A 55,043-nucleotide genomic window follows, 5' to 3' on the forward strand; every position below is an offset into this window, starting at 1 on the left:
AAACGCCCGGTTACATTCCGAACCCGGAAGCTAAGCCTTACAGCGCCGATGGTACTGCAGGGGGGACCCTGTGGGAGAGTAGGACGCCGCCGAACAATTGTTGAGGAAACCCCCGTACCGTTTATTCGGTACGGGGGTTTTCTGCGTTTAGGCTCGAGTTATGCGCTATGACCTCGTGATCTTCGACAATGACGGTGTCCTCGTCGACAGCGAGCCCATCTCCAACCGGCTTCTGGCCGCCTACCTCACCGAGCTGGGGCACCAGACCTCCTACGAGGAGTCCCTTCGCGACTACATGGGCTCTGCCATGCACCGGATCCATGACCTGATCGAGGAGCGGACCGGGCAGAGGCTTCCCGATGACTTCGACGACGTCTTCCATGCGCGGGTCTTTGAGGCGTTCGAGCGGGACTTGGAGCCGGTTGCGGGGGCCCTCGGTGTCGTGGAGAAGCTGGCCGCCGACGGGGTGCCGTACTGTGTCGCGTCCTCAGGGAGTCATGAGCGGATTCGGGTGGGGCATCGGAAGACCGGGCTGGACCGGTGGTTCGATGAGGGGCGGATCTTCAGTTCGCAGGATGTGGGGCGGGGGAAGCCGGCGCCGGACCTTTTCCTCTACGCCGCCGAGCGGATGGGAGTCGCGCCGGAGCGTTGTGTGGTCGTCGAGGACAGTCCGCTGGGGGTGCAGGCGGCTGTGGCGGCCGGGATGGACGTGTACGGGTTCACCGCCATGACGCCGGCTGAGCGGCTGGTCGGGGCGACCCAACTCTTCAGTGAGCTCGGGGAGTTGGCTGACCTGCTCGTATGACGTCGGCATCGGTGGGCGGCTGACATTTGTCATGCCGAGCTCCGGACGATCGTTTCTACTGGCGACCGGGTGCCGGACGGGAAGCTGAGGGCATGACGACGAACACGGTGTCCCAGGGCCAGAGCAGCAACCAGACTCCCAGCGCGCTCGACAACCTCCGCCCGCTGATCGTGGACGTGGCGGTCCCGCTCGGTTCGTACTACCTGTTCAAGGACGCCTTCGGGATGAGCACCTTCGCGGCGCTCGCCTGGAGCAGCGTCGTCCCCGCGGTGCGGACCGTCTGGAGCCTGGTGAAGGAGCGCAGGACGAACGGGCTGGCGGGGCTCATCCTCGTGGTCAACGTGGTCTCTCTGCTGCTGAGCTTCGTCTCCGGTGACCCGCGGCTGATGCTCGCCAAGGACGGGGCGGTCAGCAGCACCGTCGCTATCGGCATCCTGGTCTCGGTGGCTCTCGGGCGGCCGATGATGACCGCGGGGATGAAGCCCTTCCTGGTGAAGGGCGACCCGAAGAAGGAGGCTGCGTGGCAGCGGCTGGCCTCGGGCCGGGCGGCGGCCTCGGCGGGCTTCCTGCGCAAGGAGCGGACGTTCTCAGTGGTCTGGGGCGTGGCCCTGCTCGCCGAGTGCGTGGCGCGGGTCGTGGGGGCGTACACCGTCCCCGTGGACACCATGGTCTGGCTCGGAGGCGTCCTGATGGCCGGTGTGATGGTGCTGACCTTCGTCGTGAGCGGTGGGCTGGCTGCCGGGCCGATGGAGGAGATGGTCCGCGCCGAGGTGGAGGCCGAGGAAGCGGCTGCTCGTAGCACCATCGCCGTCGCCGCCTGACAGAGAAGGTAAAGCTGAGGGAAATTCATCTTTGGCTTGATCTACCCACAGGTAGCCCGGGGCCCTACGCTCGCCGCCATGACAGATGTGCTGCGGCGCGGTAGGGCCTCTTTGGCGTTCAGCTTCCTTGCCCAGGGCGCCACCTTCGCCCTTCTGGTGACCCGTATCCCGGCCATTCAGGACCGGTACGGGGTCTCCGACGCGCTGCTGCCCGCCTTCCTGGCCGCCGTGCCGATCCTGGCCGGCGTCGGGAGTGTGACGACCGAGCAGCTGGTGAAGCGAATACGGCCCGGGCTGCTCCTGCGGTGCCTGCAGCCCGTGGTGCTCCTGGCGCTCCTCGGCGTCGGGTCCGGGGATCACCTGGCCGAGCTGGGGATCGCGCTGGGGGCCTTCGGGCTGGCGGTGGGCGGGCTCGACGCCTCGATGAACATGCTCGGGGTGAGCCTGCAGCGGGCGTACGGGCGCAGCATCATGCTCAGCTTCCATGCGGCGTTCAGCCTGGGCGGGATCGTGGGGGCCTCGCTGGCCTGGGCGGGGGCGCACTGGCATCTGGCGCTGTGGGTGTCCTATCTGCCGGTCGTCGCGGTGCTGTTGCCGGCCACGCTGGTCGGCAGCCGGTGGTACGTCGACTCGGGTGCCTCCGTCGACGTATCGGAGGGCGGGGAGGGCCAGGCGCAGGGGCAGTCCGTCGTCTTCAAGCTGCTGCTGCCGCTGTGTCTGGTGATGACCTTCGCGTACATCGGGGACTCGACCGTCTCCAACTGGAGTGCCAAGTATCTGAAGGACGTGCTCGGGAGCTCGGAGCAGCTGTCGACCGTGCCGTACAACGTGTACATGGTGACCACGCTGCTGGGGCGGTCGCTCGGGGACCTGGGGGTACGGCGGTTCGGGGCGGTGGCGGTCGTGCGGCTGGGGGCGCTGGTGGCGGCGCTGGGGTTCGCGGTGGTGGCCGTCGCGCCGGGGGCGTGGGTGGGGATGCTCGGGTTCACGCTGCTGGGGCTGGGGCTGTGTGTGCTGGTGCCGCAGACCTTCGCGGCGGCCGGGCGGTTGTTCCCGCATGCGTCGGATGCGGCCGTCGCGCGGCTGAATGTGTTCAACTACGTGGGCTTTCTGATCGGCTCGCCACTGGTGGGTGCGCTGGGGGATGCGTGGAGCTACCGCGGGGCCATGGCCGTGCCGATGGTGTTGGTGCTGGTGACCGTCGTCTACGCCAGGTCGTTCGCTCCTCAACCGGACCGATACGGTGGCGGGCATGAGCGGCCGCGCACAGCTGATGTGGGACGAGGCAGTAACGGGCTATGACTTCGGTCCGGACCATCCGATGGATCCGGTCCGGCTCGCCCTGACCAGGCGTCTTGTCGATGCCTTCGGGCTCGACAAGGAGGTAGGGGTGGTGGCGGCGAAGTCCGCCGGGGAGTCGACCCTGAGGCTCGTCCACCGGGAGGACTACGTCGACGCGGTGAAGGCGGCATCGGCGGATCCGGAGGCGGCGGACGGGGCGTACGGGCTGGGCACGGTGGACGATCCCGCCTTCGCCGGGATGCACGAGGTGTCCGCGCTGATCGCAGGGCAGTCGGTCGGGGCCGCGGAGGCGGTGTGGCGCGGGGACGCGCTGCACGCGGTGAACTTCGCGGGCGGGCTGCACCATGCCATGCCGGGAAGTGCCTCGGGGTTCTGCATCTACAACGACGCCGCGCTGGCGATCGCCCGGCTGCTGGAGCTGGGCGCCGAGCGCGTCGCGTACATCGATGTGGACGTGCATCACGGGGACGGGGTGCAGGCGGCCTTCTGGGAGGACCCGAGGGTGCTGACGATCTCGCTGCACGAGCATCCGCGGACGTTGTTTCCGCAGACCGGGTGGCCGGAGGAGACGGGGGCGGACTCGGCCGAGGGCTCGGCCGTCAATGTGGCGCTGCCGGCCGGGACCGGGGACGCCGGGTGGCTGCGGGCCTTCCATGCCGTCGTACCTGAACTGATCGCCGATTTCCGGCCGCAGGTGCTGGTGACGCAGCACGGGGCCGATACGCATTTCGAGGATCCGCTGGCGCATCTGGCGGTGTCGCTGGATGCCCAGCGGGCCGTGCAGGTCGCCTGCCATGCGCTTGCGCACGAGTACGCCGGCGGGAAGTGGGTCGCGCTGGGTGGTGGTGGCTACGCGGTGGTCGAGGTCGTGCCGCGGTCGTGGACGCATCTCGTGGGGATCGCGGCGGGGCGGGAGATCGCCCCGGAGGCCGTGATCCCGGAGGGGTGGCGGCAGGAAGTGTTCGCGCGGACGCGGCAGTTGGCGCCGGCGCGGATGACTGATGGGCGGTGGCCGGTGTCGTACCCCTCCTGGGAGGCGGGGTACGACCCTGCGGACCGGTTGGATCAGGCGGTGCTGGCTACGCGGCGGGCTGTGTTTCCGCTGCGGGGGTTGCTGGCGTAGGGGTGCCCGGGGGCGGGCGTCGGGGCCCGCCCCCGGTGTCGTGTCAGCTGCAGTGGCCCGAGTCGCCGGCCGAGGCGGTGCCGATGGTGCCGCCCCATGCGACGCAGTGGCCACGGCCGTTGATGTAGACCGGGCCGGCGTAGCTTGTGTACTGGCCGGAGTCCCTGGCGGTCGGCTGGCCGCTGTCGAGGGCCCCGAGGGTGACCTCCATGTGGATCTTCGCGCCCGGGGTGTTGCGGATGGTCACGGCGCAGTTCTTGCCGGTCGACTCGTTCCAGGTCAGGAACACCTTGCCGGAGTTGCCGACCGGGGTGGAGTCGATGACCTTGTAGCCGGCGCCGCAGGCACCGTTGTACGAGGCGGCTGCCGCCTTGGTGGTGGCCGCCGAGGCCGGAGCGGTGGCGGCGACCGTGCCGCCGAGCGCCAGCACGGTGAGTGCGGCGGCGGTCGTGGCGTGACGGGACAGGTTCATGGTGTTCCCCCTGGTGATGTGTTGGCCGATGAGGTGCGGACGGTTGGTCGTTCCGTCCACGCACAGTGAGACCAGGGAGCCGCTTCGACGGTTGTGGGCTGTTGTGTCCCTGTTCTGTCACCAGTGTCACGAGAGCCGTTACGCCAACTGTGCGGTGTTTACGCGTTCGCATGCTCCTGGTCGGCCCCGTCCGCCACCATCGATGTGTGTTGAGCACCGGAGCCCTGCGGGCCCATCTCCTGGCCGCTCGTCTCGCCGGGCCCGTGGCCACCTCCCGGGAGGAGAGCCTGCGCAGCTATCGGTTGTTCGCTGCCGGCGACCCCCGCGTGCTGATCGGGCTCGACCCCGAATGGTCGTGGGCGCAGCGGGATCTGATCGAGTTGATGGCGGACAAGTGTGGGGTCTCTGCCGATCCGCGGCATGTCTCCGGCCATGACGTGATCGATCCGGAGCGAACTCTGACCGCTCTGGATGCCTTCGCGGACCGTCTGGCCGCAGCCGCCCAGCGCAGCGCCCCTGTGCTCCTCGGCACCGGTCACCCGCACCGGCTGCTCGGCTTCTACGCCGCCTTGGCGGACGCGCTGTCGGCGGCGGGATGTACCGTCCTCACACCGGCGCATGGTCGCTGTGTCGACATAACGACCCGGTTCGGTCTACGCACGTACAACCTTGACTACGTACAAGGCGTCGCGCTGGTGCGGGAGCCCGGCGCGCCTCGCCCCGGTTGTGCGACCGGCGCACACACGCATTCACCGCTCCCGGTTCGTACCGCGCTGGCCGCGGCGGCCGAGGCCGGCGGGCCGCTTCCCGAACTGGTCGTCGGGGACCATGGCTGGGTCTGCGGGGCAGGTCAGCTGGGGTTCGAGGCCATTGGTCTTGCCGATACGGACGACCCCGCGCTCTTCGTGGGAGAGGCCGAGGGGTCCGTGTCCGTCGTCGTTCCACTTGATGACGCTGTGCGGTCTGATTACTACCGGCCGCTTACCCGCTACGTACTCAATCGAGCGTGTCTGTCACAGTAGGCCGCCGATGGGTGCACCTCTTCCCCACTCGCATCACCCGCCCCTACATTGGGGAGTGAGCACGCAGCGACGAAGAGTCACCGGAAGGGGAAGCCGGTGGCCGTCGAGTGCGGAAGGTTCAGGTGTGTCATGGCTGCTGAGCAGAGGCCTCTGAGCGAGGTTCAGTTCCTTACCGTGGCGGAGGTCGCCTCGGTGATGCGAGTGTCGAAGATGACCGTGTACCGCTTGGTGCACAGCGGTCATCTGCCCGCGATCAGGGTGGGGCGGTCCTTCCGCGTCCCCGAGAACGCGGTTCACGAGTACCTCCGCGAGAGCTACGTGGGGGTGGAAACCGCCTGACGGCGATCCCCGGGGGGATCCTCAGGGCACTTCGGGATCTCCCCCGGCACCCTCGATTACGACCTCAGCGCTCGGGCGGGTAGGCTGACCCCTCGTAGGTCGTATGGGCCCATGGCGCCCAGCACCGAGTGATGAGAAGTGAGCGAGGGTAGTCGTGGGCTCTGTTATCAAGAAGCGGCGCAAGCGGATGGCCAAGAAGAAGCACCGCAAGCTGCTCAAGCGCACGCGCGTTCAGCGTCGCAACAAGAAGTAGGCGACGCTCCAGGAGCGTGTTCTGTGGCCCCCCACCGCAACCGGTGGGGGGCCACACGCGTTTGGAGTTCACAGAAGCTCCCAGTAGCGCACAGGACCTCGCACAAGGCCTGTGCGTACGCACGTGTTTCACATGGCTTGGTCTGTTCGTACGTCTGTGGATGTCGTCACTTCGTGCATTGGGTGGTCATCACAGCGCAACATCGACCCGCTAAGTTGGCCGAATACGGGGAACGCGGCAGGCTACGAGTACCGGATGGGCTGGAAGGAAGGCGCAGATCTTGGGCAAGGTCGTGCTCGTGACCGGAGTGGCCCGCAGGCTTGGGGGCCGGTTCGTACGACGGATCCAGCGTGACCCGCAGGTGGACCGGGTCGTCGCCGTGGACGCGGTCCCACCCGAGCACCACCTGGGCGGTGCCGACTTCATCCAGGCCGACATCCGGCAGCCGACCATCGCGCGCGTGCTCGCCGAGACGGGCGCCGACACGGTCGTCCACATGGATGTGAGCGCGACCGGGCTCGGCAGCGGCAGCCGGGCCGCGATCAAGGAAACCAACGTCATCGGCACGATGCAGTTGCTCGGCGCCTGCCAGAAGTCGCCGACCGTGAAGCGGCTCGTCGTGAAGTCCAGTACGAACGTGTACGGGTCCGCGCCCCGTGATCCCGCGGTGTTCACCGAGACGACCCCGCCCAAGTCCCTGCCGAGCGGCGGTTTCGCCAAGGACACCGTCGAGGTCGAGGGGTATGTACGGGGCTTCGCGCGGCGGCGGCCGGATGTGGCCGTGTGCGTGCTGCGGTTCGCGAACATCCTGGGGCCCAACGCGGACACGCCGCTCGCCTCCTACTTCGCGCTGCCGGTCCTGCCGACCGTGTTCGGGTACGACCCGCGGCTGCAGTTCGTGCACGAGGACGACGTGATCGAGGTGTTGCGGATCGCCTCGCACGAGCCGGAGCGGGGCACCCTCAACAGCGGCACCTTCAACATCGCCGGCGACGGCGTCCTGCTGCTCTCCCAGTGCTCCAGGCGGCTCGGCCGGCCCACGGTGCCGCTGCTGCTGCCCGCGGTCACCTGGGCGGGCTCCCTGGTGCGTACGCTGGGCATGACGGACTTCTCGCCCGAACAGATCCGGCTGCTGACCCACGGTCGGGTCGTGGCGACGGACCAGATGCGTGAGACGCTCGGATTCAAGCCGAAGTACACGACCGCGGAGACGTTCGCGGACTTCGCGCGCAGTCACGGACCCGGGCTCCTGCCGCCGGAGGCCCTTGTGGGGGCCGTCGACCGGATCGCCGCGCTGTCCCTGCCGGGCAGCGGCCACCCCCCGACGCAGAGCGCCAACTGAGGAGCGCATCAACGATGGCGGATGCCAAGGTCATTCCGTTCGACGACGATCGGTCCCGTGGGAGCGCCGTACAGCGGCCGCCGCGGCGCCGGGGCGTGGGGAGCCGACGCAAGGCCACGGAACCCGCGCTGGTCGGCGACGTCCAGCCCCTGCCCAGCAGGGCGCGCACGCAGGATGATGTTCCTGTGACGCATGAGGAACAGCCGCCCCCGCGGCCGCAGCACGACGGTGGCCTGGAGCGACGCGTCGCGAGCGGCCTGGGCTTCCTGCGCCGCCGCCTCACCGGCGACTACGAGGTCGACGACTTCGGCTACGACGAGGAGTTGACCGACCAGGTCCTGATGTCCCTGCTGCGGCCGGTGTACGAGAAGTACTTCCGGGTCGAGGTGAAGGGCATGGAGAACATCCCGTCTCAGGGCGGCGCGCTGATCGTCGCCAACCACTCCGGGACGCTCCCGCTGGACGGACTGATGATGCAGGTCGCCGTCCACGACAACCATCCCGAGGGCCGCCATCTGCGCCTGCTCGCGGCGGATCTCGTCTTCATGCTGCCGGTGGTCAACGAACTGGCCCGCAAGCTCGGCCACACCCTGGCCTGCGCGGAGGACGCGGAACGGCTGCTCGGCCAGGGCGAGCTGGTCGGAGTCATGCCGGAGGGCTTCAAGGGCATCGGCAAGCCCTTCAGCGAGCGCTACAAGCTCCAGCGCTTCGGCCGCGGCGGCTTCGTCTCCACCGCCCTGCGCCACGGCACGCCGATCATCCCGTGCTCGATCGTCGGGGCGGAGGAGATCTACCCGATGATCGGCAACGCGAAGACCTTGGCCCGCCTGCTGGGCTTCCCGTACTTCCCGCTCACTCCGACGTTTCCGTGGCTGGGTCCGCTGGGTGCGGTGCCGTTGCCGACGAAGTGGACGATTCAGTTCGGTGAGCCGATCCCGACGGAGGGCTATCCGCCGGAGGCCGCGGAGGACCCGATGCTGATGTTCAACCTGACGGACCAGGTGAGGGAGCAGATCCAGCACACGCTGTACAAGCTGCTGGTGCAGCGGCGGTCGGTGTTCTTCTGAGGTTTTTCGTACGACGACGGGGGCGCCCCTCTCCAGAGGGGCGCCCCCGTTGCCGTACGGGCTACTGGTTTGTCTCGCCGCTTTCGATGCCGAGGCCGGGGAGCAGGCCCGGGAGCAAGGGCGGGATCGTCACGTCCGGTTCGGTGGACGGGGACTTGGTGGACGACGGGGAAGCGCTGCCGGTGTCCTTGGGTGGCTCGAGCAGGCCGCCGGTGCTGCCGCCGAGCAGGCCCTCGCCGGTGGAGCCGGCCGACTGGCTGGGGCTGCTGGAGTGGCTGTGCTTGGAGGAGCCGCTGCCGGTGCCGGACGGCGACGATCCCCGGCCGGAGCCGGGTGTGCCCTTGGACGCCGCACCCGGGCCGTGGTGCTTGCCGTGGCCGCCGCCGTGGGATGTGGACGGAGGCAGCAAGGACTGCAGCGGGGCGACCTCTTCGTCTATGGCGGCGAACACCGACGACACCTGGTTGCTGACGTCCCCGAGCTGGACCGGGAGCTTCTGGCGCAGGGCGCCCCAGACCTCGCGGTGCGAGCGGGAGAAGGCGGACAGGGCCTGGATGGGGCCGAGGGACCCCGGGTCGCGCTCATACGCCTCGTGCAGCAGCCGGTGGCCCTCGGACGCGTCGCGCGTCATGCCCGACAGGGTGCGGCGGATCTCGCCCACGGACTCGTGATCGAGGTGGCCGCCGCCGCGGCCCCGCTCCATCAGGCGGCGGGCCTCGGCGAGCCGGGTGGAGGCCTGATCGAGGTAGGCCACTCCGCGCTCGTCGTCCCCGTCGGACAGGTAGTTGAGCTTGAAGTCCTCGATGCCGCGTTTGAGTCCGTAGAGCGAGTCGCCGGGCAGGGCGTCCGAGCTGGCGGCGGCGACTCCGCCGAAGGCGCCCGCCGCGACTCCGACGCTGAGCCCGCCCGCGGCCAGCCCCTTGGTCAGCCGCGACCGCGGTCGCAGTTTGCCCAGTGGGCTCGCCCGGTGCGCGCCGCGGGAGCGCTGCTCGGGTACCGCCGTGTCCGCCGCCTCGCCGCCGGCGCCCTCCTGCACCATGGCCTCGAACGCGGCCACCAGTTGTGCTCGTTGGACGACCTTGACCTCGGGGTCGAGCTCCGGTCTGGGCAGCTCGCCGAGGCACTCCGCGAGGGCCAACAGCCGGCCCTGCTCGGTCTGTTCCGCAGCAGCCGGGGCCGGGGCCGGTCCTTCGGACTGCTCGGCCGCCGTGCCCTGGTCCGGCTGCTCCTCCAGGGCCTGGGCGAAGGCGTTCGCCCGCCGGTGTGCCGATACGTTCGCGATCACTGGCGGCACCTCCTCTCGTGATGACGGTCGACTCCCCAGGGGGTCCTGAGGGTTGCACACGCTGACCACATCCACACGATCGAGTGATCGGAGACGGCCAGGGAGTGACCACAGGGAGCCTGCATCCCGCACAACGAGTGTCTCGGCACTTGGGTTACGGACGACGGATGATCGGATCGGGGAGCCAACGGACTTTCACTGACAGCTAGTTGGGTATCACTGAGCGTGTACCGGTGTGTTCTGTCAGGCCCGGTGTGGGTGCCGGGGGAGTTTCCGTCGTTCCGTGCGTTTCGCGCGTTCCGTCAGCGGGCGTCGTCCGGGAGGAGGCGGGCCAGGGTGCGTACGGCTCGGTACTGGAGGGTCTTGATGGCGCCCTCGTTCTTGCCCATCACGCGGGCGGTCTCGGCGACCGAGAGGCCCTGGAGGAAGCGGAGCGTCACGCACTCCTGCTGCTGGGGGTTGAGGCGTCGTACGGCGTCGAGCAGGGCGGCGTTGGAGAGGGACTCCAGGACGGAGTCCTCGGGGGAGCGCTCGACCTCGTTGGCGTCGAGCATCTCGCCGGTGGTCACCTCGAGGCGGAAGCGGCTCGACTTGAAGTGGTCGGCCACGAGGTTGCGGGCGATGGTGACCAGCCAGGCGCCGAAGTCCCGGCCCTGCCAGGTGAAGGTGCCGATGCGGCGCAGGGCGCGCAGGAACGTCTCGCTGGTGAGGTCCTCGGCGGTGGCTTTGCCGCCGACGCGGTAATAGATGTACCGGTAGACCGTGTCGCTGTACTGGTCGTAGAGGCGGCCGAAGGCGTCGGCCTCGCCGGCCTGGGCGCGTTCGACGAGGTCCATCATCCGGGCGCTGTCGCTGTCCGCGGCCGGGCGGCGGGTGGTGGTGGCGCCGGCGGCGCGGCTGCGTCTGCCGACGGCGGCGGTGCTGCCGTCGGCGAGGGCGTAGCACGGGCCGACGGGGGTGCTGGCTACGGCTAGGGCGGGGACGGCGTACGCGGTGGGGACGAAGCCGCGCAACAGGTCTTGGACCGTTGCGCGCAGCGTAGCCAGGCCCGAGGCGTCAACCCCGACGTGTGGGTACACGGGACTCCCAGAGGCAGAGCTTCCATCACGTGCAGTGCGGGACCTTTCACCCGTCGTAGCGACGGAGGGGTACCGGTTTGCGTCTGAGGAGAATAACGCTTCGTACAGGCGCTGCTACACCCAGTTGCTCAAATCATCGATTACGTCGCTTCTGTAACCGATTGGCGGCCTATCAAGTGCCGTAGCGTGACTGGTTGTTGATCGGTATGAGGCGTATTTCGAGTGGGAACGGGGCGTGTTGTGGCCGTGTGCAGCCAATGGGACTGGACAGGGGGTGTGGGGGTAGGTCGTGGGGATTGGCGTGTTCGGGGCGGGGCTGGTCGCGGTGTGATCAGGGAGTGGTGCGGGCGTTGACGTTTTTCTCGCCCCCGCCGCCCCTACCCGTCCCGTCCCCAGGGGCTCCGCCCCTTCGACCCCGCCAGGGGCTCCGCCCCTTCGACCCCGCCAGGGGCTCCGCCCCTGAAACCCCACGGGGCTCCGCCCCGGACCCGGTCGGCCTGAACGGCCTCGTCCTCAAGCGCCGGACGGGCTGAAGGGGTGCGGGGTCGCGCCCGGAGCTCGCGGGCGCCGGCCTGCGGACTGGCTTGCGGCGTACCGGTGTTCGCCTGCTCCCCCGGCTGACTTGCGGCGCAGCGGTGGTCCGGGGGCAGGGCGGTCGGGTTGCGTGGCCGTCCGGGCCGGGTCAGCGGCGGCGTTTGTGGAGGGCGATTGCTGCTGCTGTGCCGCCTGCCACCGCGCCTACGCCTGCTGCTGCGGGGATGCCCACCTTGGCTGCCTTGCGGCCGGTGCGGTAGTCGCGCAGGCGCCAGTCGAGGTTGCGGGCGTGTTTGCGGAGCTTGGCGTCGGGGTTGATCGCGTAGGGGTGGCCGACCAGCGACAGCATGGGGATGTCGTTGTGGGAGTCGCTGTACGCGGCGCAACGGGAGAGGTCGAGGCCTTCGGCGGAGGCGAGGGCGCGGACCGCTTCCGCCTTCGCGGGGCCGTGGAGGGGTTCGCCGACCAGTTTGCCGGTGTAGACGCCGTCGACGGACTCGGCCACCGTGCCCAGGGCGCCGGTGAGGCCGAGGCGGCGGGCGATCACCGTGGCGATCTCGACCGGGGCCGCGGTGACCAGCCACACCTTCTGGCCCGCGTCCAGGTGGGCCTGGGCGAGTGCGCGGGTGCCCGGCCAGATGCGCTCGGCCATGTACTCGTCGTAGATCTCCTCGCCGATGGACTGGAGTTCCGCGACGCGGTGGCCCTTCACGATGGAGAGGGCCGAGTCGCGGGCCTCCTGCATGTGTTCCGGGTCCTCGACGCCGGCCAGCCGGAACCACGCCTGCTGCCAGGCGAACTTGGCGAGGTCGCGGGTCTCGAAGAACTTGCGCTTGTACAGGCCCCGCCCGAAGTGGAAGATGGCAGCACCTTGCATCACGGTGTTGTCGAGGTCGAAGAAGGCTGCGGCCTTGTCGTCGCCGAGCACCGGGAACTCCGGTTCCTCCGGGGGGACGTCCTGCGAGGACTTGCGCGCTGCCTCTGCCGAGGCCTCGCCTGCCAACACGCTCCGCGCCGTGGCGGAGCGCCTACGGGGAGTGAGCCATCCTAGAGCGGCCATGCCCGTGAGCATAGCCAGTTTGTTCGGTGCCTCCAGACGCCAGAGGTTTGAACGTTGTGAACTCTCCGCGACCGTGTCGTTAAAGAACTGATCCGATCCACCCGCGCCTTGGGTGTTTTCGCGGGCGTGCCGCCGCCGTGCGCCGGCGCGAGAATGGCTGACATGAGTCCCCTCTTCCGCCGTAAGGCCCAGGACGCCCGGAGCCGGAGCGTCACTCTCATTCGCAAGCCCGGGTGCCATCTGTGTGATGACGCACAGCTCGTGGTGGAGAAGGTGTGCGCGGAGGTGGGGGTGGCGTGGGAGGCGAAGGACATCTCCCTGGACCAGCAGCTTCACGACCAGTATTGGGAGCAGATTCCCGTGGTTCTCGTCGACGGCCGGCAGCACACCTTCTGGCGCGTGGACGAGCAGCGGTTGCGCAAGGCACTGACTGAGTAGTCCAAGTCGTCCGGAACCTCGCTTAGGATCGACGGCGACTGGTCTCGGGGGCGGGGATCGTAAGAGGAGAGTGTGCGGTTTTGCCCCCACGAGATGAGAAGCGGTGGTGCGTGTGCGCCGGTTCCGCACCTGTGCGCCGGGGGCGCGTGACCCCGGTCACGTTGGCCGGGCAAAACGGACACCATCTTTGTGCACGCGTTCACAAAGACATAGCCTGCTGTCGACGGGGCGGTCTGGGTACGTGTGACCGCCTACAGCCCCGCTCTACCCGCAGGAGCACCGTGGCAACTGGCCGAACTCACCGACCGGCGACCCGTAGCCGAGGGATTCCCGAGGCCACCGTCGCCAGGCTTCCGCTGTACCTCCGAGCCCTGACCGCACTGTCGGAGCGCTCGGTACCCACGGTCTCCTCCGAGGAGCTCGCGGCCGCGGCGGGGGTCAACTCCGCCAAGCTGCGCAAGGACTTCTCCTACCTGGGTTCGTACGGAACGCGCGGTGTCGGCTACGACGTCGAGTATCTCGTCTACCAGATCTCGCGTGAGCTGGGGCTCACCCAGGACTGGCCGGTTGTGATCGTCGGTATCGGTAACCTCGGTGCCGCCCTCGCCAACTACGGCGGGTTCGCCTCCCGTGGTTTCCGTGTCGCGGCCCTCATAGACGCCGATCCGGCCATGACCGGACGGCAGGTCGCCGGGATCGCCGTGCAGCACAGCGACGACCTGGAGAAGATCATCTCCGACAACGGCGTCTCCATCGGCGTGATCACCACCCCGCCGGGCGTCGCCCAGCAGGTCTGCGACCGGCTCGTGGCCGCCGGGGTCACCTCCATTCTGAACTTCGCGCCGACCGTGCTGTCCGTCCCGGACGGCGTGGACGTGCGGAAGGTGGATCTGTCGATCGAGCTGCAGATCCTCGCCTTCCACGAGCAGCGCAAGGCCGGCGAAGAGGCCGAGGCCGCGGGTCCCGACGGCTCGGGACCCGTCGCCGCAGCCCGCCAGGAGTCCGCCGAGCAGGGGCCCGACGGGGACGTACCCGCCGTGATGCCGGCATGAGTCTCCTCGTCGTCGGGCTGAGTCACCGCAGCGCCCCGGTCAGCGTCCTGGAGCGGGCCGCGCTGAACGCGGACGCCCAGGTCAAGCTGGTGCAGGACACGATCGCCGCGGAGCCGGCCACCGAGGCCGCGGTGCTCGCGACCTGCAACCGCATCGAGCTGTACGCCGACGTGGACAAGTTCCACGCCGGTGTCGCCGAGCTGTCCACGCTGCTCGCACAGCACAGCGGGGTGGGGCTGGAGGAGCTCACGCCCTATCTGTACGTCCACTACGAGGACCGGGCGGTTCACCATCTGTTCTCGGTGGCCTGCGGACTCGACTCCATGGTCGTGGGGGAAGGGCAGATCCTCGGGCAGATCAAGGACTCGCTGGCCAAGGCGCAGGATCTGCACAGCGCCGGGCGGCTGCTGAACGATCTGTTCCAGCAGGCGCTGCGGGTCGGCAAGCGTGCGCACTCCGAGACCGGGATCGACCGGGCCGGGCAGTCGCTGGTCACCTTCGGGCTGGAGCAGCTGGCGTCCGGGACGGATGTGCAGGCATGGGCCCGGGGGAAGAAGGCGCTGGTCATCGGGGCCGGGTCGATGTCCTCGCTGGCTGCTGCCACGCTGGCGCGGGCCGGGGTTGGCGAGATCGTGATCGCCAACCGTACGGGGGAGCGGGCCGAGCGGCTCGCCGAGATCTTGAACGAGGGTGCCGGCGACGGCGTGCTCGCTCGTGCGGTGCCGATGGATGCGGTGTCCCGCGAGCTGACACGTGCCGATGTCGTGGTGTCCTGTACCGGGGCCACTGGGCTTGTGCTGACGGCCGGAGCGGTTGCTACGGCGGTGCAGGGCCGGGTGGTTGACGGGGTGCCGGAGGCTGGTGCCGGCGCGGGGGCGGTTGCGCAGCCCGGCGGTGACGGGGTGCCGCCCGCGCCCACCCGTGCCGCCCAAGCGGCACGATTGCCCGCAGGCTCAGCGGAACGACTGCCCGCAGGCTCCGCGGATGAAGAGAACTGTCCGCTTGATCTTCCCGCTGTGCAGCAGGGGTTCTCCGTCATGGGGGAGGCTGCCGTCGCCGGGATGGATGCGGCGACCCTGGAGCAGCATGCCGTCTGGGTGGACAACGGGGACGTCGACCGTCGTGAGGCCGCTCGGCGGGCGCCCGAGGCGGATGCCGAGCTGATCACCGCGCTGGCCGCCACCGTGGCCACGGTCGGGCGTATTCCGGAGCGCCGCAGGGCCGAGCCGGTCGTCGAGGCCCCGCGGCCCGCGCCCGTGCTGTTCCTCCTGGACCTGGCGATGCCCCGCGACATCGACGCGGCCGTGCACCGGCTGGCCGGGGTGCGGCTCGTCGACATCGAGTCGCTCGCCGAGGCCTCCGCGGATGCCCCGATGGCGGCCGACGTCGACCAGGTGCGGCGGATCGTGGCGGATGAGGTGGCTGCCTTCGGGGCGGCGCTCAGGGCCGCGCACATCACGCCCACCGTCGTGGCCCTGCGCACCATGGCCGCCGATGTCGTCGCCCATGAGATCGCGCGGCTCGAGGGGCGGCTGCCCGGGCTCGACGACAAGCACCGCAGCGAGATCACCCAGACCGTCAAGCGCGTCGTCGACAAGCTGCTGCACGCGCCGACCGTACGAGTCAAGCAGCTCGCGGCCGAACCGGGCGGAGCAGGGTACGCAGATGCCCTGAGGACCCTGTTCGACCTCGACCAGGAAGCGGTGGCCGCCGTCTCCCGGGCCGAGGGCGCCGACGATGAATCTGAGAACAGCAAGAACCGAGGGCCGGCATGAGTAGCAAGGCATTGAGACTGGGGACGAGGCGAAGCAGACTCGCCATGGCCCAGTCCGGGCAGGTGGCGGACGCCGTGAGCCAGGTGACCGGACGGCCCGTCGAGCTCGTCGAGATCACCACGTTCGGCGACACCTCCCGCGAGCACCTCGCGCAGATCGGCGGCACGGGTGTGTTCGTCACGGCGCTGCGCGACGCGCTGCTGCGGGGCGAGGTCGACTTCGCGGTTCATTCGCTCAAGGACCTGCCCACCGCGCAGCCCGAGGAGCTGGCGCTCGCCGCCGTCCCGCTGCGCGAGGACCCGCGCGACGTGATCGTCGCCCGGGACGCGCTGAAGTTCACCGACCTGCCGCGCGGGGCGCGCATCGGTACGGGTTCGCCGCGTCGCATGGCGCAGCTGAACGCGTACGCGCGCAGCCACGGGCTGGACATCGAGACGGTCCCGATACGGGGGAACGTGGATACCCGGATCGGGTACGTGCGGGACGGTGAGCTGGACGCCGTGGTCCTCGCCGCCGCCGGCCTCAACCGGATAGGCCGTAGCGATGAAGTGACCGACTTCCTGTCGGTCGACACCGTTTTGCCCGCCCCCGGCCAGGGGGCACTGGCGATCGAGTGTGCCGCGGGCGACGCGGACCTGATCGCCGCGCTCGGAGAGCTCGACGACCCGTTCACCCGGGCCGCCGTGACCGCCGAGCGATCACTGCTCGCCGCCCTGGAGGCCGGCTGCAGCGCCCCTGTGGGCGCACTGGCCGACCTTCTGGCCGACGGGCAGATTGTCAAGGAAATGCGCCTGCGGGGCGTCGTCGGTACCACCGACGGCTCCCGCACGGTGCAGCTGTCCACCACCGGTCCCGTGCCCGAGACGTACGACCAAGCAATGGCGCTCGGCCGTGAACTCGCTGCCGAGATGCTTGCCCAGGGCGCGGCCGGTCTGATGGGGGAGCGAGCACATTGAGCCCCACCACCCTTCCCGCCGGCCTTGAACACGGGCACGTCACCTTCCTCGGTGCCGGACCCGGGGATCCGGGACTGCTGACTCTGCGCGCCGTGGAGGCGCTGGCGAACGCGGACGTCCTCATCGCCGAGCACGACGTGCTCGACGTGGTGCGTCAGCACGCCCGACAAGGCGTCGCCGAGGTGCACACGGACGGGGGTCCTTCCTCGGACCCGCTTCCGGGCACGGGCACACCTCAGCTCGCGGTTGTTGACAGCTCGTCAACAACCGCTGGGGTCCCCGTGGTACGGGATGCCGCACATCTTGTCATGGAGGCCACGCGGGGCGGCAGGCGGGTCGTCCGTGCGGTGTCCGGTGACCCCGGACTCGACGCGTACGCCGCCGAGGAGATGCTCGCCTGCGCCGCCGCGGGCGTGCCCTTCGAGGTCGTGCCCGGTGTCGCCGCGGCCGTCGGCGTGCCCGCGTACGCCGGTGTCCCGCTGCGCGATGCCCAGGGTGCGGACGTGCGGTTCGTGGACGCCCGTACCGCCTCGGACCGCTGCTGGACGGAGGTGGGCGTCTCCGACGGGACGGTGGTCGTGTCGACGACCCTCGACTCCGTGGGCGCGGCCGCGGGCGAACTGGTGTCGGCCGGCCGTAAGCCGGACACGCCGATCACCGTGACGGTGGCCGGTACGACCACCCGCCAGCGGACCTGGACGGCCACGCTGGGGAGCATCGCCCAGACGCTCAAGCAAGCCAAGGTGCTGCCCTCGCCCGAGGGCGGGCGGCCGGTGATAGCCGTGGTCGGTGAGCGTTCCGCCGCCGCCCAGCGCGACCGGTTGTCGTGGTTCGAGTCCAAGCCGCTGTTCGGCTGGAAGGTCCTCGTGCCGCGTACGAAGGAGCAGGCGGCTTCGCTCTCCGACCAACTGCGGTCCTACGGGGCCGTACCGCACGAGGTGCCGACCATCGCCGTCGAGCCGCCGCGCACGCCCCAGCAGATGGAGCGGGCCGTGAAGGGGCTCGTCACCGGGCGGTACGAGTGGATCGCGTTCACCTCCGTCAACGCGGTGAAGGCGGTCCGGGAGAAGTTCGAGGAGTACGGGCTCGATGCCCGGGCGTTCGCGGGGATCAAGGTCGCCGCGGTGGGGGAGCAGACCGCCAAGGCGCTCGTCGCCTTCGGTGTGAAGCCGGATCTGGTGCCCAGTGGTGAGCAGTCCGCTGCGGGGCTCCTCGAGGACTGGCCGCCGTACGACCCTGTTTTCGACCCGATCGACCGGGTGTTCCTGCCGCGTGCGGACATCGCCACGGAGACCCTGGTCGCCGGGCTGATCGAGCTCGGCTGGGAGGTCGACGACGTCACGGCCTACCGGACCGTGCGGGCCTCGCCGCCGCCGGCGGAGACTCGGGAGGCGATCAAGGGCGGTGGGTTCGACGCGGTGCTGTTCACTTCGTCGTCCACCGTGCGGAACCTGGTGGGGATCGCCGGGAAGCCGCACAACGTGACCGTGATCGCGTGTATCGGGCCGGCCACCGCCAAGACCGCTGAGGAGCATGGGCTGCGGGTGGATGTGATGGCTCCGGAGCCGTCTGTGCACAAGTTGGCCGAGGCGCTTGCCGATTTCGGGCTGCGGCGGCGCGCTGCCGCGCTGGAGGCCGGGGACGCGGTTACTCGGCCGAGTGAGCGGCGGCCGGGGGCTCGGCGTCGTCGTACGACCTGAGCGATGTGGGGGGTGCGCGGCCCTGGGGGCTGCGCACCCAGGGCCCCATCGGCCCGAGAGGCCTCGTCCTCAAACTCCCCCAGAGGGGGGTACCCCCAGACGGGCTGGAGGTGCTCACGCAGGTTGTGAGGTCACCGTATGCCCGAAGCGCAGCAGGTTGGCCGGGTCGTAGTGCTCCTTCGTTCTGCTCAGCCGGGTGTACACCTCGTCCGTCCAGGCGCGCGCCCGGTCCTTCTCGGAGCCCGGCCTGCCGTGGAGGTTGACCAGCGTGTGGCCGGTGCTCCACGGGGACATGGCGTTGTGGAGGGCCGTGGTGGCTGATTCCACGGCGGCTGCGGTGTCGGGGTCGGGCAGGACGCCGACCGTTTCCAGGAGGTAGCCGGCGTCGCGGGCGCAGATGGCGTCCTCGACGGGGGCCGGGCGGGAGAGTTCGCCGCCCATGTGACGGAGTTCGATCAGCAGGAGCGGGAGGTCCGGGACCACCGGGCCGGCCTGGGCCAGGAACGCCGTCCGGGCGTCCGGGGGCAGCGCCCTGAGCAGGGTGCAGGCCTCGCGGGCGGGGAGCGGGTCGTGCGGGTCCAGGTAGATGCGGTCCATGGCGGCGTACGGCATGTCCTCCACCGTGTCGATGACGACGGGCGCGGCGGCGCGGACGGGGGCCAGGAGGCCCTCGCCCTCCTGCGGGTCGCCGGTCCAGGCGAGGGCGACGCGGGCCCAGAAGCCGCCGCGCAGGGGCTCGGGGATCTGCGGGACCGGCGGCAGGCGCAGGATCGTGTACGCGCTGCACATCTCGGTGGGCAGGGTGGTCGTCCAGTCGGCCCAGGTGCGCAGGACCGTCTCCGCGTGTTCGCCGGGGAAGTAGATGCCGCCGCCGAGGACCGAGGGCAGCGGGAGCAGTTCGCAGGTCAGCTCGGTGACCACGCCCACGTTGCCCTTGCCGCCGCGCAGGGCCCAGAAGAGGTCCGGCTCGGTGTCGGCGGTCACCGTGCGCAGGGTCGCGTCCGGCGTGACGACCTGGAAGGAGCGGACCCGGTCGGCCGCGTAGCCGTAGGTCCGGCCGAGGACGGGCAGACCGCCGCCCAGGGTGTAGCCGACGACGCCCGCGTCCGAGGACGACCCGCCCAGCGGGGCGAGTCCGTAGGGGGCGGCCGCCTCCAGGACGTGGCGCCACCTCGCGCCGGCGGCGACCGTCGCGGTGCGTTCGGCCGGGTCGATCGTCACGTCGGTCATGCGGGTGGTGCTGATGAGCAGGCCGCCGTCGATCGGGAAGTTCGCTCCGTGGCCGGTGGCCTGGACCGCCACCGGGGTTTCGGTGGCTGCGGCCCAGCGCATCGCCGTCACGATGTCGTCGACGCCCGCCGCTCCGACCACGATGTCCGGGTGGTGGAAGGACGACAGATTGAAGCCGGTGACCTCGGCCACATAGGCGTCGTCGCCGGGCCGCAGGACCGGCCCGTGGATCTCGGACAGGGCGAACAGGTCCGGAGTGCGGTGGGTGGCGGTCATCTGCTCCTCCTCCTTCGCGCAGGCGGACAGCCGTGCGCGGCGAGGGGACGGGGGCCCGGTCCTTGCGCCTTGCCGTTTTTTCAGGATGGACCCGGGGGGTCCGGGCCGCATCGCGGGGGCCGGCGGCTGCGCAGGCCCGACATACCGTCGGCAAAGGTGCCTGTGGGCCGGGCGTAGCGTAGGTGGCATGACGAAGTACGGATCCTTCCCCGGCACGCGGCCGCGGCGGCTGCGGACCACCCCCGTCATGCGGCGCATGGTCGCCGAGACCCGGCTGCACCCGGCGGACTTCATCCTCCCCGCCTTCGTGCGCGAGGGCGTCTCCGAGCCCGTGCCGATCTCCGCCATGCCCGGCGTCGTCCAGCACACGCGCGACAGCCTGAAGAAGGCGGCCGCCGAGGCGGTGGCCGCAGGGGTCTCCGGGATCATGCTGTTCGGCGTGCCGGAGGAGGAGAAGAAGGACGCCCTCGGGACGCCGGGAACCGACCCGGACGGGATTCTGCAGGTCGCGATCCGCGATGTGCGAGCCGAGGTCGGGGACGATCTCCTGGTCATGTCCGATCTCTGTCTCGACGAGACGACCGATCACGGGCACTGCGGAGTCCTCGACGCTCAGGGGCGCGTCGACAACGACGCCACGCTCGAGCGGTACGCCGAGATGGCGCAGGTCCAGGCCGACGCGGGTGCCCATGTGGTGGGGCCCAGCGGAATGATGGACGGCCAGATCGGGGTCATCCGTGACGCCCTCGACCAGATCGGCCGGGAGGACGTCGCGATCCTCGCCTACACGGTGAAGTACGCCTCCGCGTTCTACGGGCCGTTCCGTGAGGCCGTCGGCTCCTCCCTGAAGGGGGACCGGAAGACCTACCAGCAGGACCCCGCCAATGTGCGTGAGTCGCTGCGGGAGCTGGCGCTCGACCTCGAAGAGGGCGCCGACATGGTGATGGTGAAGCCGGCCGGACCGTTCCTCGACATCCTCGCGCGGGTCGCGGACGCGGTGGACGTGCCGGTCGCCGCCTACCAGATCTCCGGCGAGTACTCGATGATCGAGGCCGCCGCCGAGAAGGGCTGGATCGACCGCGACCGGGCGATCCTGGAGACGCTGACCGGCATCAAGCGGGCGGGCGCGCAGAACATCCTCACGTACTGGGCGACCGAAGTGGCGGAAAAGTTGCGCTGATTCGCGCTACGGATGGGGATCCTTCAGGCCTCGAATCGGCCACCAGCCGGCATCGGAATGCACTCGGTTCGGCAACGGAAGCGACTCGGATCCATGAACTGACGCCTCCCACCCCCCGGTTGCCCGCCGTTCTCCGTGATCAGTGGCGGGTCCGGGACCGATTCGCGGTGGATCTGTCCGAAAAGCGCTCAACCCTTGCGCCGTACACACCGAATTGACGAGTTCTCGTCAGTGTCCTTACCTTCTCGCCTGGCCTGATCCGTTCTGGATGGTCCGAACGTCGATCCCTGGGGGGACACACATGAGCTGGTTCATCGAGGTGCTGAAGAAGTACGCGGTGTTCAGCGGGCGCGCGCGCCGCAAGGAGTACTGGATGTTCTGGCTGTTCGCGGCGATCATCTATGTCGTGCTGCTCGCCGTCGGCCTCGCGATCAAGGTGCCGTACCTCGCACTTGTCTTCGAGGTCGCGATCCTGCTGCCCAGCCTGGCCGTCGGCGTGCGCCGTCTGCATGACACCGGCCGCTCCGGCTGGTGGCTCCTGTTCGGGCTCGTTCCTCTCGTCGGCGGTATCACGCTGCTGGTCTTCAGCTGCTCCGACAGCCAGCCGGGCGTGAACAAGTACGGTCCGAACCCGAAGGAAGAGACGGTTCTGGCCCACGCCTGATCCTCTGAGCATGGAGGCCGCCCGGTTCACGACCGGGCGGCCTCTTCGCGTTCCGTGCGGCGGGAGCGTGCCCGGCGGGGGCGTGCAGGGAGCGGGTCGCTGCCGGGCCCTCGTCCTGGAGGCCCTTCCCGTCCCTGCACCCCGTCAGCGCGAACGCGGCGAGTACCAGGGCGGTGGCGGCGAGAAGGCGGGTGCGACGGGCTCGGGCGGGCATGGTGGTACGTGCCTTCCGTGGGCGGTGGGCTGGGGGAGTCCAGCCTGAGCGGTGATCGGCTCCGTACGCCACAGTCTGCGGACGATTCGGGACGCCGACGCCAGGGGATGGCCTCTGACCTGCGGGGATGTTGCGTCCCAAGGTCTCGGTACGGGACGCTTCCGGGGCCCGGGACCTGTGAGGTCACGGTGCGGGCCACGGCAAGTGCCGCCGACGGCTAGGTTGTTGGCGTCCGGTCCTTGTCTCTTGAGCGACCGCCCCGACTCTCCAGGGAGACGCCCATGCCCGGTGACGCCCTCAGCCAGGATCCCGCCGAGCTGAGAAGGAGGATCGACACCACCAAGGCACACCCGGCCCGCGTCTACGACGTCTTCCTGGGCGGCAAGGACAACTACCCCGTCGACCGGGCGGCAGCCGCCGCCGCGCTCGCCGCCAACCCGCGCGGCTACCTCGACGTACGGCACAACCGCGACTTCCTGCGCCGCGCGGTGAGCACGCTCGCCGGACAGGACGGCATCAGCCAGTTCCTCGACATCGGCACCGGCCTGCCCACCGCGGAGAACGTCCACCAGATCGCCCAGCGGATCATCCCCGACGCGCGGGTCGTGTACGTCGACAACGACCCCGTGGTGCTCGCCCACGCGCGTGCCCTGCTCACCAGCGGGCCCGGCGGCCGTACCGACTACATCGACGCCGACTTCAAGAACCCGGCCCAGATCCTCGAACAGGCCGCCAAGACCCTCGACTTCGACCGGCCGGTCGCACTCTGCCTCGTCGCGCTTCTGCACTTCGTCGAGGACGAGGAGGCGTACCCGATCGTGCGCGAACTTGTCGACGCTCTGCCGTCCGGGAGCCGACTCGTGCTCAGCCATCTCACCGAGGACCTCAATCCCGAGAACATCCGCGCGGTCCGACGGACCTACACCGAGCGCGGCTTCACCTTCGTGCTGCGCTCCCGGGCGGAGGTCGAGCGCTTCTTCACCGAGAGCGCGCTGGAGCCGGCGGATCCGGGAGTCGTCCCCGTGCATCATTGGCGCGCCGACCACGCCGCTCCCGTTCCCGAGCAGCCGGACGCCTCCTACCTGGCGGCGCTCGACGACATCGAGAAGGTCCGGTACGCCGACATCAACGACGTCACGGACGCCGACATCAACGTGTACGCGGCGGTCGGCAACAAGGCCTGAGCGCCCGGCCGAAGGTCGAAGGGGCGGTCCGTCCGCATCGCGGAAACCTGCTTGTAGAGGGCACGTACATCCCTAGGCTGCGGTCACGAGCCGCCGTCACCGCAGCCGAAGGAGCCGTGCCATGACCCTCGCACCCGCCTTTGCCCCCGTCCCGCCGCTCGCCGCGCGGGCCCGGTCGATCGGCGGTTCGCCGGTACGGGACATCCTTGCCGTCACCGCCCGCCCCGAGGTGATCAACTTCGCGGGCGGACTGCCCGCGCCGGAGTTGTTCGACGCGCAGGGGGTCGCGGAGGCCTTCGGGTCGGTGCTCGCCGAGGCGTCCGCGCAGGCCCTGCAGTACTCCACGACGGAGGGCGAGCCGGCGCTGCGGGGCGCGCTCGCCGCGCGGACGGCGGCCCGCGGGCTGCCCACGGACGCCGACGACATCCTGGTCACCACCGGCTCGCAGCAGGCGCTGTCCCTGCTGGCCACGGCGCTGCTGGAGCCCGGGGACGTCGTCCTCGTCGAAAGTCCCTGTTATCTCGCGGCACTTCAGGTCTTCGCGTTCGCGGGCGCCCGGGTGGTGGCCGTCCCCGGAGACGGCGACGGCGTCGACCCCGACGCACTGGAGGACCTGGTGGTGCGGGAGCGGCCCAAGCTGCTGTACACCGTGCCCACGTTCCAGAACCCGACCGGCCGCACCATGCCGGCCGGCCGCCGGGCCGCCGTCGCGGCCGTGGCCGCCCGCCGGGGGCTGTGGATCGTCGAGGACGATCCCTACGGCGAACTCCGCTTCGAGGGCGAGCGGGTGCCGTGGATCGCCTCGTACGAGGCGGCGGCGGACCGGACCGTGCTGCTCGGCTCCTTCTCCAAGGTCATGGCGCCGGGCCTCAGGCTCGGCTGGCTGCGGGCGCCCGCCGAACTGCGGCGCGCCTGTGTCGTCGCCAAGCAGGCCGCCGACCTGCACACTCCGACCCTCAACCAGCTGGCGGCGGCACGGTACCTGGCGGACCGTGACCTGGACGCCCATGTGGCGCGGGTCGCCGGTGTCTACCGCGCGCGCCGGGACGCCATGCTGGCCGGGCTGGCCGAGGCGCTTCCCGAGGGCTCCACCTGGGCCCGGCCCGAAGGCGGCATGTTCCTCTGGGCCCGCCTTCCGGAGCCGTACGACACCACCGCGCTGCTGCCGCAGGTGGTGCGGCACGACGTGGCGTACGTCCCCGGCGCACCCTTCTACGCCGGCGCCCCCGACCGCACGACCCTGCGGCTGTGCTTTGTGACCCAGACGCCGGAGGAGATCGGGGAGGGGCTCAGGAGGCTGGGGGAGGGGCTGCGGGGCTAGGGGGGCCTGTTTGGATCACACCCGTAACGCGGGTGGGGGTGTGACGTTATTGAGAACGCCAGAAACGTCACATTTCGTACATGGAGGTCTCAAATGGTTCTCTCTGCCCTGCTCACCGGTGTGGCTCTCCTCCTGCACCACGCTCTCGGCATCTGAAGACAGCCCCTACGCCGCGGCCGAGACCGGTGCGCCCACCACCGGACCGGCCGCGGCGTCTGTGTACGGCGGACCGTCAGTCCCACCAGAAGTGCCAGGCCGGCTGGTCGAGGAGCTGGTGTTCGGCATAGGCGGCCAGGGTGGTGTCCGCGCCCTGCAGCAGGTTGTCCGGGCAGAACGCGAAGTGCTCGGCGGCGACAGCCTCCGCCTCGGCGAGGGTGGTGGGCGGCGCGGCGACGGACACGATCAGCTGATCGAAGCCGAGCGCCACGACCCGTATGCCGAAGCGGTCCTCCCAGGAGCGGAGCACGGAGCACAGCCGCGCGGTGTCGCCTTCGTGGTTCGCGGGGCCCGTCCAGCCGATCGCCGCGGGGATGTCGGCGCTGCGGCGGGCGGGGACCAGGGCGAGGCGGGGGTCCTTGAGGGGGCCGCCACCGTCGAGGAGGGAGTCCACGACGGCGGAGGCGACGGACTCGGGGTCCGCTTCGGCGGTCATGGACCGGGCGGCGGCCAGGCCGGGCCAGTCGGCGCCGTCCTCCGCGCACTCGTACCAGAGCTCCTCCAGCACCTCCTCCGCGTCGTGGTCCCCCGGGTAGGACATCTCGCCCGGTGCCAACTCCCATTCCTCCGGCCCGCCGTGACCGGCACCGACGTCGAGGACCACCGGGAGCAGTCCGGCGGCCGGTGCCGACCGCTGGAGCGCGGCCCGCGCGCCGGGCACCGCCCGGTTGTCGGCCAGCCACAGCAACGGCTCGTGCCACGGCCCGTCGTCCGTGGCGTCGACCAGTACGCCCGGCGGGAGTTCGAGGCCGAGGGACGCGAGGTGCCGCAGGGGGTTGGGAAGAGTCGCCATGTCAGTGACTGTAGGGGCAGCCACTGACAATCCCCCGGGCGGCCGTCACCGCAGGGCGCCCCCGACGACCGTCGCCACCGTCCCGCCCACCGCCGCCGCGTCCGGCGGCCCCGCCTCCCGGTCGGCGAACAGGAGGTGTGCGGCGCCCAGCAGGGTGGCGGCGAGGAGGTCCATGTCCGCGTCCGCCGCGATACGGCCCAGGTCGCGCTCGGCGGCGAGATAGCCCCTGAGCATCGCCGACGCCTCCGTCATGAGCGGGATGCCGCTGGAGCCGGCCGCGCGCAGCCGGGCGCGGAGTTCGTCCCGGGTGATGACCAGGCCCACGACGGCGACCGCCACCGCGTCGAACAGATCCGTCAGCGCGCCGCTGAGGTTGCCGACGACCGTGCCCGTCCCGGCGGCCTCCCGGAGGGCCGCGTCCAGGTCCGCCAGCCGGCGGATACGGTCCAGCACCAGCTCCGCCAGGAAGGCGTCGAAGTCCGCGAAGTGCCGGTGCAGCACCCCCTTCGCACAGCCCGCCTCCGCCGTCACCGCCCTGCTGGTCAGGGCGTTGGGGCCGGCGCGCAGCAGGATGCGCTCTGCGGCGTCGAAGAGCTGTTGGCGTGGGTCGCGGATGGCCACACCTGTCGGCATACCGCCTCCTGTCCCTCCACGAGTGGGCGCATGCCCATTGACGAGTGGGCGCGCGCCCACCCATAGTGGGCGCATGCCCACTTTACCGTCCTCGTCGTCCTCCTCGGCGTCTGCCGCCGAGCGCCGGCCCGGCAACCCGTCCGCGAACGAGCCCCACCGGCGCCGCGACATCGCCGAGTCCTTCGGCACGGACGCCGAGCGCTACGACCGGGCCCGCCCCCGCTACCCCGACGCCCTGATCCAGCGGGTCGTCGCGGCCGCCCCCGGCCCCGACCTCCTCGACGTCGGCTGCGGCACCGGAATCGCCGCCCGGCAGTTCCAGGCGGCCGGCTGCAAGGTCCTCGGCGTCGAACCCGACGTACGCATGGCCGAGTTGGCGCGACGGCTCGGTACGGACACGGACGTCGCGAAGTTCGAGGACTGGGAGCCGGGGGAGCGGCGTTTCGACGCCGTCGTCGCCGGAACCGCCTGGCACTGGATCGACCTCGCCGCGGGCGCGGCCAAGGCGGCGCAGGCGCTGCGGCCGGGCGGTCTGCTGGTCCCCTTCTGGAACGTGGCCGAGACCCCGTCCGACCTCGCGGAAGCGGTCGCCGACGCCGTCGAATGCGTCATGCCCGACACCCCGTTCGACTTCCGGGCGGCCCTGACGCGGTCCATGGTCGACGGCTACCAGGTCTTCCTGACCAAGGCCGCGGACGCGATCCGGGCGGCGGACGGCGCCTTCGGGGAGCCCGAATTCTGGCGCTGCGACTGGGAGTTCACGTACACCCGCGAGGCCTGGCTGGACGTCCTGCCCACCCAGGGCGCCTTCACCCGCCTCCAGCCCGACCAGCTCGCCGAGATCCTGGACGCGGTGGGCTCCGCCATCGACGCGCGGGGCGGCACGGTCACGATTCCATACGCGACGTTGGCGGTCGTCACCTGCTTGCGGTGAAGGCGGCCCAGGCGGCGGGGGTGAGCTGGAGGGTGGGGCCGGTGTCCGCGGGGTTCTTGGAGTCGCGGATGTGGATGGTGTGGGGGCAGGCGGCGACTTCGACGCACTCGCCGCCCTCGTCGCCGCTATAGCTGGACTTGCGCCAGGAGACGGCGACTTCGAGGCACTCGCCGCCCTCGCTCCCGCTGTAGGTCGACTTGAACCACTGAGGTGCCTCGGTGCTCATTGCTCTCCTAGCAGACGGTCCAGCAGACCTCTTGACTCCAATGGGGACAGGGCCTGTGCCCGCAGCATCGCATATTTGCGGGCGAGGATGGATACCTCATCTGCGTCAGACACCCACTGGCTGCCGCGTTGGCCCTCGATGTAGGCCAGGTGCTGGTGGTCGGGGGTCTCCAGGAGTACGAAGGGGCCATTCAGTCCAGCGTGGGAGCGGCTGGCCATCGGCAAGAACTGCAAGGCCATACAGGGAAGTTCGGTGCACGCCCGCAGATGACGGAGTTGTTCCGTTTGGACTTCGGGGCCTCCGATTGCCAGGTGCAGTACCGGCTCCCAGATGACGAAGCTGACTGTCGGCGGACTCTTGCGACGCAGGATCTCCTGCCGCTCGATACGCGCCGCGGCCTTAGTCTCGACCTCTTCCGTGTCATACGCCGGAACGCGCTCCCGGAGTACGGCTTCCGCGTAGGCCAGGGTCTGGAGAAGGCCGGGCAACACCTGGTTGGCATAGAGCGACAACGCAATCGCCTCCCGCTCATGCTCCATGTACAGCTCGGCCCACATCGGGAACTGGTCGATCTCCGGCAGATTGGCCACGCCCGCCGACAACATCCCCTTGGTCTGGAGGATCTCGTCGAGTACCGCGGCCAGGTCCGGCTTCAACGCCCGTCTGCCCTGCTCGATCGAGGCGATGGTCTCCTCGTCGACCCTGACGAGTTCCGCGAGCGCGCTCTGGGTATGACCCGCGGCGCGACGTGCGGTGCAGAGTTGCTTGCCCAGCATCTTCATGGACGTGAGGTTCTTCGGCCGCGGCGGCCTCCTGGCGCTCATGCAGGTCTCCCTCCCCCTCGGGACGCGTACGTCACCGCGTGTGAACCCGTACAAAAAATCTGTACGGGTTCACCGAGTGATCAAGGCTAGTCACTCTCCGCGACTCTCGTCCTGTGAACCACACGACTCAACTCCCCTCCTTGCGCGAGCGGTTCCTCCGCCGCGAGCGCCGATCCGTGCAGGCCGCGCGGCAGTTCACGGCCGAAACCCTCACCGGCTGGGGTCTCGCCGGGACGGATCGCGCCGACGACGTACTGCTGTGCGTGAGCGAACTGGTGACGAACGCTCTACTGCACGGCGTGCCGCCCGGCCGCCTGTCACGGCTGCTCCTGCGTCACGACGGGCGGGTGCTGGGCGTCGAGGTGCACGACAGCGGGCCCGGTGTGCCCCGCGTCGTCGAGGACGGGGACGTCCGGAGCGAGGGCGGGCGGGGGCTGCTGCTGGTCGCGGCGTTGAGTGACAAGTGGGGAACCAGGGAACGGGAGTTGGGGAAGGCCGTGTGGTGCGAGTTCGTGTTGCCGCTACGGTGTTGACAGTCGTGACACCAATGGGGACGGCATGGCCGACGAGTCGCTTCTCGCCCGGCTGCACTTCGGGCGCGAGGATGCCGAACGGGACGTGACCGAGGGGCTGCTCCTGCGGGGCGGATTCCTGCCCAACGCCGCCTATAGCGCCGCTCTCAGCGGGCGCAAGATGCTGATCACCGGGCGCAAGGGGTCCGGCAAGAGCGCCGTATGCATGCAGCTGATGGCGGCGGACGGCGGACGGGAGCAGCCGTCGTACGCGGGCAGGGTGCTGGTCACTCCGGACGAGGCCGCCGGTGAGGAGATCCGGCGGTTCGAGCTGCAGGGGCTGCCCGGGGATTCCGCGAAGGACGCTGCTCGGGTCACCGCCCTACATGTCGCCCGAACAGGCGGAGGGCGCCCGGGAGGTGGATCACCGCAGCGATCTGTACTCGCTGGGCTGCCTGCTGTATCACGCGGTGACGGGACGGCCGCCGTTCGTGAGCGGCAATCCGCTGGCGGTGCTGCGGATGCACCTGGATGACGCACCGGTTGAGCCGGGGGAGGTGGCGGGCGGGCTGCCTGGGACTTTGAACGACCTGATGCTGAGGCTGCTCGCCAAGGACCCCGGGGAGCGTCCGGCGGACGCGGCAGCCGTCTGCGAGACCCTGAGTACTGGGGGAGTGTGAAGGCGACGTACGGCATTTCGCCCCTGCCGGATGAGGCTCAACGCCTGGTCAACCGCTTCATCAACCGTCACACGGCGGAACTGGAGGAAGACCACATCGCGTAGGGCCGCGTACGCCACGACGGCCGTCACCGCGCAACGGACGTGAAGCACTCCTCCTTGCCACCGTCCTTGGCGCCCGCCGCCGACCGGAAACAGGTGCGAAGGACCGTTCCCGGACCGGTCACCGTCATCGGGGTGTAGACGAAGCTGTCCGCGTCGACGGTGTTCTCGACCTCGGCGCCGCGGACCCGGCCGCCCGCCGTCAGCTCCAGCCGGTCGCCGACCCGGGTGCCCCACATCCGGGCCCAGCTCGTCCCGCACACCTTGCTGGAGCGCACTTCCAGCCAGGCCCCGGTGGCCGTATGGCGTGTGGCGAGGGTGTCCGGTGTGGCGGCGCAGAACATGGCGATCGGGTTCCTGCCCTCGCAGGACGAGGCCCGGCAGTGCGGCCCGGGAGTGGAGGTGGCCCGCGCGGCCGGCCGGGGTTCCTCGCTCTGGCGGGGCAGCAGGAGCAGCGCGACCGCCACGCCGCCCACGGCCACCGCACACACCGACGCGAGCACCGCCACGGTTGCCGCACCCCGGCGACCACCACCCTGCGCGGCCTCCGCCGGATCCGGAGGCGGCACGGGATCCGCGACCGGGGGCAACGCCTGCGCCGGCGTGTCCGCCCGAGCCGTCTGCGTCGCCCGCCCGCTCCACTCCGACTCCGCGATCTCCCACAGCGCCAGACACCGGCCGTCCGGTTCGCCGGCCAGCCGGCACAGCTCCTGCACCGCCGTGCGCGGGGGCAGAGTCCTGCCGTTGAGGTAGCGCTCCCAGGACGACTTGCTGAACGCCGTCTTCGCCGCGAGAGCCGCCAGGCTCAGACCTGTGCGGGCTCTCAACTCCCGCAGCGCGGCGGCCAGTCGGGCCTGTTCCGGGGTCATCCCCGCAGGGCCTTCCAGGTGTGCGGGCCGACGACACCGTCCACGTCGAGCCGCGCCTGCCTCTGGAAGGCCTTGACCGCGCCCTGCGTCAGCGGGCCGAACATGCCGTCGATACCGCCCGGCGAGATACCCGCCCGGCGCAGCAGACACTGCACCTCGGCCACCGCAGGCCCGGAGTCCCCGTATCCCACCGTGGCGTTCTGGGTACGGCTGTTGCCCGCGTACCAGCGGCCTTCGACCTGCTGCACACGGCAGGTGTACGACGGTGCCGACGTCCCCGCCGACAAGGTGACCGTGGTCGTCGTCTTGTCCGCCGAGCCGCCGTCGTGGTGCATGAGCCGCAGGGTCACCAGCACCGCCGACGACACCGCCAGCACCAGGGCCACCGCCCCCGCGACGAGCGCGACGCGCAACGACAGCGTGCGGCGGCCGGGCCCCGCCGACAGGATCTCCGGCTCCGGTACGGCGGTTTCACCGACGGCCGTCTCCCGTACGGCAGTTCCGCCGCGCGGGTTCCCCCAGGCCTCGGCGGCGACTTCATGCAGCGCGAGCAGCCGGGTCGGGTCGTCGCCGCCGATCCGGGCCAGCGCCTCCACGGCCTCCCGCGGCGGCAGCGAACGGCCGCCCAGATACCGCTCCCACGACTTCGGGCTGTACCCCGTCCGCGCCGCCAGCTGACGCACGCTCAGCCCGCTGTGGTCCTTCAGCCGGCGCAGGCGCACCAGCAACTGCCGTACACGCGGATCGAGTTCTTCGGGCAGCGCTTTCCAACGCGACATGGTGTGGTCCCCCCACGCGTTCATGAACAGCGGCTGTGGTCAGTGGCCCCTGTACCCCGAGCCGCATTCTGCACCAGCATCCCCAGGACCGCACCGGAACCTGCGCCCTGCACCCATAAGCAATCGGCCACCACCCGCGACAGTCGTCCCTCGCCACCGTCGCCCCACCCCGTGTCCCCGCAGGTCAGAGGGCGGGACGTCCCGCGACGGCGTCACTTCCACGGCGACCATGGCGGCCCTCGCCGCCCGCCCCGCAGTCTCGTCCCGGCACCACACACCACGACCCGAGAGGGACAAGCATGCGATCGAACGCCTTGGCCAGGACACTCGTCAGCGCCGCCGCCGTGGTCGGACTCGCCGCCGGCGGCCTGGCCACCGCGGGCACCAGCTTCGCCGCGCCGGCGTCGGCCACGAGCGCCCACACCGTCACCATCCGGGCGACGAACAACTTCGGCCTGACCTCCACGGAGGCCAAGAACGTCCAGAACTGGCTGCACACGTACTGGGGCTACAACGACGGCATCGACGGACAGCTCGGCACCAACAGCTGGAAGGCGTTCCAGCGCTGCCTGCACACCTACTGGGGCTACAACGACACGATCGACGGAGACCCGGGCCCCAACACCATCAAGGCACTGCAGCGCCTGCTGAAGGACTCCTGGGGCTACACCGGCGCGATCGACGGCGACGCCGGATCGGGCACCAGGGCCGCATTCAAGCGGTTCGCCAACGGCATCTGATCTCCTGGCCTGAAAGACCGCGGCCCGCCCTCCCGGTGGAGAGGGCGGGCCGCGGTACGTCGGCCGGTACGGGCCTCAGAGCCGCTCGGGCGTCCTGATCCCCAGCAGCGCCATGCCCTGGTGCAGGGTGCGGGCCGTCACGTCGCACAGGAACAGACGGTTCTCCACCTGCTGCGGCGTCTCGGCCTTCAGCACCGGGCACTTGTCGTAGAACGACGTGTACAGCGAAGCCAGCTGGTACAGGTACGCGGCCAGCTTGTGCGGCGCGTACTCCGCGGCCGCCTCGAACACCGTGTCCCCGAACGCGTCCAGGTGCAGGCCGAGCGCCCGCTCCGCCGGGGCGAGCTCCAGCTCCGGGTGCGCGGCAGGCTTCGTCTCCCCGGCCTTGCGCAGGATCGACTGGATACGGGCGTACGCGTACTGCAGGTACACCGACGTGTCACCGTTCAGCGACACCATCTGGTCCAGGTCGAACTTGTAGTCCCGGTTCGGCGACGTCGACAGATCCGCGTACTTCACCGCACCGATGCCGACCTGCGCGGCCCGCTCCTGGATCTCGTCCTCGGTGAGGTCCTGCGCCTTCTCCCGGACCACCTCGGCGGCCCGCTGCACCGCCTCGTCCAGCAGGTCCTCAAGCCGTACCGTCTCGCCCTCACGCGTCTTGAACGGCTTGCCGTCCGCGCCCAGCACCGTGCCGTAGCCCATGTTGTGCGCGGTGACGCCGTCGTTCAGCCAGCCGGCCCGCCGGGCCGTCTCAAAGACCATCTTGAAGTGCAGCGACTGGCGCACGTCCACGACGTACAGCAGCGTCGTCGCATGCAGGTCCTGGACGCGGTTGCGGATCGCGGTCAGGTCGGAGGCCGCGTAGCCGAAGCCGCCGTCGGCCTTCTGCACGATCAGCGGGACCGGCTTGTCGTCCTTGCCCCGGATCTCGTCGAAGAAGACCACGAGCGCGCCCTCGGAACGGACCGCGACGCCCATCTCCTCCAGGAGGCGGGCGGTCTCGGGCATGCCCTCGTTGTACGCGGACTCGCCGACGATCTCCTCGTCGCGGATCTCCATGTCCAGCTTCTCGAAGACCGAGTAGAAGTAGACCTTCGACTCGTCCACGAACTGCTGCCAGAGCTCCAGGGTCTCCTTGTCGCCGGACTGCAGGGCCACGACCCTCTTCCGGGCGCGCTCCTTGAACTCCTCGTCCGCGTCGAAGACCGCGCGCGACGCCTTGTACACCCGGTTCAGGTTCGACATGGCCTGCTCGCCGTCGACGTCCTCCGCCGGGGCCAGCTCGCCGGGGTGCTCGAACAGGTACTGGATCAGCATGCCGAACTGGGTGCCCCAGTCGCCGATGTGGTGCCGGCCGATCGTCTGCTCGCCGGTGAAGTCGAGCATGCCGCGCAGCGCGTCACCGATGACCGCCGAACGCAGATGGCCGACGTGCATCTCCTTCGCCACGTTCGGCTGGGCGTAGTCGACGACCGTGATGCCCGGGTTCTCCTTCAGCGGCACACCGAGCCGGTCGCCGTCGGCGGCACGCGCCGCGAGCGTCTCGGTGATCGCCCGGTCCGAGATCCTGATGTTGAGGAAGCCGGGGCCGGAGACCTCGACGTCCTGGATCAGCCCTTCACCCGTGACGATCTGCGAGACGACCTGCGTCGCCAGCTCCCTCGGGTTCGCCTTGGCCTTCTTGGCGAGTGCCAGGATCCCGTTCGCCTGGAAATCCGCCCGGTCGCTACGTCGCAGCAGCGGGTCTGCACCCACGGCCTCCGGCAGGGTGGCCGAGAGGGCGGACGCGAGGTGCTGCTGGACGGAGCCGCTGAGGGACTTGACCGAGGCCATAGGAAAGGGTGCCGTTCTCCTCGTGGGGATGGATATACCCAGCCAGTATCCCATGGGGGGTAAAGCCGTTTTCCCGGGCGCAAGGCGGTCTGGGAGAATGGGGCGTCAGCCGATTGACCGTACTGGCTGCCCCGGAGAAAGAAGGACGTGCCGATCGTGGCTCAGAGCACCGAGACCGCCGACTGGGTCTCCCGTTTCGCGGATGACGTCATCGAGGAGTCGGAGCGCCGCGCCCCCGGCAAACCTGTCGTCGTCGCGTCCGGCCTGTCCCCCTCGGGCCCGATCCACCTCGGCAACCTGCGCGAGGTCATGACCCCGCACCTCGTCGCCGACGAGATCAGGCGCCGCGGACACCAGGTCCGCCACCTCATCTCCTGGGACGACTACGACCGCTACCGCAAGGTGCCGGCCGGTGTCGCCGGGGTCGACGAGACCTGGGCCGAGCACATCGGCAAGCCGCTGACGTCCGTGCCCGCTCCCAAGGGGTCCGCGCACCCCAACTGGGCCGAGCACTTCAAGGCCGCCATGATCGCCTCGCTCGCCGAGCTGGGCGTCGAGTTCGACGGCATCAGCCAGACCGCGCAGTACACCTCCGGCGTGTACCGCGAGCAGATCCTGCACGCCGTCGCGCACCGCGCCGAGATCGACGCGATCCTCGACCAGTACCGCACCAAGAAGGCCCCGGCGAAGCAGAAGCAGCAGCAGAAGCCCGTCGACGAGGCCGAGCTGGAGGCCGAGGAGGGCTCCGGTGCAGCGAGCGAGGACGACGGCTCGTCCGGCTCCGCCGGCTACTTCCCGTACAAGCCCTACTGCGGCAACTGCGAGAAGGACCTGACGACGGTCACCTCGTACGACGACGAGACGACCGAGCTGACCTACGCCTGCACCGCCTGCGGCTTCTCCGAGACCGTCCGTCTGAACGAGTTCAACCGCGGCAAGCTCGTCTGGAAGGTCGACTGGCCCATGCGCTGGGCCTACGAGGGCGTGATCTTCGAGCCCAGCGGCGTCGACCACTCCTCCCCGGGGTCCAGCTTCCAGGTCGGCGGGCAGATCGTCGGGATCTTCGGCGGCAAGCAGCCCATCGGGCCCATGTACGCCTTCGTGGGCATCAGCGGCATGGCCAAGATGTCCTCCTCGCGCGGCGGCGTGCCCACCCCCGCCGACGCCCTGAAGATCATGGAACCGCAGCTGCTGCGCTGGCTGTACGCCCGCCGCCGGCCCAACCAGTCCTTCAAGATCGCCTTCGACCAGGAGATCCAGCGCCTCTACGACGAGTGGGACAAGCTCGACGCCAAGGTCACCGACGGCTCCGCCCTCCCGGCGGACGTCGCCGCCCACTCACGCGCCGTGCGCACCGCCGGCGGCGAACTGCCGAAGACCTCCCGCCCGCTGCCGTACCGGACCCTGGCCTCCGTCGCCGACATCACCGCCGGCCACGAGGACCAGGCCCTGCGGATCCTGAGCGAACTGGACCCCGCCAACCCCCTCGGCTCCCTCGACGAGGCCCGCCCGCGCTACGACAAGGCCGAGGCCTGGATCAACACGCACGTCCCCGCCGACCAGCGGACCATCGTGCGCGAGGAACCCGACGCCGAACTGCTCAAGTCCCTCGACGAGGCCTCCCAGCAGTCCCTGCGGCTGCTGACCGACGGCCTCGCCGACCACTGGTCGCTCGACGGGCTCACCCACCTCGTCTACGGCGTACCGAAGGTGCAGGCCGGATTCCCCGCGGACGCCACGCCCAAGGAACTCCCGCCGGAGATCAAGACCGCCCAGCGGACCTTCTTCGCCCTGCTGTACCACCTGCTGGTCGGCCGCGACACCGGTCCGCGACTGCCCACGCTGCTGCTGGCCGTCGGGCAGGAGCGGGTGCGGGCCCTGCTCGGGGAGTGACGCCGTGAGAAAGCGCCCGGTGCCTTGGGGCACCGGGCGCTTTCTCATGCGATGTGCTCCTCCTGCATCTCCGCGTTGAGACGGTTGGAGAAGCGGTTCACCATGCGCTTGGACTCGGGCTCCGGAAGCGTGATGCCGTACGTCGCCTCGACATCGGCAATGAACCCCTTGGGAGTGGGCGCTCCGTTCCCGCTCTTTATCGACTCACGGAAGACCTGGTAGTACGCGTCCTCGTCCGGCTCCGGCTGCCCGCCGCCCTCACCGAGCTCGCGAGTACGGCCCGGGCTGACCGGGATCTGGAAGCTGCCGGTCTCCTCCGAAGAGGGCTCCTCCCGGAACTGCTCCTGCTGGTACTGCTCGGCCTGCTGCTGCTCCGCGAACCACTGGGCGTACTGCTCCGGGTCGTACGTAGGGTCGTAGTCGCCGTGGTACTCGACCTGCTGCGGGTGCCGGGCATGCAGCCACTGGCTCTGCTCCGGCAGCTGCGGCTCCGGAACCTGCTGGAGCTGCTCCACCGGCTGCGGAGCCGGCGCCGCCACCGCGGGACGGCTCTCCACAGGCCGGGCGATCTCCGGCGCCGGCGGCAACAGCGCAGGCTCGATGCCCGCCGCCGCCAGCCCCTCCGGAGCCGTCTGCGCCAGCGGAACGCCGTACCGCGCCAGCCTGAGCGGCATCAGGGACTCCACCGGAGCCTTCCGCCGCCACGCCCGGCCGAAGCGCGAACGCAACCGCGCCTGATAGACCAGCCGCTCCTGCTCCAGCTTGATCACCTGCTCGTAGGAGCGCAGCTCCCACAGCTTCATCCGACGCCACAGCAGGAACGTCGGAATCGGCGAAAGCATCCACCGCGTCAGACGGACACCCTCCATGTGCTTGTCCGCCGTGATGTCCGCGATCCGGCCGATGGCATGGCGGGCGGCCTCGACCGCCACCACGAACAGCACCGGGATCACGGCGTGCATCCCCACACCCAACGGGTCCGGCCAGGCCGCCGCACCGTTGAACGCGATCGTCGCCGCCGTCAGCAGCCACGCCGTCTGACGCAGCAGCGGGAACGGGATGCGGATCCACGTCAGGAGAAGATCCAGGGCCAGCAGGACACAGATACCCGCGTCGATGCCTATCGGGAAGACATACGAGAAGTTCCCGAAACCCTTCTTGATGGCCAACTCACGGACCGCCGCATACGAACCGGCGAAGCCGATGCCGGCGATGATCACGGCGCCGGAAACGACCACGCCGATGAGAACGCGGTGCATCCGAGTCAGCTGCAGTGGCGCGGCCACCCGTACTCCCCTCCCATTGCGTGCTGTTGCGCGCAACAGAGTGGCACATGTGTACGCCGAACGAGGTAACGGAACGGGTGGAGCCCGATCCCCGCAGGGGACCGGGCTCCCTCAAAGAACGGTGCTGAGCTGCGAGTTGGCGTCCAGAGACGGCCAGATGTGACAGTCAGCTCTTCTTCGACGCTGAGGAGGACGGAGAGGCCGAAGCGGACTTCGAAGAAGACGGGGAGGCCGACTTCGACGCCGACCCGGACGGCGAGGGCTTCGCCGTGCCCGCACCACCGCCCGTGCCCGCCCCGCCGGCGCCGTTCGCCGCCGCCACCGAGGCCACCGCCTCCTTGGCCGCCGCCTCCGCGACCTTCACCAGCGCGTCCGCGTCCGGGGTCTTCTCACCCGCCAGACCCGCGCCGTTGTAGTCCAGCGTGATCACGACGTTCTCGACGCGCGTCACCACCGTCTGCTGCTTGAAGGCGCCTTCCTTCTTCTTCAGGTCGTAGCGCACCAGCGTCGCCTCGGCGCCCGTCCCGGCAACCGGCTCCGACTTCAGATTCTGCGCACCCTGAGCACCCTGGGCGTCCTTCACCTGCTTCTCGAAGTACGCATGCGCCAACTGGTTGCCCTCACCACGCGTCGCATCCGACTCGAAGCGCAGCAGCGACACATTGAGCCAGCGGAACTGCGAGCCCTTCACACCGTGGTTGTCCAGACTGCTCCACGAGCAACTCGCCCGCGTCGCCGCATCGCCGGACTTGCCCGCCTTGCCGGACTTGGCGCCCTTCGGCACGAGCGAACCCAGCGTCTTCTGCGACAACACCCCACACGAATCCGGCAACTTCCTGTACGCCGCCGCCTGCACCGTCGGCGCCGTACTCGCCGTCGCCGCCGCCGTCTCACCGGCGCTCGTGCCCTTGCTCCCCCCGTCACCGGAGCCGGAGTCCGAGGAGCAGCCCGCGGCGAACACCATCACGGGGACTGCGACCGCGCCCGCAAGCAGACGGCCTGACCGCCTCGCTCGCTTCTCTCGCTGGTTCCGCGGGTCTCGCTCTGCTGGTCGCTGCATGGTTCCTTCACTCATGACGCTGTGGTTCCTGAGGTCGGCGGATCGGGTCCGAGGAGCCACCGTACGCGGTGAGGAAACTGTGTGCTTCCGCTTCTTCAGCTTTACGAAGGGGCGCCCGAGGCACCCCAGCGACCCCTAACCACCCAGCGTGTCCGCCAGCTGCGCAGCCAGTTTCCGGGCCCTGTCCTGCATTTCCTTGCTGTCGGGCACAGCGCCGACAGTGGCCGGCTGCTCCTCGTACTCGATGGTCACAATGACGTTGGACGTGCGGAACACCACAGTCACCGTGCGCTGCCGGGCCGTCGAACCCGAACCGCTCAGAGCATCGTCAAGGAACGCCTCGTCACCAAGATCGTCGAGAGTACGGGGCTGAAGACTCGACGGGGTCGCCGACGAAGAGGCGGACTCGGAGCCGGAGCCCGAGGGCGAGACCGAAACCGAGGAACTGGCACTGGCACTGGCACTGGCATCGGCACTGGGGCTGGAACTGGCACTCGGAGTGGAGGCGGAGCCGGAACCGCTGTCCGAACTCGTCGGCTCGGGCAGGTCGGCCGCCGTCTGCTTCTCCGCGAACAACTCCTGCGCCTGGGAGTCGTCACTCACCGAGTTGTCATAGGAGACGACACGCTCGAAATCGACCAGCAGCCGGTCCGTCGCGGTCCTCGAGTCGACCTTCCAGCGGCAACCCGCCTTGCGGTCGTTGTCGAACGCGAGCGTGGCGTCGCCCTCATACGCCTTCTCCCGCTGGTCCGCGTCCGCGATCTCCTTGATACCCGGCAGCAGCGAGTCCAGCGTGTCACGGCTCACCGCAGTGCACGGCCCCGGCAGCGTGCGGTACTTGCCCGGCTGCGCCACGGCACTCGCCGAACCGGCGCCACCGGGATTCGCGTCATCCGTCGCGCCGCCACCGCCCGAACCGCTGGTGCAGCCTGCCAGCAGCGCCACGAGGAGCGCGGCGACGCCGGATACGTACGCCTTCCGCTGCACGGTCGGGCTCCTCTCGACGGTGGCTCTGTGCCGTTGCTCCAGTGTCCCCGCTGGTTAATCGCTTGCCGCGCGGGGGCGTCCCCTGGAGACAATGTCTATCGCACGCACTGCCGTGGACGCCGGTCCGCTGTCCTATTTTACTGATCTTGGCGCCGGTTTTGCGATCTAAGACTTCTGTCATGTTTTCGGGGGAATGGGGAAGATATGTCGTACGTGGAGATGCCGGGCGCGAAGGTCCCGATCCGCATGTGGACCGATCCGACGACGGTCGAGGACGTGGCCCTGCAGCAGCTCCGCAATGTCGCGACACTGCCGTGGATCAAGGGCCTGGCCGTGATGCCGGACGTGCACTACGGGAAGGGCGCGACGGTCGGGTCCGTCATTGCCATGCAGGGGGCTGTATGTCCTGCGGCGGTGGGGGTGGACATCGGGTGCGGGATGTCGGCGGTGAAGACGTCCCTGACGGCGAACGATCTTCCCGGTGATCTGTCGCGGCTGCGGTCCAAGATCGAGCAGGCGATTCCGGTGGGGCGGGGGATGCATGACGATCCCGTGGATCCCGGCCGGCTGCATGGGCTCGCTACTGCGGGGTGGGACGACTTTTGGGGGCGGTTCGACGGGGTCGCTGAAGCGGTCAAATTCCGTCACGAACGGGCCGAAAAGCAGATGGGAACGCTCGGAAGTGGCAACCACTTCGTCGAAGTGTGCACGGATACGATCGGTTCCGTTTGGTTGATGCTGCACTCGGGCTCGCGGAACATCGGCAAGGAACTCGCCGAGTTCCACATCGGCGTTGCCCAGAAGCTCCCGCACAACCAGGGCCTGGTCGATCGTGACCTCGCTGTCTTCGTGGCGGACACTCCGCAGATGGCGGCCTACCGGAACGACCTCTTCTGGGCGCAGGAGTACGCGAAGTACAACCGCACCCTGATGATGGCGCTCCTGAAGGACGTGATCCGCAAGGAGTTCCGGAAGGCGAAGCCGACCTTCGAGCCGGAGATCAGCGCTCATCACAACTACGTTGCCGAAGAGCGCTATGAAGGCATGGACCTGCTAGTCACCCGAAAGGGCGCGATCCGTGCGGGTTCCGGCGAGTACGGGATCATCCCCGGTTCCATGGGCACGGGTTCGTACATCGTGAAGGGCCTCGGCAACGAGAAGGCCTTCAACTCGGCCTCGCACGGCGCGGGTCGGCGCATGAGCCGCAACGCGGCGAAGCGCCGGTTCTCGACGAAGGACCTCGAGGAGCAGACGCGGGGCGTGGAGTGCCGTAAGGACTCCGGCGTCGTGGACGAGATCCCGGGCGCCTACAAGCCGATCGAGCAGGTCATTGATCAGCAGCGGGACCTGGTTGAGGTCGTGGCGAAGCTGAAGCAGGTCGTCTGCGTGAAGGGTTGATGCAAGAGGCCCCCGGTTGAAACCGGGGGCCTTGTTCCTGTGCTGCGAGCCTAGATCGCCAGTTCAGTGGCCGTTCGGGTGATCGACGAGGTTCACTCCTGTGAGTTACGGGAGCCGTTTCTCCAGCAACGTCACCGCATATGGGCTGCCCAACCCGCCGTCCTTTGCCGGCTGTTCGCCTACGACCTTGTAGCCCGCCGACTCGTAGTACGCGCGCAGGCGGGGGTTGGAGGCCAGGCAGTCCAGGCGGGCGTACGGTCGGCCTGTGGAGGCGATGCGGGACTCTGCCTCTGCCAGGAGCTTGCGGCCCGTTCCCGGTGGGGCCGTGTGCGGGGTGGTCATCAGGCGGTGGAGGTAGCCCGCGTCGGCGAGGCGGGGGCCCCAAGCCGCCGGGTCCTCCCACCACAGCTCCCAGGCGCCGGCCAGGTGCGGGCCCGCGTGGGCCAGCCAGACCTCGCCCTCCTGCATGCGCGTACGGAAGTGGGTCTCGTCCTTCTCGCCCGGCTTCCACTGGTCGATTCCGCGGGCCAGTTGCCAGAGCGCGGCCGAGTCGCGGAGGCGGACGAGGGTGCGGGCGTCCGGTGGGGTGGCCTTGCGGTAGGTCAGGGTCGGCCAGTCGGTGGGCTGGGGTTCCAGGAGGGCCGTGCGGAGGGTGGTCGCCAAGGCCTCTGCGTCCAGGGAGAGTTCCCGCGCCACGTACCCCTCGATCGAGCCGTAGCGTGCCTTCATGGCGGCCAGGAAGGTGCGCATCACCTGCTGCGGGGCCCGCCCGAAGCCCGGCCAGGTCGGTTCGCGGCCGTCGTTTCTCGCCTTCCAGCTGGCCAGGATGCCGGGTGTGGCCAGTTCGGTGAGGCTGTAGTCCTCGATGATCGTCGTTTCCGGGATGCCCAGCAACGTCAGGATCAGGGCGGCCAGCTGGCCCGTGCGGTCCTTGCCCGAGGCGCAGTGGAAGACCAGGGGTGTGGCCGATTCCGCTGCTTCCGCCACCAGTTCCAGGGCCCGGCGGATCTCCTTCACGCCGTCCTCGGCCACCTCCATGTAGCGCTCCGCCAGATACGGGCCGGGGTCGACGTCGGGGGCCTGGACCGCCTGCTCGTAGGCGCGGTGCTCGATGCTGAGGTTGTGGTACGTGAAGGAGGGGTGGGGCAGGACGCGCCCCCGCGCCTCCGCCTCCCAGGGGTGGCGCAGGTCGATGACCGTGCGGACGCCGAGGGAGAGGAAGCGGTCCCAGTCCTGGGTGCCCTCGGCCAGCTTGCCCAGGGAGTCCGCGCGGTACAGGCGGCCGGGGCGGATGCGGTGGCCGTCCGGGGTCGTGTAGCCGCCCAGGTCGCGGAAGTTGTGCAGCGCGTCGAAAGCTATGTGTCGGTCCACAGACCGTGACCCTATGCCTACTTGGCGTGGAGCACCGCGTAGATCATCACGAAGGCCACGATGTGAATGCCGAAGAGGAAGTACGCGAGGTAGTACCAGACGTAGCGTTCGCGTTTCTTCTCCAGCCGCAGGCGCTGCTGCTCGGCATCCCGCTCGGCGTCGTCCGTCATCCGAGTTCCCTGTGGACCTTCGTGTTGGAGGCCTGCGCGCGCGGGCGGAGGACGAGGAGGTCGACGTTGACGTGGTGGGGGCGGGTGACGGCCCAGGTGATGGTGTCCGCGACGTCGTCGGCGGTGAGGGGTTCGGCGACGCCCTCGTAGACCTTCGATGCCTTGTCCTGGTCGCCGCCGAAGCGGGTGAGGGCGAACTCGTCGGTCTTGACCATGCCGGGGGCGATCTCGATGACGCGGACCGGCTGGCCGACGATCTCCAGGCGGAGGGTCTCGGCGAGGACGTGCTCGCCGTGCTTGGCGGCGACGTAGCCCGCGCCGCCCTCGTAGGTGCCGAGGCCCGCGGTGGAGGAGAGGATCACGACTGTGCCGTCGCCGCTCGCGACCAGCTTGGGCAGGAGGGCCTGGGTGACGTTCAGGGTGCCGATGACGTTCGTCTCGTACATGGCGCGCCAGTCGGCCGGGTCGCCGGTGGCGACCGGGTCGGCGCCGAGTGCGCCGCCCGCGTTGTTGACCAGGACGCCGATCGTCTTGAAGGCGGTGGCGAACTCGTCCACGGCCGTGCGGTCGGTGACGTCGAGCTGGTATGCCGTGGCCTGGTGGCCCGCCGCGTTGATCTCCTCCGCCAGCGCCTCGATGCGGTCCTTGCGGCGGGCGGTGAGGACGACCCGGTAGCCGGCTGCGGCGAGCTGCCGGGCGGTGGCGGCGCCGATTCCGCTGCTCGCACCGGTCACGACGGCGATGCGGGAGGCGGCGGACGGTGCGGGTGCCATGCGGTGCTCCTGGTGTTCGGTCGGCGGTCGGCTCCGTCCAGCGTAGGTGAGGCTCAGCCGCCGTTCCGCGGCGCCCACATGATGAGAGCCATTCCGGCCAGGCAGACCAGGGCGCCTGTGATGTCCCAGCGGTCGGGGCGGTAGCCGTCGGCGACCATGCCCCACAGGATCGAGCCGGCCACGAAGATGCCGCCGTATGCGGCGAGGATGCGGCCGAAGTGGGCGTCGGGCTGGAAGGTGGCGACGAAGCCGTAGGCGCCGAGGGCGAGGATGCCGCCGGTGATCCACAGCCAGCCGCGGTGTTCCCGTACGCCCTGCCAGATCAGCCAGGCGCCGCCGATCTCGAAGAGGGCGGCGACGACGAAGAGGGCGGCGGAGCGGGCGACGAGCATGTTTGCAGCTTGGCATGTCTGCTGCCACCGGCAGGTGTGGTGTCACCTGTTGGACGGCGCCTGCGCCGTGCTCCGCGTGGGATACATCCGTACGACTGCGTGGAGTGAGGAGTGGTGGGATGCGGAGGATGCGGGTTCCTGTGGTCGGGGCTGCCGCGCTGGGGGTGGTGCTGGCGGCGGCTCTGCCCGGCGGTGCCGTGGGGGTCCCGGAGGCGGATCTGGCGTATCACGGTGTGGTGTCGATGGTGGGCGGCCGGGTGGATCTGCGGCTGGCGCCGCGCAATTACGGGCCGTCGGGGGTGCCGGATGCGACGGTGCGGCTGCGCTGGTCGGTGGCGCCGGTGAGCAAGCAGGCGCTGCCGGCCGGGTGTGTGCGGTCGGGGGCGCGGGTGATGCTGTGCCGGGTGGGGGCGCTGGCCGCGCAGTCCGTGGCCCGGCAGATCCGGTTGCGGGTGCGGCTGAAGGGGGCGCCGTCCGAGGTGCGGGTGGAGATCGACACGGCGTGGAACGGGGGTGCCGTCGACCGTCATCGGCACAACGACCGGCAGCGGGTGCTGGTGCTCGCCACCGGGGACGAGTACTCCTTCTAGGCGGGCTGTGTCTTCCAGGGAGGCTGCGTCGTACGATCTCTGCACGGCGCAGACGAAGCGGTGCGAGGAGGAGCGGGGCATGGCCGGGAACGTGCGGGAGCGGCTGCTCGACGAGCTGGCCGGTGTCTCGCGCCGGTACATGGCCTCGTATGCCCTCTTCAACCAGGCCGTGGCCGACCATCTGGGGCTGCATCCCACGGATCTGCAGTGTCTGAACCTGCTGACGCTGGAGGGCGGGCCGGTGACCAGTGGCCGGATCGCCGAGATGACGGGGCTGACGACGGGGTCTGCGACGCGGCTGGTGGACCGACTGGAGAAGGCGGGTTACGTCGTACGGGAGCGGGACGTGCAGGACCGGCGGCGGGTGCTGGTGGCGACCGTGCCGGAGCGGATCGCCGAGTTCGGGCGGATGTGGGAACGGCTGGGCGGCGGCTGGTCCGCCCTCTTCGAGGAGCTGGACGACGCCGAACTCGCCGTGGTCATCGGACATATGCGACGCACGGTGGAGTTCAGCGCCCAGCAGGTCGCACGGCTGCGGGCGGGCGAGGTCTAGGACCTGTCGTTTGGATCAGCTCGGCGTCGCGGGGTCTGGCACGCACTCCCCCACTGCCTTAAGGGCGTGGGGGGACCCCCAGCCGCGTTGTCGTCACTCTCTCCCACTCTCGACTTCGCTCGAGCGGGGGGACCCCCGTGACCCCGTTCGGGGGAGCCGGGAAGCACCGTTAGCCATGGCCGACCTGATCCAAACGACAGGCCCTAGGCGTCGGCGGAGTCGTAGCGTTCGCGGGCCTGGTGGACCTCGTCGAAGTGGCTCTCTGCCCAGGTCTTCACCGCGGTCAGCAACTGGGCGAGGCTGCCGCCGAGTTCGGTGAGTTCGTAGTCGACGCGGACCGGTACGGACGGGGTGACCGTGCGGGTGAGGATGCCGTCGCGTTCCAGTGAGCGCAGTGTCTGCGTCAGCATTTTGGGGCTCACTCCGGCGATCTTGCGGCTGAGGTCGCTGTAGCGCATGGGCCCGGTGGTGAGGGCCGCGAGGACGAGGCTGACCCATTTGTCGCTGAGGCGGTCGAGGAGCTGGTTGGTGGGGCATGCGCGGAGGAACGCGTCGTACTCCACGCGGGCCTGTTCACGCTTCTGGGCGGCGGTCCTGGTCGCCATGGCTCTCCTCCCGGTGAGGTAGGCACCTTCAGGTAACTACTTCCTCCTGGATAGTAACTCTTCCTAGGGTTGTCGCACGGAGAAACCAATCGAAGAGTCTGATCACGGGAGAAATGACCATGCGTGCTGCAGTGGTGAGGACGTTCGGCGGGCCCGAGGCCGTGGAGGTCGTGGACGTGGAGGTGCCGGAGCCGGCGGCCCGGCAGGTGCGGATCAGGGTCGCGGCGGCCGCGTTGAACCCGGTGGACGCGGGGGTGCGGGCCGGTGTCTTCGGGGGCGCGGGCAAGCAGCTCGGGCTCGGCTGGGACGTGGCCGGCACCGTGGACGCGACGGGAGTGGCCACGGCGTGGAGCGTCGGCGACGAGGTGGTGGCCCTGGACCACGGCGTGGTGCAGCCGCTGGGCACGCACGCCGAGTACGTCGTCGTCGACACGGACGCGGTGGCCGAGGCGCCGTCCACGGTGGACGCCGTGCACGCGGCGACGCTGCCGCTGAACGCCCTGACCGCCGTACAGGCCCTGGATCTGCTGGAGTTGGCGCCGGGGCAGTCGCTGCTGGTGACGGGGGCCGCGGGTGCGGTCGGCGGGTTCGCCGTGCAGCTCGCCGCCCATCGCGGGGTGGCCGTGACCGCGCTGGCCAGGGAGGGCGACGAGGAGCTCGTACGGTCCCTGGGGGCCGCGCATTTCACGTCCGGTGCCGTCGGGGCGGGGAGTGTCGACGCCGTGCTGGACGCGGCGATCCTCGGCGAGGCGGCTCTGGAGTGGGTGCGGGACGGGGGCGTGTACGTCGGCGTCATCCCGCAGGCGGCCCCGGCGTCGGTGCGTGGTGTGCGGACCGGTGCGGTGGAGGTGAGCGCCGACGGGGCGCGGCTGGCCGAGCTGGCGGGGCTGGTGGACGAGGGGGTGCTGACGCTGCGGGTGGCCGAGACGTTCGCCCTGGAGGACACGGCGAAGGCGCACGCCCGCCTGGCGGAGGGCGGGGTGCGCGGCCGGTTGGTTCTCGTTCCCTAGGTCCTGCCTAGTGGTCCCCTTGGGGTGCCTTGTGCGGCAGCAGTCGTACGAGGGGCAGGCAGAGGGTGACGGCCGCGGCGACCACGGCGAGGCTCACCAGCAGGGCGTGGGTCTCGTCGCCGCCGACCGCCCCGAAGTACACGGTCGTCACCCCGGCGGAGCCGACCGCGTTGGCGAGCTGCTGCACCGCGTTGAGGGAGCCGCTCGCGCTGCCGGCCTCGTCGGGGGCGATGTCGCCGATGGTGACGTCGTAGACCGTGCCGAAGCAGGTGCCCATGCCGAGGCCGGTCAGCAGGAGGGGTGGGACGAGGGTCCAGCCGGAGCCGTGGGGGAGGAGGGCGAGGCCGCCGCAGCCGCCCAGGATCATCAGCAGTCCGGCGACGACGAGCCGTCGGCCGTAGGTGTGGATCAGCCGGTAGCAGGCGATGGACGCGAGGACGATGCCCGCGGAGAGCGGGATCAGGCCGAGTGCGGTGCCGGCGGGTGAGCGGCCGAGGCCTCGCTGGAGGTGGAGGGAGACCACGTAGAGGAGGCCGGCGACCGCGGCGAAGGCGAGGACGCCGAGGATCAGGCCCGAGGTGAAGCCGCGGTTGCGGAGGAGGGTCGGGCGGATCAGGGGTTCGGTGGCGGTGCGCTGGCGGTGGCAGAAGGCCGCGAACAGGGCGAGGCCGAGGAGCAGCAGGGCGAGCGGGCGGGGGGTCCAGCCGGATGCCGAGCCGTCGATGAGGCCGCCGAGCAGGCCGAGCATCGCGCCGCCGAGCAGGGCCGCGCCGGGGACGTCCACGGAGACGGACGGGTCGCCGGTGTCGCGGGGGAGCAGCCGGGCGGCGGCGAGCAGGGCGGCCCCGCCGAGGAGCAGGTTGATCAGGAACATGGGGCGCCAGCCGAGGCCCGCGAGGTCCGCGTCGACGAGGAATCCGGCGAGGGTCGGGCCGCCGACCGCGGACAGGCCCATGACCGGTCCGAAGAGGCTGAACGCCTTGCCGATCTCCTCGCGCGGCCAGGTCGCGCCGAGGATGCCGAAGCCCTGCGGGATGACGAGCGCCCCGAAGGCGCCCTGGACCAGCCGGGCGAGGACCAGTGCGGTGGGGTTCGGGGCGAGCCCGCAGGCCAGCGAGGCGGCGACGAACCCGGCGAGTCCGGTCAGGAACAGCCGCCGGCGCCCGTACTTGTCGCCGAGTCGTCCGCCGGGCACCAGCAGCACACCGAGCGCGAGGGCGTAGGAGGCGCCGAGCCACTGGACGAGGCTCGCGCCGCCGCCGAGGTCCCGGCTGATGGTGGGGGCGGCGATGTTGGTGATCGTCGCGTCGAGGAGGTCGAGGACATCGGCGGCGAGCACGACGGCGAGGACGGCCCAGCGGGCGCGGGCGGAGAGCGGTCTTTCTACTGCGTTACGAAGAGTCTGCGTCACGCAGATAAATATCCGGAAGGAGCCGCCTGGCGTCAAGGGGATTTCGTCAGCCGGAGGTTCTGGCGGCGTAGGCGGTGGGCGGCACCCCGACCGTGGCCGTGAAGTCCCGTACCAGATGGGCCTGGTCGGCATAGCCGAGGTCGGCCGCCAGGGCCGCCCAGTCAACCTCGCGGTCCGTCTCCGCGTGCTCCAGGGCCTCATGGATGCGGTAGCGCAGGATGACCCACTTCGGGCCCACGCCGACGTACCCGGCGAACAGCCGCTGCAGCAGTCGTACCGACATCCCCTCGGTGCGGGCGAAGTCGGCGACGCGACGGATCGTGCGGTCGGTGCGGATGCGCTCGACCAGCGTCATCGCGAGGTCGGCCTGGGGGTCGGGGCGGGGCGAGAGGGAGAGCAGGAAGGTGTCGAGGGCGGCGATCCGGGCCTTCTCGTCGGCCGGGGTGAGGACGGCCGCGAGGTCCGCCGTCGGGAAGGCCTCGGGGGAGCGGACCCGTCGGCCCGTCCACTCGCTCACCGCCTGCGCGGGCGCGAAGGGACGGAAGCCGCCGGGCCGGAATTTTATGCCGCAGACCCGGCCGCGCCCCTCCAGCTTCTGCGCGAAGAGCCCCTGCTGGACGCCGGCGACCTCGACGAACGGCTCCTGGTCCGCGAACTGCTGGAAGACGAGGTGGACCGCGGGGTGCGGCACCACGTGCGAGACGTACGGCTCCTTCAGGTCCCAGTCGATCAGCCAGTAGTGCTCGACATGGCGGCGCAGCGGCTCGGCGGGATCCGGGCGGCGGAAGTCCACGTGCGCGAGGAAGTCCGCGGCGCCGACGATGCCTCGGGTGTCACGGCGTGGGGCGGCCATGTCGGGATCGTAGGACGGGGCACTGACAATCGCCGGAATAAGAGGGCGGGGGCGACCGTTGAGGGGCTATAGTTGAACGGTCAACAACTTGGAGGTTGAGCGACCATGCAGTTCGGGATCTTCAGCGTCGGCGACGTCACGCCGGACCCGACCACCGGGCGTACGCCGACCGAGCGCGAGCGCATCAAGGCCATGGTCGCCATCGCGCTGAAGGCCGAGGAGGTCGGCCTGGACGTCTTCGCGACCGGTGAGCACCACAACCCGCCGTTCGTGCCGTCCTCACCGACCACGATGCTCGGCTATGTCGCCGCGCGGACCGAGAAGCTGATCCTCTCCACGTCCACGACCCTCATCACCACCAACGACCCGGTGAAGATCGCCGAGGACTTCGCGATGCTGCAGCACCTGGCCGACGGCCGGGTGGACCTGATGATGGGCCGCGGCAACACCGGACCGGTGTATCCGTGGTTCGGCCAGGACATCCGCGAGGGCATCAATCTCGCCATCGAGAACTACGCCCTGCTGCGCCGGCTGTGGCGCGAGGACGTCGTGAACTGGGAGGGCAAGTTCCGCACCCCGCTGCAGGGCTTCACCTCCACGCCCCGCCCGCTGGACGGTGTCCCGCCGTTCGTCTGGCACGGCTCGATCCGCTCGCCGGAGATCGCCGAACAGGCCGCGTACTACGGCGACGGCTTCTTCCACAACAACATCTTCTGGCCGGCCGACCACACCAAGCGGATGGTCGAGCTGTACCGGACCCGGTACGCCCACTACGGGCACGGCACCCCCGAGCAGGCGATCGTGGGCCTGGGCGGGCAGGTGTTCATGCGGCACAACTCGCAGGACGCGGTGCGGGAGTTCCGGCCCTACTTCGACAACGCGCCGGTCTACGGCCACGGGCCCTCCCTGGAGGACTTCACGGACCAGACCCCGCTCACCGTCGGCTCGCCGCAGCAGGTGATCGAGAAGACCCTGTCCTTCCGGGAGTACGCCGGTGACTACCAGCGCCAGCTGTTCCTGGTGGACCACGCCGGGCTGCCGCTGAAGAGCGTGCTGGAGCAGATCGACCTGCTGGGCGAGGAGGTCGTGCCGGTGCTGCGCAAGGAGTTCGCGGCCGGGCGTCCGGCGAACGTGCCCGAGGCGCCGACGCACGCCTCGCTGCTGGCCGCCGCGGAGAAGGAGGAGGCCGCCGTATGAAGCTGGTCGTCGTCTCGGCGGGGCTGAGCGTTCCGTCGTCCACGCGGCTGCTGGGCGACCGGCTGGCCGCCGCCGTGGGCCGGCAGACCCCGGTCGACATCCAGGTCGTCGAGTTGCGCGACCTCGCCGTGGAGATCGCGCACAACCTCACCAACGGCTTCCCGGGGCGGACCCTCTCGGCCGCGCTGGACGCCGTGACGGAGGCGGACGGGCTGATCGTCGTCACTCCCGTCTTCTCCGCTTCGTACAGCGGGCTGTTCAAGTCCTTCTTCGACGTGCTCGACAAGGACGCCCTGACGGGCAAGCCGGTACTGATCGCGGCCACCGGCGGCACGGCCCGGCACTCCCTGGTGCTGGAGCACGCGCTGCGTCCGCTCTTCGCCTACCTGCGCGCGGTGGTCGTCCCGACCGGGGTGTTCGCCGCGTCGGAGGACTGGGGCGCGGAGGGCCTGGACGGGCGCATCGAGCGGGCGGCGGGAGAGCTGGCCGGTCTGATGGGCGGCCTGCCGGCGAAGGCCCCGGCCAGGACGGACGGCTTCGAGGTGGTGCCGTTCGCGCAGCAGCTGGCAGCGCTGTCCGCCCCTTCAGTGAGAGGACGGTAGGAGCGGCCGCCGGGTTGCTCGTGTGACGGTGAGAGGCCGGTAAAAAGGCAGATCGTACGGCCACCGTCCTCCACTGAACCGCCACATGAATTGGCAGTATGGGTACGTGCCCCAAACTGTGCTGCTCGCCGAAGACGACCGTGCCATCCGTCATGCCCTGGAACGCGCCCTGAGCCTGGAGGGCTATCAGGTCACCGCGGTCGCCGACGGTGTCGAGGCGCTGGCGCAGGCCCACAAGACCCCGCCGGACGTGCTCCTGCTGGACGTGATGATGCCCGGCATCGACGGACTGCAGGTCTGCCGGGTGCTGCGGGCCGAGGGCGACCGCACGCCGATCCTCATGCTCACCGCGCTCGTCGAGACCGCCGACCGCATCGCCGGCCTGGACGCGGGCGCCGACGACTACGTGGTCAAGCCGTTCGACGTCGAGGAGGTCTTCGCACGGCTGCGCGCGCTGCTGCGCCGGACCAGCCCGGACAACGGGGCCGTGGCCGACGTGCCGAAGGAGCTGCCCGCGGCCTCCGACCGGCAGATCGAGGCCGCCGGGCTGCGCATGGACGTACAGGCGCGGCGGGCCTGGCGCGGCGAGCGGGAGCTGGAGCTGACGCGGACCGAGTTCGAGCTGCTGGAGCTGCTCGTGCGCAACGCCGGAATCGTCCTCGACCACTCCACGATCTACGACCGCATCTGGGGCTACGACTTTGGACCGGGTTCCAAGAACCTCGCCGTGTACGTCGGCTATCTGCGCCGCAAGCTCGACGAGCCGGGCGCACCGGCGCTGATCCACACGGTCCGCGGTGTGGGTTACGTGCTGCGGGAAGACTAGTGGGCCGGATCAGACGGCTGCTGGTGAGGAGGCGGCCCGGACTGGTCTCCCTGCGCACCACGCTCGCGGTCTCGTTCGCGGCGGTCACCGCCGCCGTCACGGTGCTGGTCGGCGTGTTGTCGTACAGTGCCGCGGCCCGGCTGGTCCGGGTCGACCAGGAGAAGGTGTTCGACCAGGTCGTGCAGGACCTGCGGGACGAGGTGCGGCAGCACCGGATGACGACCGACGACTTCTCCTCCACGGCACCGGGACACGACATCGTGCGGCCCGCCCGCACGGATGTGCAGGTGCTGGGGCCGGACGGCAAGGTCGACGACCCCGGCAGCCCCGGGCTGCCGGTGGTTTCCGCCGACCGGTCGATCGCGGCCGCCCGGAAGGCCGGGAAGCTGGTCGAGCACAAGGACGTCGACGTCGACACGGACGTCTACCGCATCGCGACCGTCTCACTCGGCTCCGGGCGGGGCGCGGTGCAGGTCGCGCAGGAGTTCAGCGACACCGAGGACCTGCTGCGGGCACTGCAGCAGCGCACGCTGATCCTGATGTGCGCGGTGGTGATCGCGGCGGGTCTGTTCGGCTGGTGGCTGGCGCGGCGCATCACCCGCCGTCTGATCCTGCTGGCCTCGGCCGCGGAGGACGTCGCCCGCACCCGGCAGCTCGGCATCGAGGTGCCCGTCACCGGCTACGACGAGGTGGGCCGCCTCGGCCGCGCCTTCGACCGCATGCTGGGCCGCCTCGCCCAGTCGGAGGAGGACCAGCGGCGCCTGGTCCAGGACGCGGGCCACGAACTGCGTACGCCGCTCACCTCGCTCCGTACGAACATCTCCCTGCTGCGGCGGATCGACGAGCTGCCCCCGGCCACCCGTGACGAGCTGGTCGCGGACCTGGGCCAGGAGGCGCGTGAACTGACCGATCTGGTCAATGAGCTGGTGGACCTGGCGGCCGGGCAGTCCGACACCGAGCCGCCGCAGCGGGTCGACCTCGCGGACATCGCGGAGGACGTGGCCGGGCTCGCGCGGCGGCGCAGCGGACGGCAGATCACGGTCCGGGTGAGCGGTGACACGACGACCGACGGCCGGCCGGGGATGCTGCAGCGGGCGATCTCCAACCTCGTCGAGAACGCCGCCAAGTTCGACCGCGACGGCAGCGGGCCCATCGAGATCGCCGTCTCCGGGCCCGCCCGGCCGGGCACGGTCCGCGTGGAGATCCTCGACCGCGGCCCCGGAATCGCCGACGGCGATCTGATCCGCATCTTCGACCGCTTCTACCGCGCGGCCGACGCGCGGTCCCTGCCCGGGTCCGGGCTCGGCCTGTCGATCGTGCGGGAGGTCGCCATGGCGCACGGCGGAGCGCCGTTCGCGGCGCGGCGGGCGGGAGGCGGGTCGGTGATCGGGTTCACCGTCGGCGGGGTGCCGGGGAGCGGGACGGGCGCCGGGGGGTGATCCCGCGGGGGCCGTTGCTCTGCGGGCGGGGCGGCGAGGGACTGGAACCGGCCATTCCGTGCAACCCCATTTAACTCTCAAGCTGTCATGACATACTCGCGATCCGGCGTGTGATCGTCCCCCTGAGTGTTGGGAAAGCGATTGCCAGTGAACGTGAGAAGCCATGTGCTGGAGCATCCGTGAGCCGGCAGCGGGGACGTCCCGAGCGGCCGCTCGACCCCGACGCGGGACCGGTGCAGCGCTTCGCGCACGAGCTGCGGTCCTTACGGGCCCGGGCCGGCTCCCCGTCCTACCGGACGATGTCCGGACAGGCCCGGGTCTCGGTGGCCGCGCTGTCGCGTGCGGCCTCGGGCGAACGGCTGCCGTCGGTGGCCGTGGTGCGCGCCTACGCGCAGGCCTGCGGGGCGGACCCCGACGTCTGGCAGGACCGATTACGGGCTGCGGCCGACGAGGTCGCGGCCTGCGGGGCGGCGGAGGGGGAGTCGCCGTACCAGGGCCTCGCGCGGTTCGAACCGGGCGACCAGGAGCTGTTCTTCGGCCGGGACGCGCTCGCCCGGGACGCCGTGCAGCTGATGAAGGAGCACCGGTTCGCGGTGCTGCTCGGGGCGTCAGGCAGCGGCAAGTCCTCGCTGCTGCGGGCCGGGGTCATGCCCCGCCTCGAGCGGGTGGTGGACGAGGCGGGCTGCGGCGCCCGGCTGCGGCTGATCACGCCCGGCGCCCGGCCCGCCGCCACCCACGGACGGCTGCTCGCACCGGGGCCGGACGAGCCCCACCGGGTGGTCGTGGTCGACCAGTTCGAGGAGATCTTCACGCTCTGCCGGGACCGGGCCGAACGGTGGCTGTTCGTCGACCGGTTGCTCGCCGCCAAGGAGGGGGACGGCCGGTTACGGGTGGTCGTCGCGGTCGGGGCGGGCTTCCACGGGCGGTGCGTGGAGCACCCCGGGCTCGCCGAGGCGCTGCGGCACACCACACTGTCGGTCGGGCCGATGACCCGGGAGGAACTGCGGGACGCGGTCGTCAAACCGGCCACGGCGGCGGGACTGCGGGTCGAGCGGGAACTCACCGCCCGTATCGTCGAGGAGGTCCACGACCAGCCCGGCGCGCTCCCGATGCTCTCGCACGCCCTGCGGGAGACCTGGCGCAGACGGCGCAGCGGAGTGCTGACGCTGGCCGCGTACGAGGAGGCCGGCGGCGTCCACGGAGCGATCGCCGCGGCGGCCGAGGAGGTGTACGGCGGGCTCTCCGCCGACCAGGCCGCCACCGCCCGGCGGCTCCTGCTCGCCCTCATCGCCCCCGGTGACGGCACCCCCGACAGCCCCCGCCCGGTCAGACGCGCCGATCTGCGCGAATGGCCGGACCCCGAGGTGCCCGTCGTCCTCGAACGGCTCGCCCGCGCCCGGCTGGTCACCGTGGACGAGGAGAACGTGGAACTCGCCCACGCGGCCCTGATCACCCGCTGGCCCCGGCTGCAGCAGTGGATCGAGGAGAACCGCGAACGGCTGCGCATGCACCGCCACCTCGCCGAGGCCGCCCGCAACTGGCAGGAGCACGGCAGCGACCCCGGCACCCTGTACCGGGGGATCCATCTCGCCCTGGCCGACGTGCTGTTCACCCGCGAGCGGCACGAGGACGACCTGAGCGCGCGGGAGCGGGCCTTCCTGTGCGCCTCCCGGGTGGCCCACCGCATGGAGCGCTGGACGGCCGCCCGTATGCAACGCCGCATACGGTCACTCGTCGTCGCCCTCACCTGTGTCCTGGGCGGGGCCCTGGTCGCCGGTCACCTCGCCTGGCAGGAGAGCGACGCGGCCGAGGCCGAGCGCACCCTCGCGGCGGCCCGGCAGGCGGCGGGCCTCGCCGACCGGGACCGGGTGACCGATCCCCGCACCCGCACCCTGCTGGGCATCGCCGCCTGGCGGCTCGCCCCGCTCCCGGAGAGCCGCGCGGCCCTCTTCGACGCCCTGACCGACCCCGAGCGCGACACCTTCACCGCCCCGGACCAGAACGCCACCACCCGCACCTTCCTCACCGACTCCGGCCGCACCCTCCTCACCACCGGCGCCGGCACCTGGTCGGCCTGGAACGTCCCCACCCACCACCACACCGCCTCCGGCCACCTGCCGCACCTCCCGGTCACCGCGGTAAGCCCCGACGGCCGAACACTCGCCCTGACCGGTCCCGGCGGCGAACGGCGGTTGTGGCGGCTGCCGGAGGGGGCGGGGGGTTCCGGGTATCGCGCCGCGGCAGCCCCGGGTGGGGGCGGCTATGTCGTGAACGGCCCCGAGCCGCAGGCGCAGTTACGGGGGTTCACCGATGATCCCGTGGTGCTGGAGGGGGCCGTCGGGGGTGTCGTGGTGGTGAGTGGGGACGGGCGGCTGGCGGTCGTCTGTGGGCGGGAACGGGTGCTCCTGGTGCGGGACACCGTCCGGCACCGTACGGTTCCGGGGGCCTGGCAGGACCGCCCGGCGGAGGACTGCTCCGGCGACTCGCTCGTCCTCGACCGGGGCGGGACGCGGCTCGCCGCGGTGTCGGACAAGGGGATACGTGTCTGGGACACGGCCTCGGGTCGGCAGCTCGCGGAGCTCGACCAACCGGGCGCCGCACCGCCGGCGTTCACCGCGGACGGGCGGTTCCTGGCGGCGGCCGGGCAGGACGGGATCACGGTCTGGCGCATCCCGGGGGCGAAAGCACCGGTGTTCCGCCACGCCCTGGCCGACGGGCCCGTCACCGCCCTCGCCTGGGACCCAGGCGCCCCGACCCTGCGCTACCTGACGGGCGGCACCGTCCACACCCTCGACCTCTCGGTGGTCCTCACCTCCGTGTGGCGCGCCGGCCCGCTGGACCACGAGACGCTCAGCCCGGACGGACGCCTGCTGGCCACCGCCGAACGGTACGGCGACAGCTACCGCTTCCGCCTGCGCTCCACCCGCACCGGCCGTGTCGTCGCCGGACTGCCCGTCCTCGGGGCGCCCGGACACACCAAGACCGCCGCG

54 protein-coding genes and 1 rRNA gene (1 of these 55 running past the window's edge) are annotated in these 55,043 nt (G+C 70.4%); 33 read left to right on the forward strand and 22 right to left on the reverse strand.

The annotated features are described in order from the left end of the window. The 5 genes from rrf to ACFY1U_RS05530 form a co-directional block, all read left to right on the forward strand. Positions 1-95: ribosomal RNA gene (rrf, locus tag ACFY1U_RS05510) — 5S ribosomal RNA — on the forward strand; the annotation flags it as partial. A gap of 65 nt (positions 96-160) precedes the next feature. Further along, complete coding sequence (locus ACFY1U_RS05515) at positions 161-805, forward strand: HAD family hydrolase (RefSeq protein ID WP_390692853.1); 645 nt, start codon at positions 161-163, stop codon at positions 803-805. A gap of 92 nt (positions 806-897) precedes the next feature. Next, complete coding sequence (locus tag ACFY1U_RS05520) at positions 898-1,626, forward strand: VC0807 family protein (RefSeq protein WP_390692854.1); 729 nt, start codon at positions 898-900, stop codon at positions 1,624-1,626. A gap of 78 nt (positions 1,627-1,704) precedes the next feature. Then, complete coding sequence (locus tag ACFY1U_RS05525) at positions 1,705-2,928, forward strand: MFS transporter (RefSeq protein WP_390692855.1); 1,224 nt, start codon at positions 1,705-1,707, stop codon at positions 2,926-2,928. Beyond that, on the forward strand, positions 2,879-4,051 hold the full coding sequence (locus tag ACFY1U_RS05530; RefSeq protein ID WP_390692856.1) for an acetoin utilization protein AcuC: 1,173 nt from the start codon (positions 2,879-2,881) through the stop codon (positions 4,049-4,051). The genes ACFY1U_RS05525 and ACFY1U_RS05530 overlap by 50 nt, the downstream gene beginning before the upstream one ends. 43 nt (positions 4,052-4,094) lie before the next feature. Here the strand turns inward: ACFY1U_RS05530 and ACFY1U_RS05535 are convergent, their stop codons facing one another. Beyond that, positions 4,095-4,523, reverse strand: a complete 429-nt coding sequence (locus tag ACFY1U_RS05535) for a spore-associated protein A (protein WP_390692857.1) — start codon at positions 4,521-4,523, stop codon at positions 4,095-4,097. 206 nt (positions 4,524-4,729) lie between these two features. Here ACFY1U_RS05535 and ACFY1U_RS05540 point away from each other — a divergent pair, with 206 nt between their 5' ends. The 5 genes from ACFY1U_RS05540 to ACFY1U_RS05560 all read left to right on the forward strand — a co-directional run bounded on the left by ACFY1U_RS05540 (position 4,730) and on the right by ACFY1U_RS05560 (position 8,546). Then, the gene (locus tag ACFY1U_RS05540) at positions 4,730-5,545 is read left to right on the forward strand and encodes a phosphatase (protein ID WP_390693651.1); all 816 of its coding nucleotides are present in this window, start codon (positions 4,730-4,732) and stop codon (positions 5,543-5,545) included. 129 nt (positions 5,546-5,674) lie between these two features. Next, positions 5,675-5,884 (forward strand): helix-turn-helix domain-containing protein, encoded by a 210-nt coding sequence (locus ACFY1U_RS05545; protein ID WP_016437488.1) that lies wholly within the window; start codon positions 5,675-5,677, stop codon positions 5,882-5,884. A 154-nt stretch (positions 5,885-6,038) separates the two neighbouring features. Then, complete coding sequence (locus ACFY1U_RS05550; protein WP_003948845.1) at positions 6,039-6,137, forward strand: 30S ribosomal protein bS22; 99 nt, start codon at positions 6,039-6,041, stop codon at positions 6,135-6,137. Positions 6,138-6,417: 280 nt separating this feature from the next. Continuing rightward, complete coding sequence (locus ACFY1U_RS05555) at positions 6,418-7,479, forward strand: NAD-dependent epimerase/dehydratase family protein (RefSeq protein ID WP_390692858.1); 1,062 nt, start codon at positions 6,418-6,420, stop codon at positions 7,477-7,479. A gap of 14 nt (positions 7,480-7,493) precedes the next feature. After that, entirely contained in the window at positions 7,494-8,546 is a 1,053-nt protein-coding gene (locus ACFY1U_RS05560; RefSeq protein WP_390692859.1) for a lysophospholipid acyltransferase family protein, read from the forward strand. A gap of 61 nt (positions 8,547-8,607) precedes the next feature. On the opposite strand, the gene ACFY1U_RS05565 is transcribed toward ACFY1U_RS05560, so the two are convergent. The 3 genes from ACFY1U_RS05565 to ACFY1U_RS05575 all read right to left on the reverse strand — a co-directional run bounded on the left by ACFY1U_RS05565 (position 8,608) and on the right by ACFY1U_RS05575 (position 12,504). Next, positions 8,608-9,831, reverse strand: coding sequence for a DUF5667 domain-containing protein (locus ACFY1U_RS05565; protein WP_390692860.1), 1,224 nt, complete (start codon positions 9,829-9,831; stop codon positions 8,608-8,610). A gap of 302 nt (positions 9,832-10,133) precedes the next feature. After that, on the reverse strand, positions 10,134-10,910 hold the full coding sequence (locus tag ACFY1U_RS05570; protein WP_030945620.1) for an ECF subfamily RNA polymerase sigma factor, BldN family: 777 nt from the start codon (positions 10,908-10,910) through the stop codon (positions 10,134-10,136). Between the two features lie 682 nt (positions 10,911-11,592). Further along, positions 11,593-12,504: an HAD family hydrolase gene (locus ACFY1U_RS05575; protein ID WP_390692861.1), complete on the reverse strand. Its 912-nt coding sequence runs from the start codon at positions 12,502-12,504 to the stop codon at positions 11,593-11,595. Positions 12,505-12,666: 162 nt separating this feature from the next. On the opposite strand from ACFY1U_RS05575, the gene ACFY1U_RS05580 reads away from it, so the two are divergent. The 5 genes from ACFY1U_RS05580 to ACFY1U_RS05600 all read left to right on the forward strand — a co-directional run bounded on the left by ACFY1U_RS05580 (position 12,667) and on the right by ACFY1U_RS05600 (position 18,425). Then, positions 12,667-12,942 (forward strand): glutaredoxin family protein, encoded by a 276-nt coding sequence (locus ACFY1U_RS05580; protein ID WP_390692862.1) that lies wholly within the window; start codon positions 12,667-12,669, stop codon positions 12,940-12,942. Between the two features lie 281 nt (positions 12,943-13,223). Continuing rightward, positions 13,224-13,994, forward strand: a complete 771-nt coding sequence (locus tag ACFY1U_RS05585; protein WP_099930622.1) for a redox-sensing transcriptional repressor Rex — start codon at positions 13,224-13,226, stop codon at positions 13,992-13,994. After that, positions 13,991-15,769: a glutamyl-tRNA reductase gene (locus ACFY1U_RS05590; RefSeq protein WP_390692863.1), complete on the forward strand. Its 1,779-nt coding sequence runs from the start codon at positions 13,991-13,993 to the stop codon at positions 15,767-15,769. Before ACFY1U_RS05585 ends, ACFY1U_RS05590 begins: the two co-directional genes overlap by 4 nt. Continuing rightward, positions 15,766-16,725, forward strand: a complete 960-nt coding sequence (hemC, locus tag ACFY1U_RS05595; protein WP_390692864.1) for a hydroxymethylbilane synthase — start codon at positions 15,766-15,768, stop codon at positions 16,723-16,725. The genes ACFY1U_RS05590 and hemC overlap by 4 nt, the downstream gene beginning before the upstream one ends. Then, a complete protein-coding gene (locus ACFY1U_RS05600; RefSeq protein WP_390692865.1) occupies positions 16,722-18,425 on the forward strand; it encodes a uroporphyrinogen-III synthase in 1,704 nt (567 codons plus the stop codon). The genes hemC and ACFY1U_RS05600 overlap by 4 nt, the downstream gene beginning before the upstream one ends. 114 nt (positions 18,426-18,539) lie before the next feature. Here the strand turns inward: ACFY1U_RS05600 and ACFY1U_RS05605 are convergent, their stop codons facing one another. Beyond that, entirely contained in the window at positions 18,540-19,931 is a 1,392-nt protein-coding gene (locus tag ACFY1U_RS05605) for an FAD-binding oxidoreductase (protein WP_390692867.1), read from the reverse strand. Positions 19,932-20,118: 187 nt separating this feature from the next. Between ACFY1U_RS05605 and hemB the strand changes: the two genes are divergently transcribed. From hemB to ACFY1U_RS05625, 4 genes are all read left to right on the forward strand, one after another. After that, entirely contained in the window at positions 20,119-21,111 is a 993-nt protein-coding gene (gene hemB / locus ACFY1U_RS05610) for a porphobilinogen synthase (protein WP_390692868.1), read from the forward strand. Between the two features lie 301 nt (positions 21,112-21,412). Further along, positions 21,413-21,775: a DUF805 domain-containing protein gene (locus tag ACFY1U_RS05615; RefSeq protein ID WP_390692869.1), complete on the forward strand. Its 363-nt coding sequence runs from the start codon at positions 21,413-21,415 to the stop codon at positions 21,773-21,775. Positions 21,776-22,270: 495 nt separating this feature from the next. Beyond that, the gene (locus ACFY1U_RS05620; RefSeq protein WP_390692870.1) at positions 22,271-23,173 is read left to right on the forward strand and encodes an SAM-dependent methyltransferase; all 903 of its coding nucleotides are present in this window, start codon (positions 22,271-22,273) and stop codon (positions 23,171-23,173) included. A 121-nt stretch (positions 23,174-23,294) separates the two neighbouring features. Beyond that, positions 23,295-24,494, forward strand: a complete 1,200-nt coding sequence (locus ACFY1U_RS05625) for a PLP-dependent aminotransferase family protein (RefSeq protein ID WP_390692871.1) — start codon at positions 23,295-23,297, stop codon at positions 24,492-24,494. 232 nt (positions 24,495-24,726) lie between these two features. On the opposite strand, the gene ACFY1U_RS05630 is transcribed toward ACFY1U_RS05625, so the two are convergent. Together ACFY1U_RS05630 and ACFY1U_RS05635 are read right to left on the reverse strand one after the other, a co-directional pair. Continuing rightward, a complete protein-coding gene (locus ACFY1U_RS05630) occupies positions 24,727-25,503 on the reverse strand; it encodes a DUF4253 domain-containing protein (RefSeq protein ID WP_390692872.1) in 777 nt (258 codons plus the stop codon). 45 nt (positions 25,504-25,548) lie between these two features. Continuing rightward, complete coding sequence (locus tag ACFY1U_RS05635; RefSeq protein ID WP_390692873.1) at positions 25,549-26,136, reverse strand: TetR family transcriptional regulator; 588 nt, start codon at positions 26,134-26,136, stop codon at positions 25,549-25,551. 73 nt (positions 26,137-26,209) lie between these two features. On the opposite strand from ACFY1U_RS05635, the gene ACFY1U_RS05640 reads away from it, so the two are divergent. Beyond that, positions 26,210-27,070 (forward strand): class I SAM-dependent methyltransferase, encoded by an 861-nt coding sequence (locus ACFY1U_RS05640; RefSeq protein ID WP_390692874.1) that lies wholly within the window; start codon positions 26,210-26,212, stop codon positions 27,068-27,070. On the opposite strand, the gene ACFY1U_RS05645 is transcribed toward ACFY1U_RS05640, so the two are convergent. Further along, positions 27,054-27,296 carry a DUF397 domain-containing protein gene (locus ACFY1U_RS05645; protein WP_390692875.1) on the reverse strand — a complete coding sequence of 81 codons (243 nt, stop codon included), beginning with the start codon at positions 27,294-27,296 and terminating at the stop codon, positions 27,054-27,056. The genes ACFY1U_RS05640 and ACFY1U_RS05645 overlap by 17 nt on opposite strands. Further along, on the reverse strand, positions 27,293-28,120 hold the full coding sequence (locus ACFY1U_RS05650) for a Scr1 family TA system antitoxin-like transcriptional regulator (RefSeq protein WP_390692876.1): 828 nt from the start codon (positions 28,118-28,120) through the stop codon (positions 27,293-27,295). The genes ACFY1U_RS05645 and ACFY1U_RS05650 overlap by 4 nt, the downstream gene beginning before the upstream one ends. A gap of 113 nt (positions 28,121-28,233) precedes the next feature. On the opposite strand from ACFY1U_RS05650, the gene ACFY1U_RS05655 reads away from it, so the two are divergent. Beyond that, positions 28,234-28,653, forward strand: coding sequence for an ATP-binding protein (locus ACFY1U_RS05655; protein ID WP_390692877.1), 420 nt, complete (start codon positions 28,234-28,236; stop codon positions 28,651-28,653). Between the two features lie 365 nt (positions 28,654-29,018). Further along, positions 29,019-29,312, forward strand: coding sequence for a hypothetical protein (locus ACFY1U_RS05660; protein WP_390692878.1), 294 nt, complete (start codon positions 29,019-29,021; stop codon positions 29,310-29,312). A gap of 127 nt (positions 29,313-29,439) precedes the next feature. Here ACFY1U_RS05660 and ACFY1U_RS05665 read toward each other — a convergent pair whose 3' ends face one another. Together ACFY1U_RS05665 and ACFY1U_RS05670 are read right to left on the reverse strand one after the other, a co-directional pair. Further along, entirely contained in the window at positions 29,440-30,282 is an 843-nt protein-coding gene (locus ACFY1U_RS05665) for a helix-turn-helix domain-containing protein (RefSeq protein WP_390692879.1), read from the reverse strand. Further along, on the reverse strand, positions 30,279-31,061 hold the full coding sequence (locus ACFY1U_RS05670; protein WP_390692880.1) for a peptidoglycan-binding protein: 783 nt from the start codon (positions 31,059-31,061) through the stop codon (positions 30,279-30,281). The genes ACFY1U_RS05665 and ACFY1U_RS05670 overlap by 4 nt, the downstream gene beginning before the upstream one ends. A 299-nt stretch (positions 31,062-31,360) precedes the next feature. Here ACFY1U_RS05670 and ACFY1U_RS05675 point away from each other — a divergent pair, with 299 nt between their 5' ends. Next, on the forward strand, positions 31,361-31,801 hold the full coding sequence (locus ACFY1U_RS05675) for a peptidoglycan-binding protein (protein ID WP_390692881.1): 441 nt from the start codon (positions 31,361-31,363) through the stop codon (positions 31,799-31,801). A gap of 75 nt (positions 31,802-31,876) precedes the next feature. Here the strand turns inward: ACFY1U_RS05675 and argS are convergent, their stop codons facing one another. Beyond that, a complete protein-coding gene (argS, locus tag ACFY1U_RS05680) occupies positions 31,877-33,637 on the reverse strand; it encodes an arginine--tRNA ligase (protein ID WP_390692882.1) in 1,761 nt (586 codons plus the stop codon). Between the two features lie 147 nt (positions 33,638-33,784). Between argS and lysS the strand changes: the two genes are divergently transcribed. Continuing rightward, entirely contained in the window at positions 33,785-35,530 is a 1,746-nt protein-coding gene (gene lysS, locus ACFY1U_RS05685) for a lysine--tRNA ligase (protein WP_390692883.1), read from the forward strand. A 44-nt stretch (positions 35,531-35,574) separates the two neighbouring features. Here the strand turns inward: lysS and ACFY1U_RS05690 are convergent, their stop codons facing one another. The 3 genes from ACFY1U_RS05690 to ACFY1U_RS05700 all read right to left on the reverse strand — a co-directional run bounded on the left by ACFY1U_RS05690 (position 35,575) and on the right by ACFY1U_RS05700 (position 38,863). After that, positions 35,575-36,816 carry a DUF2637 domain-containing protein gene (locus tag ACFY1U_RS05690; protein ID WP_390692884.1) on the reverse strand — a complete coding sequence of 414 codons (1,242 nt, stop codon included), beginning with the start codon at positions 36,814-36,816 and terminating at the stop codon, positions 35,575-35,577. 166 nt (positions 36,817-36,982) lie between these two features. Then, complete coding sequence (locus ACFY1U_RS05695) at positions 36,983-37,876, reverse strand: DUF3558 family protein (protein WP_390692885.1); 894 nt, start codon at positions 37,874-37,876, stop codon at positions 36,983-36,985. 135 nt (positions 37,877-38,011) lie between these two features. Then, positions 38,012-38,863 (reverse strand): DUF3558 domain-containing protein, encoded by an 852-nt coding sequence (locus ACFY1U_RS05700; RefSeq protein ID WP_390692886.1) that lies wholly within the window; start codon positions 38,861-38,863, stop codon positions 38,012-38,014. A gap of 204 nt (positions 38,864-39,067) precedes the next feature. Here ACFY1U_RS05700 and ACFY1U_RS05705 point away from each other — a divergent pair, with 204 nt between their 5' ends. Further along, the gene (locus ACFY1U_RS05705; protein WP_390692887.1) at positions 39,068-40,261 is read left to right on the forward strand and encodes an RtcB family protein; all 1,194 of its coding nucleotides are present in this window, start codon (positions 39,068-39,070) and stop codon (positions 40,259-40,261) included. A gap of 105 nt (positions 40,262-40,366) precedes the next feature. Here ACFY1U_RS05705 and ACFY1U_RS05710 read toward each other — a convergent pair whose 3' ends face one another. From ACFY1U_RS05710 to ACFY1U_RS05725, 4 genes are read right to left on the reverse strand one after another with little or no spacing between them, the layout of a single operon-like run. Then, positions 40,367-41,632: a GNAT family N-acetyltransferase gene (locus tag ACFY1U_RS05710; RefSeq protein WP_390692888.1), complete on the reverse strand. Its 1,266-nt coding sequence runs from the start codon at positions 41,630-41,632 to the stop codon at positions 40,367-40,369. A gap of 17 nt (positions 41,633-41,649) precedes the next feature. Beyond that, a complete protein-coding gene (locus ACFY1U_RS05715; RefSeq protein ID WP_390692889.1) occupies positions 41,650-41,802 on the reverse strand; it encodes a hypothetical protein in 153 nt (50 codons plus the stop codon). Next, the gene (locus tag ACFY1U_RS05720) at positions 41,799-42,575 is read right to left on the reverse strand and encodes an SDR family NAD(P)-dependent oxidoreductase (RefSeq protein WP_390692890.1); all 777 of its coding nucleotides are present in this window, start codon (positions 42,573-42,575) and stop codon (positions 41,799-41,801) included. Before ACFY1U_RS05720 ends, ACFY1U_RS05715 begins: the two co-directional genes overlap by 4 nt. Positions 42,576-42,628: 53 nt before the next feature. Continuing rightward, complete coding sequence (locus ACFY1U_RS05725; RefSeq protein WP_389083927.1) at positions 42,629-42,967, reverse strand: YnfA family protein; 339 nt, start codon at positions 42,965-42,967, stop codon at positions 42,629-42,631. Positions 42,968-43,095: 128 nt separating this feature from the next. Between ACFY1U_RS05725 and ACFY1U_RS05730 the strand changes: the two genes are divergently transcribed. Next, entirely contained in the window at positions 43,096-43,557 is a 462-nt protein-coding gene (locus tag ACFY1U_RS05730; protein ID WP_390692891.1) for a hypothetical protein, read from the forward strand. A gap of 79 nt (positions 43,558-43,636) precedes the next feature. Further along, positions 43,637-44,110 carry a MarR family winged helix-turn-helix transcriptional regulator gene (locus ACFY1U_RS05735; protein WP_390692892.1) on the forward strand — a complete coding sequence of 158 codons (474 nt, stop codon included), beginning with the start codon at positions 43,637-43,639 and terminating at the stop codon, positions 44,108-44,110. Positions 44,111-44,313: 203 nt separating this feature from the next. Here ACFY1U_RS05735 and ACFY1U_RS05740 read toward each other — a convergent pair whose 3' ends face one another. Next, positions 44,314-44,715, reverse strand: coding sequence for a winged helix-turn-helix transcriptional regulator (locus ACFY1U_RS05740; RefSeq protein ID WP_390692893.1), 402 nt, complete (start codon positions 44,713-44,715; stop codon positions 44,314-44,316). A 119-nt stretch (positions 44,716-44,834) separates the two neighbouring features. Between ACFY1U_RS05740 and ACFY1U_RS05745 the strand changes: the two genes are divergently transcribed. Further along, positions 44,835-45,725, forward strand: a complete 891-nt coding sequence (locus ACFY1U_RS05745; RefSeq protein ID WP_390692894.1) for an NADP-dependent oxidoreductase — start codon at positions 44,835-44,837, stop codon at positions 45,723-45,725. A 7-nt stretch (positions 45,726-45,732) separates the two neighbouring features. Here ACFY1U_RS05745 and ACFY1U_RS05750 read toward each other — a convergent pair whose 3' ends face one another. Both ACFY1U_RS05750 and ACFY1U_RS05755 read right to left on the reverse strand, forming a co-directional pair. Continuing rightward, entirely contained in the window at positions 45,733-47,136 is a 1,404-nt protein-coding gene (locus ACFY1U_RS05750; protein WP_390692895.1) for an MFS transporter, read from the reverse strand. Positions 47,137-47,182: 46 nt separating this feature from the next. Beyond that, on the reverse strand, positions 47,183-47,989 hold the full coding sequence (locus ACFY1U_RS05755) for a DUF6597 domain-containing transcriptional factor (protein ID WP_390692896.1): 807 nt from the start codon (positions 47,987-47,989) through the stop codon (positions 47,183-47,185). Between the two features lie 105 nt (positions 47,990-48,094). Between ACFY1U_RS05755 and ACFY1U_RS05760 the strand changes: the two genes are divergently transcribed. From ACFY1U_RS05760 to ACFY1U_RS05780, 5 genes are all read left to right on the forward strand, one after another. Then, complete coding sequence (locus tag ACFY1U_RS05760) at positions 48,095-49,186, forward strand: LLM class flavin-dependent oxidoreductase (protein WP_390692897.1); 1,092 nt, start codon at positions 48,095-48,097, stop codon at positions 49,184-49,186. Then, complete coding sequence (locus ACFY1U_RS05765) at positions 49,183-49,788, forward strand: FMN reductase (protein WP_390692898.1); 606 nt, start codon at positions 49,183-49,185, stop codon at positions 49,786-49,788. Before ACFY1U_RS05760 ends, ACFY1U_RS05765 begins: the two co-directional genes overlap by 4 nt. A gap of 118 nt (positions 49,789-49,906) precedes the next feature. Beyond that, a complete protein-coding gene (locus tag ACFY1U_RS05770; protein ID WP_099930649.1) occupies positions 49,907-50,614 on the forward strand; it encodes a response regulator transcription factor in 708 nt (235 codons plus the stop codon). Beyond that, entirely contained in the window at positions 50,614-52,053 is a 1,440-nt protein-coding gene (locus tag ACFY1U_RS05775; RefSeq protein WP_390692899.1) for an ATP-binding protein, read from the forward strand. The genes ACFY1U_RS05770 and ACFY1U_RS05775 overlap by 1 nt, the downstream gene beginning before the upstream one ends. A gap of 179 nt (positions 52,054-52,232) precedes the next feature. Continuing rightward, positions 52,233-55,043 carry the 5' portion of a hypothetical protein gene (locus ACFY1U_RS05780; RefSeq protein ID WP_390692900.1) on the forward strand. 822 nt of this gene lie beyond the right edge of the window, so the window shows 2,811 of its 3,633 coding nt (coding positions 1-2,811); it begins with the start codon at positions 52,233-52,235; its stop codon lies off the right edge, out of view.

The sequence above is a fragment of the Streptomyces sp. NPDC001351 genome, from assembly GCF_042896045.1.
Taxonomy (GTDB): Bacteria; Actinomycetota; Actinomycetes; order Streptomycetales; family Streptomycetaceae; genus Streptomyces.

What these genes read in the sequence shown, in the direction of transcription:
- ACFY1U_RS05580 (WP_390692862.1), top strand. Translation starts at nt 12,667, where the DNA reads ATGAGTCCCCTCTTCCGCCGTAAGGCCCAGGACGCCCGGAGCCGGAGC.
- ACFY1U_RS05630 (WP_390692872.1), bottom strand. Translation starts at nt 25,503, where the DNA reads ATGGCGACTCTTCCCAACCCCCTGCGGCACCTCGCGTCCCTCGGCCTC.
- ACFY1U_RS05620 (WP_390692870.1), top strand. Translation starts at nt 22,271, where the DNA reads ATGCCCGGTGACGCCCTCAGCCAGGATCCCGCCGAGCTGAGAAGGAGG.
- hemB (WP_390692868.1), top strand. Translation starts at nt 20,119, where the DNA reads ATGACGAAGTACGGATCCTTCCCCGGCACGCGGCCGCGGCGGCTGCGG.
- ACFY1U_RS05640 (WP_390692874.1), top strand. Translation starts at nt 26,210, where the DNA reads ATGCCCACTTTACCGTCCTCGTCGTCCTCCTCGGCGTCTGCCGCCGAG.
- ACFY1U_RS05575 (WP_390692861.1), bottom strand. Translation starts at nt 12,504, where the DNA reads ATGGCCGCTCTAGGATGGCTCACTCCCCGTAGGCGCTCCGCCACGGCG.
- ACFY1U_RS05650 (WP_390692876.1), bottom strand. Translation starts at nt 28,120, where the DNA reads ATGAGCGCCAGGAGGCCGCCGCGGCCGAAGAACCTCACGTCCATGAAG.
- ACFY1U_RS05635 (WP_390692873.1), bottom strand. Translation starts at nt 26,136, where the DNA reads ATGCCGACAGGTGTGGCCATCCGCGACCCACGCCAACAGCTCTTCGAC.
- ACFY1U_RS05645 (WP_390692875.1), bottom strand. Translation starts at nt 27,296, where the DNA reads ATGAGCACCGAGGCACCTCAGTGGTTCAAGTCGACCTACAGCGGGAGC.
- ACFY1U_RS05525 (WP_390692855.1), top strand. Translation starts at nt 1,705, where the DNA reads ATGACAGATGTGCTGCGGCGCGGTAGGGCCTCTTTGGCGTTCAGCTTC.
- ACFY1U_RS05765 (WP_390692898.1), top strand. Translation starts at nt 49,183, where the DNA reads ATGAAGCTGGTCGTCGTCTCGGCGGGGCTGAGCGTTCCGTCGTCCACG.
- ACFY1U_RS05625 (WP_390692871.1), top strand. Translation starts at nt 23,295, where the DNA reads ATGACCCTCGCACCCGCCTTTGCCCCCGTCCCGCCGCTCGCCGCGCGG.
- ACFY1U_RS05730 (WP_390692891.1), top strand. Translation starts at nt 43,096, where the DNA reads ATGCGGGTTCCTGTGGTCGGGGCTGCCGCGCTGGGGGTGGTGCTGGCG.
- hemC (WP_390692864.1), top strand. Translation starts at nt 15,766, where the DNA reads ATGAGTAGCAAGGCATTGAGACTGGGGACGAGGCGAAGCAGACTCGCC.
- ACFY1U_RS05755 (WP_390692896.1), bottom strand. Translation starts at nt 47,989, where the DNA reads ATGGCCGCCCCACGCCGTGACACCCGAGGCATCGTCGGCGCCGCGGAC.
- ACFY1U_RS05675 (WP_390692881.1), top strand. Translation starts at nt 31,361, where the DNA reads ATGCGATCGAACGCCTTGGCCAGGACACTCGTCAGCGCCGCCGCCGTG.
- ACFY1U_RS05605 (WP_390692867.1), bottom strand. Translation starts at nt 19,931, where the DNA reads ATGACCGCCACCCACCGCACTCCGGACCTGTTCGCCCTGTCCGAGATC.
- ACFY1U_RS05670 (WP_390692880.1), bottom strand. Translation starts at nt 31,061, where the DNA reads ATGTCGCGTTGGAAAGCGCTGCCCGAAGAACTCGATCCGCGTGTACGG.
- ACFY1U_RS05660 (WP_390692878.1), top strand. Translation starts at nt 29,019, where the DNA reads ATGTCGCCCGAACAGGCGGAGGGCGCCCGGGAGGTGGATCACCGCAGC.
- ACFY1U_RS05735 (WP_390692892.1), top strand. Translation starts at nt 43,637, where the DNA reads ATGGCCGGGAACGTGCGGGAGCGGCTGCTCGACGAGCTGGCCGGTGTC.
- ACFY1U_RS05665 (WP_390692879.1), bottom strand. Translation starts at nt 30,282, where the DNA reads ATGACCCCGGAACAGGCCCGACTGGCCGCCGCGCTGCGGGAGTTGAGA.
- ACFY1U_RS05705 (WP_390692887.1), top strand. Translation starts at nt 39,068, where the DNA reads ATGTCGTACGTGGAGATGCCGGGCGCGAAGGTCCCGATCCGCATGTGG.
- ACFY1U_RS05615 (WP_390692869.1), top strand. Translation starts at nt 21,413, where the DNA reads ATGAGCTGGTTCATCGAGGTGCTGAAGAAGTACGCGGTGTTCAGCGGG.
- ACFY1U_RS05515 (WP_390692853.1), top strand. Translation starts at nt 161, where the DNA reads ATGCGCTATGACCTCGTGATCTTCGACAATGACGGTGTCCTCGTCGAC.
- ACFY1U_RS05720 (WP_390692890.1), bottom strand. Translation starts at nt 42,575, where the DNA reads ATGGCACCCGCACCGTCCGCCGCCTCCCGCATCGCCGTCGTGACCGGT.
- ACFY1U_RS05545 (WP_016437488.1), top strand. Translation starts at nt 5,675, where the DNA reads ATGGCTGCTGAGCAGAGGCCTCTGAGCGAGGTTCAGTTCCTTACCGTG.
- ACFY1U_RS05725 (WP_389083927.1), bottom strand. Translation starts at nt 42,967, where the DNA reads ATGCTCGTCGCCCGCTCCGCCGCCCTCTTCGTCGTCGCCGCCCTCTTC.
- ACFY1U_RS05590 (WP_390692863.1), top strand. Translation starts at nt 13,991, where the DNA reads ATGAGTCTCCTCGTCGTCGGGCTGAGTCACCGCAGCGCCCCGGTCAGC.
- ACFY1U_RS05560 (WP_390692859.1), top strand. Translation starts at nt 7,494, where the DNA reads ATGGCGGATGCCAAGGTCATTCCGTTCGACGACGATCGGTCCCGTGGG.
- argS (WP_390692882.1), bottom strand. Translation starts at nt 33,637, where the DNA reads ATGGCCTCGGTCAAGTCCCTCAGCGGCTCCGTCCAGCAGCACCTCGCG.
- ACFY1U_RS05520 (WP_390692854.1), top strand. Translation starts at nt 898, where the DNA reads ATGACGACGAACACGGTGTCCCAGGGCCAGAGCAGCAACCAGACTCCC.
- ACFY1U_RS05695 (WP_390692885.1), bottom strand. Translation starts at nt 37,876, where the DNA reads ATGCAGCGACCAGCAGAGCGAGACCCGCGGAACCAGCGAGAGAAGCGA.
- ACFY1U_RS05535 (WP_390692857.1), bottom strand. Translation starts at nt 4,523, where the DNA reads ATGAACCTGTCCCGTCACGCCACGACCGCCGCCGCACTCACCGTGCTG.
- ACFY1U_RS05715 (WP_390692889.1), bottom strand. Translation starts at nt 41,802, where the DNA reads ATGACGGACGACGCCGAGCGGGATGCCGAGCAGCAGCGCCTGCGGCTG.
- ACFY1U_RS05745 (WP_390692894.1), top strand. Translation starts at nt 44,835, where the DNA reads ATGCGTGCTGCAGTGGTGAGGACGTTCGGCGGGCCCGAGGCCGTGGAG.
- ACFY1U_RS05530 (WP_390692856.1), top strand. Translation starts at nt 2,879, where the DNA reads ATGAGCGGCCGCGCACAGCTGATGTGGGACGAGGCAGTAACGGGCTAT.
- ACFY1U_RS05760 (WP_390692897.1), top strand. Translation starts at nt 48,095, where the DNA reads ATGCAGTTCGGGATCTTCAGCGTCGGCGACGTCACGCCGGACCCGACC.
- ACFY1U_RS05740 (WP_390692893.1), bottom strand. Translation starts at nt 44,715, where the DNA reads ATGGCGACCAGGACCGCCGCCCAGAAGCGTGAACAGGCCCGCGTGGAG.